Here is a 57,671-nt window from a genome sequence, read left to right as displayed (position 1 = left end):
CAGTTAGCCGGACAGTACCGCAACGAGACACCGGTGAATGATGCAAACGATACCTTTGCGCCGTCTTACACGACCTGGGATATCGCCGTAAGCCGCGATTGGCAATGGGCTAAGAGCGAGCTGGATGTATGGGCACGGGTTGATAACATTACCGACAAAGACTACGTAGGAGCGGTTGTGGTTAATCAGGGCAGTGGACGTTCCTTTGAGCCTGCAGTAGGCCGACAGGCCAGCGTCGGCATTAGCTGGCGCCGACGCTTTTAAGCTGTCTTTACAGACCTTTCCTTAACACATCGAGCAGGCGCTGTGCGGTCTGCTCCGATGAAGCAGGGTTCTGACCGGTAATCAACATACCGTCCTGTACTGCATATGCCTGCCAATCGTCCACCTTACGATAATGGCCGCCTTTGGCGGTTAACTCGTCTTCCAGCAAGAACGGGACCACGTCGGTAAGCTCAACCGCAGCTTCTTCACTGTTACTAAAGCCAGTAACTGTACGACCCTGGACGATAGGATCACCACATGGTGTTTTAGCATTTAGTAACACCGCGGGCGCGTGGCAAACAGCAGAAACAGGCTTGTCTCGGCTCCAAAAGTGCTCAATGAGCTTAATGGAGTGCTCGTCGTTGGTTAAATCCCATAAAGGTCCGTGACCACCCGGATAGAAAATTGCATCGAAACCTTCCGGGTCAACTTCGTCCAGTTTGCAGGTTGTTTCTAGTTTTTGCTGCGCCGTTTTGTCTTTGTCAAAGCGCTCAGTTGCTTCGGTCTGTGCATCCGGCGTTGTGCTGTTTGGATCAATCGGTGGCTTGCCACCCTTAGGCGATGCCAGAGTCACTTCCACACCTGAATCAGTAAGAACATAGTACGGTGCCGCAAACTCTTCTACCCAGAAACCCGTTTTATGGTCTGTGTCACCGAGTTTATCGTGTGAGGTTAATACCATTAATACTTTCACTTAGTACTCCCGTTAGATGATTCAAAACTTAGTATAGACTACGTGATAAAACGCGCGTTTGATCACTCGCCATGCTGTTCCAGCCAGCGGTATAAGGTACGCCTTGTGACTCCGAGAATTTCTGCGGCTTTAGATTTGTTCCCCTCGGCATGAGACAGTACCTTACGAATGTACTGATTTTGATACTCATCCAGAGTCGGCCACTCGGTGCCATAATCCACTTCGGATTCATGCTCACTATCCAGGATCCTTTGCGGTAAATCTTCGACGGCTATTTTATCGTCTCTGGAAAAGGTAAAGGCACGTTCAATAGCATTTTGTAGTTCACGTACGTTGCCCGGAAAACGGTAGCGATAAAGTTGCTCCAGTGCAGCCGGAGAAATACTGCGAACCGTTTTATCACTGTTTTTTTGCAACTGCTGTAGAAAGTAATTAGCTAAGCGCTCTATGTCCTCACCACGCTCGCGCAACGGTGGCACTCGTAAGCTAAAGGTTTCCAGACGATAAAATAAATCCTGTCGAAAACGCCCGTCCTCTACCTGTTTTTCTAAGTCCTGATGGGTTGCAGCCAGGATCCGGACATTCACTGTTTCTTCTTCGTCGCTGCCCACGGCGCGAATCGTACCCTCCTGCAAAACACGTAGCAGTTTGGCCTGCAACGCCATTGGCATTTCGCCAATTTCGTCCAATAACAAAGTGCCCCCGTCGGCCTGCTTAAGCAGACCCTGGCGTTTTTTCTGAGCACCGGTAAACGCGCCGGCTGCATGACCAAAGAATTCACTTTCCATTAAATCGGCCGGAATGCCTGCACAGTTCACTGCCTGAAAACTCTGCTCAGCACGGTCACTTAACTGATGCAGTGCCTTAGCCACCAACTCTTTACCGGTACCGCTTTCACCGGTAATTAACACGCTGCCGTCTGCCGGAGCAATGCGCTCTATCTGGTCATACAGTTTTCGCATTGACGGGCTTTGACCGACTAAGCCTCCGGGGCCTTTTTGTTGCTGACGATACCGTTTAAGCTCCCGCTGCAGTGACCGATGCTCTAAGATCCGTTTTACGCTAAGCAATAAATGCTCAACATCCAGCGGCTTGGTTAGAAAGTCATCGGCTCCTTGTTTTAGGGCATCAACCGCCTGATCAACCGTACCAAAAGCGGTAATCAATAATAGCGCAGGCGAGTTATCTTCATTTTTTAAACTTTCCAGTAAAGACAGGCCCGACAGTCCCGGTAAGCGAATGTCGCTGATAACCAAATCCAATGGCGTTATCGATTTTTTAAAGTCTTCAACACTTCCCCAGGCCGTAACTTTATAGCCTTCGGCCTCCAGCTCTTCAACCAATAGCTCCTGCAGAGCCGGATCATCCTCAATGACGCCTATCATGGCTTTTGCTGCGGTCATTCACTACCTCCTTTGATAACTGCTTGCCGAAGGCATTGCGCAGGTAAACTTAAGGTGACCCGACAGCCACCATTAGGGTTATTTGTTAACGACAATTCCCCATTATGATCATTCAATACGTGTTTAACGATGGTTAAACCAAGTCCGGTGCCTTTACCCTGAGGTTTATTGGTTTCAAAAGGCTGCAAGGCCTTATTTTTCATCGACTCGGGCAACCCTTCACCGTCGTCATCAATGGTGATAATAACGCCTTCATCTGCAAACTCAGCTGCCACTAAAACTTCCGATTCAGCGGCCTGCAAACCATTGCGAAGAACATTCACCAACGCCAGTTCCAGTCGCTTGATATCCACTTTCAAAATAACGTCGACAAGCTCCTTAATGACCACTTTGGCCGACCCTTTATCCTGCTCAAACTCTATGCTGGTCATGGCTGTTGCTATCAGGTCACGTAAAGAAATGGCTTCGCGCTGCTGCACCGGCGTGCGGGAAAACGCCAGCAATTGATTGACCAGCCCGGTTAACCGCTGCACCTGGCCTCTTACCGCTTTTAACTGGCGCTGACTGTCTTCATCTTTATGGTTGCGTAATAATCGGCTGGCGCGTCCGTCAATAACGGTAAGCGGAGCGCCTAATTCATGCGCAACACCACTGGCGACGCTACCAATAGCCGCCATTTTTTCCTGCTCTCGTAATGCCTGTTGCAGAGAGGCCTCGTGCTCCCGACGCTGCTCCAGTTCTTGCTCAGCCTCAGTGATACTATCAAGCATACGGTTGAAGCCCTGCGCAACCTCCTGCAATTCTGACGGGCCAGCCGGTGTAACCCGTGTACTGCGATTCCCTTCAGCTACCCGCAGCATCGCGTCTTTAAGTGCAACCACGTGCCGACCAACACCGCGATAATGACCAAACACCAACACGGCAATAGTAATTAAGCCGAATGCCGCCCAACTGAGCCAGGCGTATTGACTCAGCGTTTCAAAAGATTCATCAAAGTCACTGGCACGACGGTTTATCTGTAATAAACCAATAATGCGACCACCACGGTCAACAATAGGCAGGAACTGGGAGAAGACATCGCGCCCCTCAACCCGTCGGTAGTCGTCCTGCTTTATTCCTGTCTGGACCGTTTGCAGCGCCAGCTGACTGTTGCTTAAATCGGTTTCAGTAATGCCCGCTTCTGCTACCTGCTGACCATACACGTTATAAACCGATGCGCCGTAAACCCGACCGATATTGAACACCGAGTCCAGATTAGCCTGCACTGTTGCCAGATCGTTATTCAACAACGCGTCACTAATAGGTAAGCTAATGGCTCGGCCCAGCAACTCCAGGTCACTTTTTAGTCGCTCATTAGCCTCGTCAGAGGCGACCTGTAAGCCAACACTTATTGCCACGCCGGAAATCAATAGCATAGGCACAACGACATACATTAAGAGCCTTCGTTGCAGGCTGGATAGTGGCCAACTGTATCTTTTTGTCACAATGCCTCCTTTGACTGTGTACTAAGGATACACATTTTTCAGCGGTTTTTCTGTTCGCAAACTCTCAGCACAAAAATACATTAAAAATCAAACACTTGAAAAGTTGGCACAGTCTTCGCTTTAGTTAGAGCGTAATTAAAACTGATAAATTCATTTAGGAGATTATCATGCAAAAGACAATTATCGCATTAGCAACTGTATTCGCACTGGGTAGCACTGCAGCAATGGCTCAACAGCAGCAAGCTCAAGATCCAATGGCACGGCAACAGCAGCAAACTCAGGAAATTACTGAAGGCATGCTGGTTAAGTTTGTAACTGCTATGGAAGACGTTCAGGGCGTTACTGAAAAATATCGTGACCAGTTCCAGGAAGCTGAAAACCAGGAAGAAGCTCGCGAGATTCAACAGTCTGCGCAGGAAGAAATGATTGGAGCCGTTGAAGACGCAGGCCTGACTCCGCAAGAGTACAACATGATTATTCAGCAAGCACAAAACGACGAAGAACTTCGTGGCCGCTTAGAAGAGCTGACTGGTGATGACAACTCTTAATCGATTTATTCGATTGTCGCTTAAGAAGGCAGCCTTTTGGCTGCCTTTTTTGATCATCTCTCCTATGCTTTACGTAGGCCTAACTAGAAAAATAGTATTTAACGCAAGGAGAAAGCGAAGTGAAAGCATCCGATTTATTCGTAAAAGCACTTGAAAACGAGGGTGTGAAGTACATTTTCGGCATTCCCGGCGAAGAGAACCTGGACTTACTTGAGTCCCTCTCAAAATCCAGTATTGAGCTCATTTTAACCCGCCACGAGCAGGGTGCAGGTTTTATGGCCGCCACTTATGGCCGCCTGACCGGCAAACCCGGAGTGTGTCTTTCCACCTTAGGTCCGGGAGCAACCAACTTGGTTACTCCCGTCGCCTACGCGCAACTCGGCGCTATGCCTATGGTGGTTATTACCGGTCAGAAGCCCATAAAAGAGCGTCATCAGGGTCAGTTCCAGATCATTGATGTAGTAGACATGATGACGCCCATTACCAAATACACGCAGGCTATTGTCAGTGCTAGCAGTATTCCGGCGCACATACGTGAAGCATTCCGCAGGGCAGAGGACGAGCGCCCCGGCGCTTCTCATCTGGAGCTATCCGACGATATTAGTCGCGAAGATGTGAACACTCTGCCGATTGAACCAAGCCACTCGCGCCGTCCCATAACCGAGCACAAATCGGTTCGTCGCATATTGGAGTTACTGCGTGAAGCCAAACATCCGGTACTGCTTATAGGTGCTGCCGCCAACCGGAAAATTACAGCCAAAATGCTGCGTGAGTTTGTCGATAAAACCGGTATTCCCTTTATTACCACACAAATGGGTAAGGGTGTTATAAACGAAGATCACCCACGCTGGCTTGGTAACGCGGCGGTTTCCGATGGCGATTACCCACACCGCGCCATCGAAAAATCTGACCTGATTCTTAATGTCGGTCACGACGTAGTTGAAAAGCCGCCCTTTATGATGAAAACCGGCGACAACGATAACCGTAAAGTTGTACACATTAATTTTCAGGGTGCTCAGGTTGACTCAGTTTACTTTCCTCATGCCAGCATGATCGGTGATATTGGCAACAGTATCTGGCAGTTAAAAGAGGGGATTGAACCGCAAAGTCACTGGGATTTCGATTTTATTCTGAAGGTTCGCGATCACATGCGCGACCATACTGATGAAGGCGCTCACGACGGTAGCTTTCCAGTCTTACCTCAACGTCTTGTTGAAGATGTGCGTGAAGCGATGCCAGATGACGGCGTCATTGCACTGGATAACGGCATCTACAAAATTTGGTTTGCCCGTAACTATCCCGCAAGACAACCAAACACTGTACTGCTAGATAACGCTCTTGCTTCCATGGGAGCGGGATTGCCCTCTGCAATGGCAGCCAAACTGGTTAATCCGGAAAAGAAAGTCATGGCAATATGCGGTGACGGCGGTTTTATGATGAACTCTCAGGAGCTTGAAACCGCGGTACGCATGGGGCTGGATATTGTTGTCGTTATCTTAAACGATAGTGGCTATGGCATGATCAAGTGGAAGCAGCAGCATATGAAACTGAGCGATTACGGCTTAGATTTCGGCAATCCGGATTTTGTGAAATATGCCGAGTCTTACGGCGCTAACGGGTACCGTTTGGATAAAACCGAAAACCTGATACCGCTGTTAAAAGACTGCCTTAACAAGCCCGGCGTACACCTTATTGATGTGCCCGTGGATTATTCGCAAAATGACCGGCTGCTGAACGAGGAGATACCCGAACGCAGCCGTGCCATTAAGGATATTTAAGAACGACCCGGATCAGTATCCGCGAAGTAAGGGTAGTCGTTTAACTTATCGACAAAGGCCTGAAGTCGCGGATACTTATCCAGATTAAATCGCTCACGGAAAAGCCCCCAGCTTAAGAAACAACCCAGCCTCAGTTCGCCGTCACTAAAAGGGTGCGGACCTTCATAAGCCACCGCATGGTCTTTATCTTCCATTAGCTGCAGTATGTCATCAATACGCTGCTGCTGGCGCTTAACATACTTAACACTGTCCGCTGTCACGCCTTCTCTCTCTAGTAAAAAGATATTGACTGCTGAATCCATCGCCGTATTAACCAGACAGTATTGATCAAAATCTTTTACATCGGCAAAGAAGCGCTCATCCACCTTCTCCCGGACGTATTTAAGAATGCTGGTAGAGTCGTGCAAACGTAAGTTTTTGTGGTGAAGAAAAGGAACCTTCTTCGCCGGGCTTAATTTGGCACTGGTTTCAAAATCCGTTTCGGTAAATGAGAACTTTGTCTTGGTCTCAAGCAAAGCAATACGGCAATGTCTTACGAACGGCGAGGTATAACTTCCGAACAACTCCATGATCTTCTCCTGTTAATGGTCTCGACAAGCTTCGTCAGGGTATTCCAGTTCTATAGTGGTATGAGCTAATTCAAACGCTGCCAGCTGCTCCGATATTTGCTGCTTTAAAAGTGCGCGCTCTGCACATTCCAGTTCTTTTGATACCACAATATGCGCCGTTAATACATGACGCTCGCCATCCAATGACCAAAAATGCAAATGATGAGCATCATTAACCAGCTCCAGCGAGGTCAGTTGCTCACGTATTTTCCGGTACACTTCAGGGTCTGGAGAGGCCTGCACAAAGAGCTTCACGGTAGAACCCAGGTGACGGACAACGTTAATCAAAATGAACAAAGTGAAGCCAACAGACAGCAAAGGATCAAGAATAGGCCAGTCGACAAACATTAAAATAATCGACACGATTAAAACCGCAACCCAGCCCAGTACATCCTCGAGTAAATGCCAGTTAAGTACGCGTTCGTTTAACGATTTACCATGGGACAACTTAAACGCCGCATAACCATTTACAATCACGCCGAATATAGCCAATAAAGCCATTCCTTCCGCCATTGGCATTACCGGATCCCATAAACGGGGAATGGCTTCAAATAAAACCCAGATAGAGCCTGCGGTCAGTACAACCGCGTTAATAAAGGCGCCAACCAGAGATAAACGCTGATAGCCATAGGTAAATGTCTGTGTCGCATCTTTACGACTGAATTTATCCAGCAACCAGGCCATGCCAATGGAAATACTGTCGCCAAGATCGTGTACCGCATCAGCTAAAATGGCTGTACTATTGGTTAAAATTCCACCAATAAATTCAATAACGGTAAAGCATAAATTAAGAAAAAACGCCCAACCGATTCGCTCAGATGAGCTTTCGTGATGATGGTGGTGCATAGCTACCTTAATTGTTGATTCGTTTTTGTATCAAATGACAACAACAAACGAAAAATTGAAGTGTTGTACATAATTTAACACTTTTTAATAGAACGATTGAACTATTGCTCTTGGAAATTTAAACGCGCAAAATTTCGCCAAATTTACATTCCTCTAAATTAAGAGGATGCGAACAATCTCAGGAGTTTTAAATGAAGTATTCTTTAGTGGCTTGTATAGGTGCAGCTGCACTACTTACTGGTCTCCCGTCTCAAGCACAGGATAAGATTGAGTGGAGTGGCTTTGGTAACATTGCAGCGGGTATGACCACCGGCAGCGATGATCAGCTATTCGGCTACGACAATGATCTGGATTTTAATCCTGATACTCTTTTCGCGCTTCAGGCAAAAGCGGATATCTCTGACAAATTAACTGTTACTACCCAGCTTATGTCCCGCGGTTCGGAAGACTTCGATCTTGGCGTCGAATGGGCCTACTTACAGTATCAACTTTCCGATTCAACCAGTATTAACATGGGTAAATTACGACTACCGCTATACATGTATTCAGATTCTCTGGATATTGGTTACAGCTACCACTGGCTTCGTACTCCAGAAAGTGTATATCGCGTGCCTTTTGATAACTACACAGGTGTTAATTTGCAGCACAACGCTTTTGTTGGAAACTTTATTTTCAACACACAAGTGATTGCAGGTAACGTTAATGACGAAATTGAAGCTGCGGGAACTGAAACCGATGCAGAAATCAACAATCTGATTGGCTTCAACACAAGCGCAAGCTATAGCAATCTCACAATACGTTTAGCCTACTATCAATCCAATGACGCAAATATTGAACTTCGCGGTATTTCCGATGATATCGACGGCCTTTTAGCAACATTGGAAGCAATTGGCGCAAATCAGATGGTTTCCGAACTTGATGTCGCTGAAGATGACGGTACTTTCACTGGTTTTGGTGTTATGTACGATAATTTCGACTGGTTCGTAGGAGCGGAGTATACCGAACTGGAAGTTAAAAATAGCTACATCCCTAAACAACGCTCAAGCTATATCACTGCCGGCAAACGATTTAGTGACTGGACATTGCATGCAACCTTTGGCCGTACAAACGATAAAGTTATAGACCAGGAACGTTTTAATATTGAAAACCCTCAACTTCAGCAGGGCATCCTTATGGCTGCCACGACACAGCTGAGCGAAGTTGATTATAAATCTATTGGTGCGCGCTTCAGCATAGCGTCGGGCGCAGCTTTAAAATTTGACGTTACGCACTCCGATGACAAGCGCACAGATGAGTCTGACGTGTTGGTTTCCGCTGCTGTTCAATTTGTATTTTAAGGAATTATGATGAAAAAATTAGTCGTATTTCTCATCTTGGTAACGGCATCAATACTCAGCGTTCCAGCTTTCGCCCAAAACGGCGTGGTTGTGTCACAAACTAAAATTGACGAAGCCTCTGTGCCACGTATTTACCTTGGCCAGTCTCGTGTATTAAATGGTGTGAACCTGCCGGAAGATTCTGCTGTTCGTAAAGCCTTTGAAGAAAAGCTTTTAGGACAAAGCGGTGAGCAACTGAAGCGTCACTGGGCTAAATTAAAATTTACCGGTCGTGCTACACCACTCAATGAATTAAATGGGGACGACGCGGTTCTTGAGTATGTTTTAAACAACCCTCAAGGTATTGGCTACATCTCTGATAAAAGTAAAGTGACAGATAAATTGAATATTATTGCCACTTTCTAACTTCCTGAACCTCCGGCTATTGGCCGGAGGTTTTATTTTGCCACTTGGTTTCGACCATTCTCTTTAGATTGATACAATGTAGCGTCAGCCTTTTCCAGCCAATTCTCGGCAGTCGAAAATTCATCCGAAAACTCCGCAACACCAGCGCTAATCGTTAACTGCAATTGTTCGTTGTTATATTCTTTACCCAGAGGCAGCAGAGTATTCTCTACTTTCTCTCTCAGACGCTCGGCCACTAAAACACCTTCATTTACTGAAGTGTGAGGCAAGAGTATGACAAACTCTTCCCCCCCGTAACGGCCACAAATATCGGTTTCACGCTGACTGTCCAATATGATTTTCGCTATCAACTGAATAGCCTTATCACCCAGTTGATGCCCATAGGTATCATTAACGGCCTTAAAATGGTCTATATCCAACATGACAACCGAAGCAGTGTCGTCATAACGCTGGCAGCGAAGAAACTCTTGCTCGAACATATTTTGCCAATGCCCGCGATTAAACAACTGAGTTAAGGCGTCGGTTTGGCTGATTGTTTTCAGTTCTAATAAGTTATTGGCTTCATCACTCACATCGTAAACCAACGCACAAATGTGGTTAATTTTCTTATCGGTGGAAAACAACGGGAACAGCGTTACGTTCTGAAACATTAGCTCCGATTTTGCGGTAAAAGGTCTGGTATTTTCAAAGTTCAGAATATGAGGTTCCTGTTGCCAGTTACAGTGCGCCTGAATGCCCAGCTTTAGTACAGATTCCACTTTGTATTCAAACCAGCTTTCCGGCAGGGTTGGTAATAGCTTGAACAAGTTTTTGTCTTTAGCAGCGACACTGCTTATACCACTGTGGTTTTCCATAAAGCCATTCCATACTTTGACCTCATAGTCCCTGTCAAAAACCACTAAACCCACTTCGATATTCTGAAGGATTTGTAATACCCAATGTAAATTGCTGATATCCAGTTCATCTTTATTCATCGATAAAGTACCCGGCTCTTTCTTCAAGTGCGGCAATTGAAGCTTCAGTAAAAATAACAAAGAGATCGCAATTAAGATTGTAATCAGGGATCTCGTAATCAATGGTGATGATTAAAACCTGCTTATCCTTAACGTCCTCTTTAAAGACATTATTGATCGTTTCGCTCATTCCCAGAAAAGCTGGCTGACTAATGTTTAGCTCTAAATCGAGTTGAGAAGAGAAGCTTTTCAAAAAAGCCGCTATAAGGGTTGAGGCTACATCCAAAAAGACACTTTGGCTATCGTCCTGAAATTCATAACCGTGGTAGTCCGAAAGTTTAGATGGCAAGTCGCTAAACGTGCGGTTGTCGACACATAAAATAGCTTCTCCAGCAATGGCATTACCAACAAAGCCTTCAGACACCATATTAATGCGGTAATTTTCATTATGAAGTTCATTAATGAGTTTATCGTAAGGCTGCTTCGCAACATCAGGAACGGGTAGTTGAATGAAAGATCCCAGCATCTCGCCAAGCAGCTTAGCAGCATCGCCAAGGGCGATATTGCTCATTTCTTTTAAAATATCAGTAGGTTCTATGTGCCCACTTTTCGCTTGTTCGCGTTGAACGTTCTCGGGTAACAGTTCTTTAATGAGCCCGTAACGCTCAAGTAAACTGTGTAACTCCTCAATAACAACCGGTTTTCTTATAAAGCCTAGCGCACCTAATTTTTCAACCTCTCGCTGAGAGGTTGCTTGTATATCACCGGAAACAACGATGGTGAGACAGTCTAGCTGCTTTTCCTTAATCCTTCGCAATACCTCAAAACCATCCATTACAGGCATGGTTAAATCCAGGAAAAGCAACTCTGCCAACCCTTTCTCGACTAAGTCGAGTGCCTCTTGCCCATTTTCAGCAAAGCGCACCTCAATATTCCAGCCCTTGGGCAGAGCAAGCTCAATACTTTTGCGAGCGACGGTTGAATCATCACAAATTAAAATTTTCATGCTCTAAACATGCCACAAGAAAGCGTCGTCGTTAAGATATTTTTATAAAACATAGACAATCATTCCGACTATTAACCAAAGGACACTGATACCGCACAGTCCATTCATGACCTTGTCGCTTAACGAAGATGAGCCACCATGGTCATGATGGTGGTGGTGATGTTGATGTTCTTTTTGCTTGTGCCGCCAAAGCGCAATCATAACTGCGCTCAGCAGTAAGAAAATAAGGTTCAGAACAAAGCCATAGTCCAGCTTAAAGTGCTGCTGTTCTGCCGGAGAGGACCACTGCGAAGCATCCGGCAGTAAATCAAACGCCAGTAAACCATAATGCATAGCTAAAGACGCCGCGACCAGGCAGGTAAAGAGCATTAAAGCTATGTATAGAGCCATTTTCCAGCCATAATACCGTGCATTAATTTTGAGCACCGGCAGTACAATTAAGTCGGAAAAAATAAACGCCATAACACCAGCAAAGGCCACACCCTCACCGAAAAGTACAGCCGCTAATGGAATGTTGCCCATAGAGCCAATAAAGGTGAAAAATGCAGCCACCGGACCCACTACCGCTTGTTGCAGTAATGACCAGAAACCCGGGTCACCCTCTGTACCCACACCAATAAATAACCATTCAAAAAACGCACTAGGCACAAAGGCTGAAATAATGCCGGCAACGGTGAAGCCAATAAGGACATCCTTCCAGACCATCTGCCATTCCATTACGTACTTTTGGCCGACCTTTTGCCAGGTATCCTTACTGAAAAGATCCGATAATGTGCTCTCGTGTTGATGTTCGTCGTCCTCTTCGTCTTCTTTTCGCGCATTCTTAATGAGGTTTTGAGGGTTAGTTAGCGTAATAAAGAGCCAGACGAATAGAATCAGCAACAACCCGCCAACGTATTCACCAACGACGAACTGCCAGCCAAGGAAAATAGAAATAACAAAACCCAGTTCAATAACCAAATTGGTCGAGGCCAGCATAAAGGCCATAGAAGCACTGAACGCCGCGCCCTTGTTAAACAAAGCCCGGGTGGTTGATAGCGCAGCGAAACTGCAAGAACTGGAGATAAAGCCAAAGAAGGTGCCAAGCGACACAGATTTCAAGTCATTGCCGCCCATGGCCTTACGCATTCGACGCTTTGTGATGAGCACTTGGATTAAGCTACTGATTAAATAACCTAATACAAACGCCCACAAAGCCATCCAGAAAAAGCCCAGACTGGTGTAGGCCGACTCACCCCATAGCGATAAAAAATTTTCCATATTAGTTCCTTTTTACCTGAGGTCCACCTTAGTCTCCTACACTTTTTTATGATGGACATTTTTGATTATTACTTACAGCCTACGTTATTTTCGGAAATTTGATCTTTCCTTACACACTATAAACTTTAATACACAATAACAAAAATGTGGTTTAGTAAAAAAGTTTCATACTGAGTGTTTCTCAATCCCATGTTATATGGTCACAGAAACCTCGCCCTGGAAAATAAAGCATCATACTAAACTATTCTCGCGTGATTCTTTTCAGCACTCTACCAGTAATAAAGATTCATACTGAATGTTCCTCGTGTGATTAAGCGACGATTACGCTCTTGTGCGCGACAGTCACTTATTCAAAGTCGACTTACCAACGGCCAACGCTCGTAGTTTGTTAGCCTATAGATCGCAATATTGAAGGTGTGTGACGTCAAACAGAAAACAACTGATAACTGGTGAAACCTGTTGTCTCTCGCGTCAGGGCTGGACATAATAGACTCCTTATTTAAAAAGAAGAGTAGTAGTATGAAGGATGAAATCCACGCAGCTGCTAAAGGTGCCTTGGTCGGTGGCATTTTAGATGATGAAATCTATGACTCGGAAATCATAGAGGCGTTTGGTTCAACGAAACAGCACAGAGGTGAACGCTCTTTGGATCTACCAATCAGTAGTATTGTTGCTCTTCGACCTAGTGACTTTTTTCGTCAAGGGGCGACCTGGCGGAGTGCTGCACAAGGATTACATTGCGAAGGTTGGGATAGATGCCGTGACAGCATTGTGCGCTACTTTACATCCAATCTCGAAGATAGTTTGTTTCCAGCACCATATTCATACCAAGAATTGAGGATTGGATTTACGGGCGGAGCGGTCTATTGCAAGTTAGGGAATCACCGAACTGCTGCAGCCAAAGCATGGCTAGCATCCCACTATGGCGAAGAAGCCATCTTTAAACAAGCTAATTGTTACTACAGGCCTGTTAAGTATTCGTTAAAGCCGTTAATGGAGGAATGTATAGACGAAGGGTCTACCCTGAAGTTCTTTTACTACACTACGGATAGATTCGGTTTTAAAAATAAACTTCTAAGAAAGGCAGGCATACAGTACTTAGTACTGGTTGAACATGCATCTTCGTCATGTGACCTGTATATTCTTGATTCTGATAGCGAGAACTTAGTGCCTGTGAGTCCAGGCAGAAATGCCGTGAGTCGATTGCTTAAAATCGACTTCCGTTCAAAATGTTTACGTCTGGACTTTAAAGTGGTTCCAGTCACGCTAATGAAAATGATGCTTGATGAGAACCCAATCTGGCAGGATAGTTGACACCACATTATTGCGTATAAAATGGTATCCGGCGCTTTCCAATTAATTCTAAACAAGTGTCACTATTGATACCCAATAGTCGATTAATACTACATATGCCAAAATTAAAACTGTACATTTTAAGTAAAATATCCAAGAGACGGGAGTATTAATATTCTTCCAAACCTCTATTTTCGTTTCCTCTTCATCGGGCTCATCAGTTTCTTTGTATACTTTGTTTCTGCATACATGCCAAGCAATTGTTTTATATAAATACTGGAGTAAATCAATTGCCAAGAATAAAAATATTAGCCCCGCAGAAATAGCCAAGGTATCGTCTATTTCATAACTTATCCCTGTAGGTGTTTCAACTTCCTTTCTGAAAATCCAAATGGTTGCCATACCTGCGAAGGCAAAAGTTCTTGCGTTATCGGATACTTTCGTGGAAGCATGATTGAAAGCGCTTTTAATAACTCTCCACTTTGTTGGGCTTGTCTTAACCATGGCCATCATCATCAACTAAATTTTTAAGTTTATTTCCAGCTTTAAAACTCGGAACTTTAGTGGCAGCTATTTCAATTATTTCACCAGTCTGCGGATTCCGTCCAGTTCGAGCAGAGCGTTTTTTAGCCGAGAATGTACCAAAACCAACTAAAGTTACTTGATCACCTTCTTGCAGTGACTCGGTTACAGCTTTTGTAAATGCATCCAGCGCTCTTCTGGCTTCGGCTTTAGAAATACCTGCATCGGCAGCAATCTTCTCAATAAGTTCAGATTTATTCACGCACTCCCCCATTGCTCAAAAAGTTTATCTGCAAAATAATGACTATTAATTAGGCAAAGAAAGTATTATACAAAAATTTTAGAATGTCGAATTCGACAGAAGCAGCATAAATTACAGCTTCGCACAAAATCATGTGAAAACTGATTTTTACACCCACTAGTCACCTAAAAACCAGTATGGGAACTTTGAATCACCATTGATTTGTCCGTGGAGTCCACTAAAAGTCTGACGACATGACCGTGTCGACACTATTATTAACAGGGTAAGGCAAGTTGTTTTCCCGGGCGATATCTCGCGTATCATCACGAATCCGATGGAATTGCTCACGTATGTCAGTAACGGGAGGTTTATTATCAAGCAGAAGGAATACAGCAAATTCGAGAGCAGAAAGTAGGTGGTGGATGCGTTTGGTGAGGTGAGAGTATACGTGTCGAGATCGGCCTAAAGATGGCACTTCATCAATCCGCACCCAAGGACTGTAGTCAGCGCCGGAGCCAGCCCCACGTCCTTCCTTTATCCTTTTCTCGCTCAGCGAGTATTTTGATTTTGCCATGCCAATTACTCGGTTTGGTTGTCAGGCATTTTTACGACAAAATGCCTGATTAACCTTATATAGCCGAGATGGGCTTTAGATTATACGTTTGCTGTTCAAGCACGCCTTTTTTCTTCAGTCTATGGTAGTAATATTGCTGCCGCTTTAATCTTTCAGCATCTTTGACTGGCTTTTTAGCTAATGTTGTCTCTAATTTTTTTGATATACTATCCATTGTTCGCTCCTTTTTGTACAAACCATAGTTAAGCAAAGTTTGTACCATCAATTTGTTGCTGAATACCTTTGATGGTGGAACATGTGGTCTAAACGCCTTGTCTGAACGCAATCTAACAATAGATCACTATAACGTCTGATTACATTTTTAAGTGTAGCATCATCAGTATAATCTTCTATTTTTAAACGTAAATCATTTGTCAAAGTGTTGACACCAATCATACGTCCATGTGAATGCCACCTTTTGTGATCACTTAACGCCTCAGCAATATCTTTTGCTCTCTGTTCTTTCTGGTCAGGAGAAACTTCTTCACCATTGCTAGCATGAGTATCCCAGTCTTTAAATTTGTATTTAACTAGCCAGTGCTTTAGTAAAGATATTGATAGTTCTCTAGCCTGTTCGTAGCGGCGCAAGGTAGCTAAGTCTTGATTTTGAAGTATTGCAAATTCAGCATCTGTTAACTCACCGTTACTAGACCTTTCTATCATACGTTCAACTTGATCGAGATAACCTAAAGCTGGAACTAAGTGTCCTTCACTATTCGCAATTTGCGGGTCAATTGGACCCAAAGCAGAGGAATAATCCATATAAATTTTATCGCCTGACATACATAGTATGGTACCTGCAGACATAGCCATGTCAGGAACCACAAACCATACCTCTTTATAAAAGTATCTTACAATCTCCACCATCTTTTCGACGACTTCAGCCACACCGCCTGGTGTATGAATCATGAATACCAGATTATCAGGCCTATCGTCCCTTGCAGCTAGACTTTCCATTTGAGCACGGTAAGCTTGCAAGTATTCTGGTCGAATTCCGCCAACAAACGAAAATACATCGGTTCCAAAGGCTTTAGACATTTCTTCAGAGTAATGAGTTAAAGCTATTTCGATAGTTTCATTGAGTACAGCCATTCAAAATTCCTTTTCAACACTTGCTAGATTTCTCAATATCCCACATTTAAAAAGTTTTTAACAACTTTCGTCATTTTTACCAGTGTTATTGGTGTCCTTCGGATACTCAATACCATCAAACACATCCTTTGTTCGCTTCAGTTCACTGAAAAAAAGAGCGTACTTGGATCTCACATCCTCTATGAACCTTGAGCTTTCCTTGCAAAGGTTTACTAAAAAAAGTGATCGAATCTCCGATAGGGTACAAATATCAGATACTGACCTAGCAATATGAGCTGCCTTTACTGCATTACGTCTCTCTTCAGGCCGAATACACCGTTCCCATATCATGCTAACCCCGTCTCCATCCTTATGAACTAGGTGGCTGCTCATTCCGTAGCTGTATGCTAATAAGGCTAACCATCTTAGTTTTTGATCCCCCGACTCGGCGAAATAATCTAAAATCCGACTAAAAGACCAATTCTGCTCTAGTAGGCTTCTGCTTCGCTTATTTGACCCAGTTCTTATCTGTCCAACCTCTTCGCAAGAAAGTACTTGTTTTTCAATACTAAACCAGGCCTTTCTTTCTTCGTCATCTTCAACTTTGTTAAGCAGTTTTTTGGCCCTATCACTTCTTTTCACGGCAGCATATTTCGGGAGTATGTCCCAGAACTGACTTACCTTTTTTACTTGGTCGCTCTCTTCTCCTTGAAGCATGTAAACATATTTTATCACTCCCTCCACAACTGACCGGTTTAAAATTTCAGAATCCCATTCGCGTCCCTCACCGAGAAGAACAAGAGAGCTTTCGCTTGTAAAGTGAGTCGACAGATATAGTTGAGTGGATACAAAGCGCAGCTGTTCGTTAATCCCTTGATAATTATTATCCAAATATGGTTGGCAAAATTGAAAATGCTCATGAATAAATTCACTAGCAATAGAGGCCCACTGATTAAAGCTCTCATCCATAAGTTCCACCTCACTGCGTTCAGCTCTAAAGTAGATTACATTCCTAAATCAAAAACAAAGTGAATATTAATGACACATATAATTTAACAACTTTAATGTACACCGGAAAAATGTAGCCTAACAATAAAGTTTCATGCTTAAATATATGTAAGTTATTGATTTAATATTCTTAAAATAAGCACATAAAAATACTAAATTATCATGAGATTCAGTAAGCTGAGCTATAATAAGCTAAGTATTAAAATTTAATCCTATTAACTATACTAGAGTTTTACACATATCAAGCAGAGTGCGCTTATGCCATATCGGAATCGAACGCTAAAATAGAGTCTACTTTTTTATAATCCAAAGGCATCAAATTAGAAACATCAACATCAAATCGTACATTTTCGATTGCCGAGTCTGGCTTCACCTCAGGAACAGGAATATCGAAAGCATCAAGAATAATCATGGAGCCTCCTTCAGGAAGAACATCCCATGTTAAGGAGTTACGATAAATATCTTTACCTCCTTTAAGTAGGCATTGCTTTAAGAAACTTACGCGCAATTCATTATCATGAATATCTACTGCAATTGATTCCATAAGTTCTGATACCGTTTTACCCGAACTAAGCTCTACCAAAATAAGCGAAGCAACATATATTTGATAACCAGTTTGAGAGCGGAGTTGCTCTAGAGAAAATCGATGCTTTCGTTGAGAACGAACAGTTGTTTTAACCTCTAAAACAAAACGCTCTGCGACGTAGTCGTACTTAGACATTCGATGCTGACACCAACACTTTATAGCAGCTGTCAAATTGTGCGAAAGGGATAAAATGTATAACTCTCCCCATAGGCCTACGATGTCAGACCTTGAAGTCTCTGCGCTTTTAAAGAAGTTAGCTAGCGATTGAACCCTATCAGCTATTTCTTTGTTAGTGTACACATAGCAGTTCTCGTTAAACGTTTCTTCCAAAAACCGACATAACATTCGGACGACATCTGGATCGTTCTCATTCAGTTGAACGACGCTATATGTACCAGAAACAACTGCTCCATCGGTTGTTTCAATATTGCAATAACGTGAAAACCTCGCGGAGAGCGAGCGCAATTCGATATCGTTTCTATAGCTAACTTCTCCCTGGGTTTCAAAAAGTAGCGAGGGATAAGCATCGCTATCCACAGACAACCATAACTTATTATTGTATGAGTTCAGCGGTTGACCAAACAGTTGATCGCAATCGTCTGGAAAATTAATTATAAGCTTAGCGTAGGTTTCAAAAAGCGCACTACTCATCCTTCCCTCTCAAAATCCTTCTCAATCCAAACACGCTCCACAAGGTGATCCGGCACATGTACAGTTAGTATTGGGACATCCTTAATCGTCTTACTTTTATCGGGTGTGTTGATATCATAACGGTGAAGTAGGAACGTAATTTGTTTAGTAGAAGCTAATGCTCTAGCACCTGGATAATTTGTATTATCGTTTTTACCTTGGAATAAGTTATTAACTTTTGCCGGTGTCGATTTATTGAGTGTACGAGATGCATTTACACCCGACCACGGGCCCGATAAAGCGTAAAAACTACACTCCATATCTGGTTGTTCACTCACGAGCCTTTCAAGCCCCAGTAAAAGAGCCGAATGTTGTAAGTTGTCATCCGCCGACTTATAGCGAAGTATGGCTAACTTAGTAAGTAACTCTGCTAGTTTTATATTATCGCTAAAGGCTGGAACTATCTGTTTATCAGTCCAACCAGGCTCAGCGTATTGCTGAAAACTAAAATCAGAGATTATACTATCGGCAACTTCTCTGTTTTCGGCGACTATTTCTTGGTCCTCAAATGGATGATCCGGAACTATCCAACCCTGACGACCTCTAGAAAAATACATTTCTAAAAGAATTACCGAACTTCGTGTTGGTTTAAGATCTTTGTCTAAGAAATAAGTTCTACGCCATTCTTTGAGGGTTTTTCCCTGCTCCAGGTGCGTACGAATCGATTTACGAATAAATTCCTCATGTTTTACATAATCAGTAAATGCATGAATATTTTCATCGGTGAGATAAATACGGCAAAGACCAAGATAACTTCTCTTATACCCAAAGAAGCGAGCTCGTTGTTGAATGTTATCAGCATTTCCGACGCCCGTTGACCGTGGCATATAGCTAACCGTGAGGCCTTCAACCGTAAAGCCCCTGTCTAAACCAATACCACCAACTAAAATCCAGCTATATTCACCGTTCCAATCAACACTTGGGATACGATTTTTCTCTCGAGTATTGAGTTCCTCAACCGCTGTTTCTTCTATAGCGTCAAAAAGTACCTGAAGTACATCCTTAAAGGTAAACTCTGTCTCGTAGGTCTTAAACAAATCATTAGCTGAAGACTCAAATGAAGCAACTAACTCGGAATAGTCATCATGACTCTCATCCCGAAGAATAATCGACCAACTCTCTTTTGTCTGCTTCACCCACCTTGCAAACATTAAATGCTCATCTTTTGGAACAGCGGGGTGAATCATCATAGAACGATTATTACCGTTAAAATCATCTTCTTCTAAAAGTCCTATCGCAACTCCCACAAAATAATCACGCAATGCTGTAATTAAGCTTTCTGGAGGGCTAGTGGGAGGATCGTTCTTGTCAGGCACATCGTTAACAGGGATTAACTTTATGAATTTATTATCACCTTCGACAAAAAAATCTTGACCGCCCACATATTTAGTCCCAGGAGTTAGAACACGTCCAAAATCAGGTGATAATCTATCAATTCGACTAATTAGTAGAGGAGCTTGTGGTGTCGCTGTATAAAGTAAATAGCTATGGTGGGGGAAAAGCTTACGTAGCTCCATAATCCGTGCGTAAGTAGTGCTCTCTTCGTCTCGCTTAGCCTTTGTATTGATACCTGCCTGATCCCCTTCGTCGTCAATTATTAGTGTTGGAACATCCGAAAGCTCTGAATTTGACAGTAAGGTCGAAAGATTCTCAATATGCTGGTGTTGCTTCATTGATATTATAAGAATCGTTCGCGCACGTTTATTACCTCGTCGCCACTTTGATAACTCCATATCGACTCGAGTGAGTTCACTTTGTTGAAAACCTTTCTGCTGAGTAGAAAATAATTTCCATTCTCGTGTGGCATCAGTATTTAGATCATCTTTAAGACGTTTAAAAGATTGCTCAACGAGGTTGTTAGTAGTTCCCGCGAGTAAGATAACCAAACGATAGTCGTTGTCTCGCGCCAATGCGGTCAGACTGGTAAAAGATAGAGTTTTACCACTTTGAACATAACCAATAACCAACCCTGTATTAACTTCATCTTTACCACTTGGGTCTATGCAGTCACTTAGTATCAGTGTTGTTTCTTTTGAGAGGTTATCTTTCTCTTCTTGAGACAAAGCGTTATTAGCTTCCAGCATATCGTTGAAAGCATCCCCATGAACAGGACTCCACTTCCCAGTCATATTCGCCGCAACTTTCGAAACGCTTATAATTCCCTTTTCATCACTCATTTATAACCATCCTCGACATTTGATTTCTCAAAATTTCATTGGTATAGCGGCGAATTACAGCAGGTCTCTTGTCAGCCAGTTCAGCTGCTACTACTTCAGCGAGAGACATAGCCGCAACTATATTTAATATCGCAGTTAGGCTTTCCGCGTCCATCATCGGAAACTGAGCCATAAACGTGTGCAACATTGCTACACGTACAGATACCCGGCGGGGTTCAGGGTCAACAATAGAAGGGCGCGTTTTTATTGTAAGCCAGTCTGCATTATCATCTGCATATGATAGTTCCATCTCAACAATCCAAACCTCACTTCTAAAGCGTAATTTGAACTCTGCATGCTCTCTGTCCGCGTTCTCTAAGGGTGGAAGTTCAGTTTCGTTATTTTTTGAACCTACGCCTGAATCATCAGTAGTTTGAGAGGAAGTCGCATCGGGTATTTCAACTTCATTTACAGTCGTGTTATCTAGACTATTCGCAGTCGAATTGAGTGCTGTGGCAGCACCTTTACGACCATCTTTAACGTTAGCTTTAGTCCGATATTCTCTTGCTTGTTGGAGTAGGGGGAGTTCGTCTTTAGATAGTTCTTCACGCAACTTACGTAAAAACTCGTCTTCACTTTCCTCCCATTTAATACCATCTTTAGTGTGAGAGACAAAGAAACCCTTTAAATGGATTTCTCCGAAAATTCTTTGATATGGATAAGTGTTGGACCGCCCGAAAATATCTTCGGGTCGATAAGCGTCATCTGCACTCCCCATTATAAGGCGCTTTCGACGAAATAATGCAAGGCCAGCTAAACGCGTACTTCCTTTTTCACGAATTGCCAGAAAACCTTTCGCTGATTTTCCCTCCCCCAAATCAAAATCTATGTCTTTCTTCCACTTGAATGTTCCCCCTTCAGGGTCGCGGTAAGAAATCGCTGTAAGGATTGCGGGATCTTCATAGCACAGCTTTTCATCATCAACAAAAAGAGCTAACGAGCCTTCACGGATAAAAACCCGATAAATGCTTGAGAGGTGTTCTTTAATTTTCTTAATCGTCTTACCACGAGGAAAACGTCGAATTTTCTCAAGTGTGATTTCCGTATAGTGTTTTTCTTCGGAGACATTCGAAGACAGCACATCGAGTTCTTCAGTGCGGTCGTGAACGATTTTTTGAATATCAAAGATAACTGTTCGCTCTATACTTTCCCCTAGAGAACTAGATCGAACGACCCAATTAGGAGCAAACCAACATGCAGCACTTTTCATACCCATCCCAAACTCTGACAAACCAGAGGCATTCGGAGGTATTTCTGCCGGACGGAAAGCTCTCTGATAATCATCTGAAGATATTCCAGCTGCATTATCTTTAATGGTAATAGTGTTACTGAGAGCGTCGAAAATTATATCTACACGAAGTTGGTATTGGCTCCCATTAGTAGCTTCAAGACGATCCTTGTTATCAATGCTACTCTGAATAGAGTTATCTACAAATTCAGCAAGAGCGAACCAAGGCTTATAATTCAAATGAGGGAGTACAGAAAGAACATTAACGCCAGGCCTTATATTTACCGAATTTACCCGCGACATTAGGCCACCATGTTAACGGCACGTTCTGCTTTATTGCAATCAGGTGCAGTACGATTTATGAGCGAATCATATATATGCAAAACCACATCGACATTTACTGCATTACCAAATGCTTTATAAGCACCATTTTTTGAATCAGGTAAAAATTCCAGCTCTCCCATACTTTGTAAACGACTACATTCCCTAGGAGTCATATAACGCTTATGCCAAGCAACTATAGGAACCTGACTGGTTGTCATTGCAATAAGAGAAGGTGCTGTGTCCATCTTCTTGACACGAATGCCGCTAGCACGAAATTGGAGAAGGTGCTTCCATATATCCCGCTCACTTCCCTTACAGTTCCATTCTAATTTTTGAAAACTGGGAGGGAAATCCTTTATTTTATGAAGCCATCCGTCAATAAGTTCTTTATGTCGCACATAAAAATCTCGATTCTTTTGGATAAAATCAATTTTCCAGTCTGGAAAAGCATCAAGTTCAGTTCTAGCGTAACCAGGGAGAGCTCCTTCAACATCTTCAGGAGAAAGCCCCTTCAGTGGCACTCCGAAAGCCCCTTTAAACTCACCCAGCCCTTTATAGCCAAGTTTGTAGGGGGTTGGACCGTCAATCGGATAATCCGCTCCAAATTCCATTGCCCATATCGGAAATGTTGGTAAATCTTCATCACTAGGGAATGACGCGACAAACTCTTGCCACGTTTCCAGGTATTTGATGTGGTTATTGTTCAACGAGTGGGCATCTGCAGGATCATCATCAAGAATCGAATGAACGGAAATTTCTGGCAGTTCTTCAGGCTTTCTCCAGTCAAAACCATCCAAGCCTTTTCGGTCTCCGACAATAAAGGCTCTCTCTCGCTTTTGAGGGATACCGAACATATGAGGAGAAAGTTTTGTAAAGTCAATATCATAGTCCTCACGGAGCTTAGCGCAGATTGTTTCCCACGTTTTCCCATCATCGTGTTTAATCAAATTAGGCACATTTTCAATTATAAAGTAGCGCGGTTTTTTTAATTTCAAAATTTCTACAACATAATCGAAAAGGTTTCCCCATTGAGGGCACTCTAGTCCTTTTTGATCACCAGCTTTCGAAAACGGTTGGCAAGGGAAACCCGCACACAAAATGTCATGATCAGGAATTGACTTTAGGTCAACGTTTCGAATATCGCCATGAGGTTTTATTCCAAAGTTTTTGAAATATAAATTAGATAAGTGAGAATTCAGCTCGGAGGCAAAAACGCAATCGGCCCCCCTCTTACTGAGAGCCTGATGAAATCCGCCAAGACCAGCAAAAAGGTCGATAAACTTCATTTAGTTACACTACCCAACATTATGGCGTCTACTCGCCGATGAAACCCTATTTACCGCCTAGCATAGGACATCAAAGACGTAATGTAAAAAAATTCAACTATCGAAAATGCATCAAACCTTATTGCTCCTAGTAAACTAAAACATTTTAGCCTGTAGTTTACGCAATCAAAAATTCAAAAGTTGTCTTTTCAGGCGAAAAAGTTACTACCAATTCGCACTATAGGCACAGTCGGTGTTGTGGGTGTGTTCATTTGCCATTGAAAAATTGTTTTGGCTCTCCTGAGTAGGAGAACGTGCAGATAGGCAGGAAGTGACGTCTGAGCTTATATGTTCTGTAATCAATATATTATCTTTGGCTGAAAGCTTTTTCAGCCAACACAATAAAAGCTCCCTTGAAAGTTTAATAATTGATCACATTATACTGTTAGGCCGGAACTTTTTAGGAGAATTACTGATGGCAAGAACTAATTTCGAAAAGCAAGTAGCTTACATAATCGCAATGATTAAAATTAACGAAAGCCACACAGCACATGAGCGAATATCAAAGCATCTTGGACACGATAGTTTCAATGCAGAAGAGGTATTTGAAGCTTTGTATCCATTGCTCGGTAAAGGACGGAGTATGGGGGAATTTAAAAGCTCTATAAAAGGACAAATAGCCGGCGTAAAGAACGCTATTGAGGGAACAAAGAGTTGGACCCAAGGAGGCCTGGAGTCATTAACACCTATTTATGATTCCGATTTGGATACTTTAGAGCACCAGTTTAAATCTATCGTCGAATTGCTTTAGTATTTACAATTGCCGCTTACACTCAACAGTGATTAAGGAGAGCAAATTAGCTACCCAGTAATATGAGGCACCATAGATATTCACCTATGATAGCAACTGTTATTCCGCAAGTTCCCGTAGCGTTATAGGTGTTACGAGGATTGTTGATTAAGAAGAAATGTTTTAGAAATTAGTTTAACAGAGTTAACCTATTAATTAATTTCTTTATTCGAGAACACATCACTAAGCCATACCTGAGACTCTTCATCTAGAACCATAGCTTCAGGTTCACATTGTACTAAAAGCTCATCTAGCGAGTAATCTGGCTTGCTACATAGTTCAATTACGATTCGCCCATTTTCTAATTTAACTTCAACTTCGTCGTTAACATCCAAGCCTAATTCTCGCATTAATGCAGCGGGAATTATTATAGCCTTTGAATCGCCTAGCTTTTGGATAACACTTTTCATATGAATTCCTTTACATATTTTTGATTAAATTTTATCTGACTGATGCTTGGAGTCTGTTAGATCTTAATAGTAGGCGTTAGACGCTTTGTAAGCGCTAGTATTGGCATGCGGAGATTCTACAACGCAAAGTGAAGAAGAGCCGCCAGTAGTACCTGGAGGCTCATTAACGGAAAGAATGGTGAGTTCGTTCCGGAAGATAACGCTTCATACCTGAAACAAGAGTATGGCAAAGCTCTCAATAGCACGCAAACAGATCTTTACCAACAGTTCGACTCAAGGTAATCCCTAATCCGGTGAACCTCTATTAGAGAGCCTGACAGCAACATATCCTTAGGCGAGTAACCATCAAGTTTGCTGTTAGTATTTTCTAACCATTCTCCCCGATGTTCTGACTGCAAAAATAAAGTCGATAATGCTTTATGGATACCCAAAATAAGTGAAACTCTAGTACGCTGGTCGACGGTCAATGCTTGTCTTAAAGGCTCTTCCGGTAGTTTACTAACGAACCCCAAAGACAGTACTTTTTCCTCATCCGAAAAACACCACTCATCCAAAATTCTAGCGGCAACTTTGAACGCCTTTGTATCGTCTTCTGTCGACCGGGACTGGTGCCAGAATCTCAGTTTAACTGGATCGCTAATGGTCATTTGCTCTTTTACCCCACAAGTTAAATACGCTAACTCCTAATCCTTATCAATACTCGTTGGAACGTCGCCTATTTGGAAGTTAATAAGTTATCCAAGTTACGATATACATTTTCTGCCCAACGACCTATAGTTTCCTGAGATATTAGCCCTTTTTTTTCAGATGCCTGATGAACAATAAAGAAGTGCCGACCCTCACCAAACTCGGTATCAAAGTACGCTTTGGGCCAACTAAGCGACTTTTTAAGAAGCCTAACTTCAATATCTGCTAATTTCTCAATCAGTTCCTCTACTTCAGCAACCAGAACAACCTTGGTTGATAGAGCCTTTGCAGCATCGGATGTATCGACCTCCATCAGATAGAAAGACTTACCTTTAATAGTAACCCTAACCAACATCCAACACCTTGGCGTGGAGTCATCTCGCATTAAATGCATTTTGCATCGTCCGACAGATGGTAGCTTCCTGAAAGCAACATGCTCGACTCTACAATTATGGTTGCTTACCAAGTCATCAAGCATCTTAGAAAAACTAGTGAACTTCTTAGCGTACAAATGTATATCATCGGTTTGCTCATCGAGCCCATCCCATTCCGCGCCTGGAAGCTCTCCCAGAGGCGACTGCTCTTCGGTGCTCAATAAACCGGGGCTTTCTTCTCCACCTGGCTCTCCTCCGGATCCAACTTTTTTACTTTTAGTCGCGGTTTTTCGAGTGCTTACGGCTTTTGTAAATTCGATTTTTGTTTTAAAGCTTTCAACCTGTATCGGATCGTTCTCACCACTAGAATCCTGACCCTCATCTATCTCATGCTCGGGAGGTTGACCGCCTCCGCTGCCATCCATTTTCCCGCCAGTAATTTCAGGTACATAAAATTTTGGACTAAAGAACTCAACTTCGGCAGGGATATCAGCCGGAATATTTACCATTTCTATAATTTCATACACAAATAACGTATTTGTTGCTTCATCCAGATTCCCACGTACTTTTAGTGAGGCGCCATTTAGTGGTGGAGGCTCGAATTCAAAATGCCAAACCCGATATGCTCCTTTATCAACACCTGACATTAACTCATTTTTACTGATGCTTTCATACGAGAGCCGAGCGTCATCATCCAGTAAAAGCCATGCCAAATAACGTCGATACCCTGGATCAGAAAATACATTAACCGGACACGTGCTATTGGCAAGCACAGTGACTGTCGCTTTGCTTTTATCGAGGCCATTACTATCAATAGAAAACTCATTCTGCAGGATCCCGTGCTCTAAACAAGCTCGTGAAAAGTAAGCATTATGAAAGAAAAGCGCTCGAGCAAGCTCAAATTGCGGAAGATAAATCGTTAAACCGTTAGCAAGTTTAGTAACAAAGCAGAGGGACTTATGTTCTTTCGGTAGATCATGCTCTCTTGCCGGGCACTCCTCCAAATTACTCACCATCCAGCCTTGCAAATCAGTTATGGTGAATTCAATTTCGATGCCTTGTCGACGAAAGGGCCATGTATGGTTTATGACATTTTTTCTGACTAAAATCGGTGCCTGAGAGAGCAAGACAACGTCATTACCCTTTTCTTTACTCGGATAAATACTTAGATTGACTCCCCATTTACTGCCATTAATTCGTTTAAAAAGTGATCCAATGCCATTGATCCAGGTGTTATCTTTAAAACCGCTCAATTTAGCCATTCAGTTTATAACTCCAGTACTTCAGAAAGAAATTCTCGCGCTCCCTGAGTTAATCGCTCTTCACTGAGGCCTGCACTGCGCAGAATATCCCAACGTTTCAGTTGTTCGTCTTCCTGAGTACTCTTCGCAGCAACACGCGTCATACGACGAATTTGAAAGTCGGAAATGGTCTCAGAGTACATATGAAGAAACAAAGAGCATTTCGGGAGTTTTCGTAAGTTCTTCTCGATCTTTGACTTATTATCTAACTGACTCAGGTACCAGTTTTTTGATCTTCTTGGACCCTCTAATATCGGTTCTACTTGGTTGCGGATAGATATAAGCATTTTTACAGAAGTGAGGTCTTGTGAATCCCAGTTAACCCGCTTCACCAAAGACGGTTCTCGATGCTTTAACTTTGCGTTTAATCCCAGCAGCCAGCTGTTGTCGTACCTATATAGCCAGATATACAGTCCCGCAAACCCCTCGGCTCTGGCTCTCTTCACCCCTCTGTTCTTTATTGCTTTAAGCCATGCGAGCCGCTTTCTAAGTACGACTAATTTATCAACAAATACCGCCGAAGTCCGAACCAATGAACTACGAGGCTGCTGTCGCCTAACATCTCCGATAACGCCGTTTAACGTTAATTTATCGCCCAAAAACGCATGTAGAACGATTAAGTGTTCAAGGTAGCTAAAACTTTTACGGTGTTTCCTGAAAAGAGTTTTAAGCCAACACGTTTCAGATTCGGACACATTAAGACCTGAGTGGTTTAGCCAGTCTGCAGTCCAGAATTTAATAACTCGCTCAGCGACCAATTCATGCTCAACCTGTTGCCCTCGATTCAACCCAAAATCACAAGCCATAGCCTTGTAGAATAATCCCCACTGAAAAATACTCGGTACTGACTGTTCAGGCAGTCTTAAAGTTGACGCTATACTCGGCTCCAAAATGCGGCTGTATTTATCCATGCTCTCCTGGTGAACCAAAGGACATAAAGTGCGACTTGCTGGCGTATAAACATGTCGTTTATACGTCATCCGCCTCACAGAAGACATTTTAAGCTTTCCATGTAGCGGGCAACTATCAATGCCAGCAACTTGCCAGTCTCTGCGCCAGAAACACTCTCCAAGCTCATTCCATTGTTGCTCAATGCATTTGGGGCAATATCGTAGATAATTAGGTTGAGTAACTCTGGAAGCAGCGAAACCGGACATGACGTGTACTGAGTTCTTTTTATCTGCAATCAGTTGTTTCATTAACTGACATCGACGCTGCTCTCCAATAAAAGGGGCGTATAACGGGAACAAGGTATGCCTGTAGAGCAGGTCTTCCGGTTGAATATTTATTTCCGGAGGATATAACCCGGCAATTTTGCCCAGATGGCCATGTAAGTCCGATGTCGCAATTATTGTTTTACTCCCGAAGACTTCCTGCAATATTTCTTTGGGGGAAGTCAGCCCACTATGCACTCCATACCGGGCTATCGTGCTATAAATTAGTTCATTAGGATAAGGGAGCGGGAAGCCAAGCATTTAGCCCACCCGTTTTAACCGGGATTCCATATCGAAAATATCACGGCCTAACTCAAGTTCATGGTAAAACTCGCTTTTCTTTTGAGAATATTTAAAACGAAGATCCTCCGATGCCAGGGTGTGCCACTCTTTTGGTTTTAATGTTTTAATCTTGGGCTTAGTATTGCCTTTTGACGCAGACGAGGGCTCGTGTTCTGTTTTATACCATTCGAGAACAATACGAGTTAACTCCGGTAGCTCAAGAGCTGCATGTTGTTTGAAAACTTTCTCAACCAGTGCCGGCAACAAATCAGAATCACACCCCATCGCCTGTAGCATATTGTAGAGCCGCAGGGCTTTCTCATTGTTACCAAACGATACCTCTTTTTTCTTTTTTTCCTGCTCCTGCTCAATCAAATTACGGAGCTCAAGTAAGCGCTTATCCACGGAAGGCAAATGCAAGTCTGAATACTTCACTATCAAATCCGCATCATTGCGTCTCAAGGCTTCAAGCATTGGGTGAACCGGAATGAGCTCTTGTTCATAAACCTTACGAAGTAAATCAGTAGTAATGCGCTCAAGACCCGTCGCTATTGCCCTCATCTGAGCCAAGACAAAAAGCTTCACAACGATATCGAGTACACCCTGCGATAGGTCATACCAACAATCCCGAACTTCTTCACTAAGCGTCTCATCACGTCGCTCTAACCATTGGTACTTCCATAGCTTATTGGTAAAAGCTTCCCATTCGGTGAGTCTGGGCTCTCCCGTTTCAGGATGATACCGACGGGATCCTCTTTGCATCGGCTCCCAAAATAACGAACCAAATCCAGCGCTCCGACGTCCTGACTGCAACTCCATTTCGAAAAGTGGTCTAGCTTTTGGGGTTCCAACTAAAACAACCGGAACACCGATGACGTTTACCAGGGCAACAAAGAACTCGAGCATGGACTCTTTGTTTTCTTCACGCTTTAAACCCAGCCTTTGTATGTCATCAATAACGAGAACGCCAATGGCCCTTTGAGTCGCAACCTGTCCCATCAAAGATAAGAGAGTTTCAGGCCCGTGACGCTTTCGACCATACTTGGCCTCATAATTTGTTTGCAATGTGCGGTCGACTTCTCGAAAAAAGTTTAAGCATAAACTCTTAAGTGAACCATCACTTGGGCACTCCATACGCAGGTAGGGCAATTGAATCAGGTTATACTCAGGATGAAATATAACCTCCGGGTAAGTCGCTAATATTCGATTAACCGTAGTGCTTTTTCCTGAGCCGGAACAGCCTATCAGAGATAAACATTTTGCTGTTGAATTCGACTGCGAGAAACGAAAATCGCTCGTCGCTCCCTCCATAATGCGTTGATAGCCTTCCTGCATTTTTTTGTTGAGAGAGCCATCCGATGGATTTCGGCCAACATAACCAGCACGGATCATTATTGATAGCTTTTCTTCCAGTTGCCTATGAATAGCCAGGGGCTGGAAAAAGTCATCTAATAGGGCTGCAATACCGTGAGCTCTCTGGTGAGACTCAGCAAAGCGATCTTCCTGTTTAAAATAAACCTTGCCCGTTAGATTATTACGAAGGGTATTGAGATCCATTGTTGGAGGCAGAGCTTCGATGAAAGGGTTTCCCCGATAACGCTCGAAATCAGATGACTTATAGATTGCTGAAACATAATTATCAGGTAAAGGCATCAATCATCATCCTCAAAAAGCTCGTCGATATAATCGGGATAGTCGAGATCGGGACTGGTCTTATTCAGAGGAATAATCTCGGCTGACTTTTTATTGCGGTTGTCAGGCGTAGGCGCTTTGCTCTGTCGCTCTAATTGTTTTTCATTTGAGCGATTGTTTTTTATCGCACTTATCCTTTCACTGTTTGGACGCTCAGATTTATTTGGAGAGCTTGCTTCGGCTTGAGAGATTTTTTCTAACACAAACTCTTCGTGTTGCCGGCGACTTTCCTTAGCAGCCACCTTAGCTTTTGCCGATACTTTTTTCTGCTCTTCCCGCAGCTGCCAAACATCCCAAAACGATGATCCTCGATACTGCCTAGATAGATCGGTAAGGCTACATTTCCAGTATTTGTTGCTCCCTTTTTCATAAAAAAGATAGATATTGTCCGCACTTAACGGGTCATATGCCGCCATCATTTTTTTAGGTCGCTTCACATCCCGCCCTCGGTGCGTCCAACCTAAACGGACAATTTCTGGAGATGTATAATACAAACCAGACAGACTGACACCACGCTCGGAAACTGTCACGCTGCTTCTCGGAAGTAGAGCAATTCGAAGCGCATCTGAATCAGTCTGACGTAAGCGTCCGGTTCGATTCTGTATACCCCAGTTCCAGAGGTGAAGTGGAGTATTCGGCAAGTCCGTTGGCATATCCACATCTCGGTCATATTTATCTAGCACTGCAAACTGGTTGTGTTGTAATACTGACGACAACACGATTTGGGTAAAGTCAGTGATCGTCAGTTTAGCGTCGAGCCTATAGTCTGAGCCTCCACGTTTTTTCACCAGGTTGCCCGTAACATAACCCGGTACAAAAGGACCGAAAGACTCATGCATAGTTTTGAAGTGTCTTTCGACTATCCCTTTCGCATCACCACGATAGGGCGGTGCGTTCTCAATTCGCATAAAGAAATTACTTTCTAAATTTTCAATTTGATAGCCAAGTAGTTCTCCTCTGTCTGCCAGCAACGCATCAGGTAGCCCTATACAGGGCCATTCATCGTCGGCAATATCAAAGCCAAGTGCATGGCAGTAGTCTGATTTACTACTTATCGCTACGTGCAATGCTTGCAGTGCAGCTGCGTATGAAGGATTTTCAAAGCCTATATAAAATCCCGCCACCATTCGGCTGAATACATCAATCACCATATAAACAACAGGGCGACCGACTATGTTGCCCCGGTCGGAATCAGAGACCAGGTAAACGTCTGCTATCGTTGCATCAATTTCATAACGCGAACCGGGTCCCAAGACTTGAGTATTGGCCGTACTATGCAATGGCCGAATATCCTTGCTGTAATCTTTTTTAGATATTCTTTTTTGCAATGCTTCCGTTTGCACATACTCCCGTTTATAAAAATGTCGCAGCTGCCAAAGACTTGGCAGATTCTCTTCCGGAACATCGGGAAAATAGTTGTGGTACATAGTCTCTAAACGACGGTGCGCATAAGGAAATGAATGCCCTTTATCGCTCAGGATGTACTTATCAATCGCAATCCGAAAAAGACGTTCAGTTGGCTCATCAACGATGGCACCGGTGCCAGGCGAATACTTACGCGGACGTCCAAGCTTCTTATCTTTAGCCACCCTCCGTTTCCCCTTGCCTCCTGAGTTTTTATAATCTGGTAGCAAAGCATTGGGTATTTGTCCTCGTTGCCAATACTTTCTCGCTAACCGATAAACCGTCTGCTTCGTGGTACCAAACTCAACTACAATTTTCTCTACTACCGGTCCCCGGCTTTTAGAATTATAAAAATCCGGCAATTCAATCAGAGGTTTTAGCAAAGAGAGATTCTTATCCCGCTTTTCACGGGCTATAGTACTTTCGGGCGGAGACTCGTATTTTAAGTAATTATGTGGGTCATCGATTCGCTCAAAAACGTCCTCATCTATAGCTCCATAAATCTCATCAACAAGTATTAACTCGGGGAGTGCTTTCTCATCATCGATATTGATCCACACTAGATGCGTATTAATATTTTCCAGAACACGAAACCGGGTGTCATAAAACCTAACAACTTCATTGATTTGAAACACGATAGGCCTCCCGGACAAAACCTAAATTTGAGGCACGCAACGCACCGACTTTTAGTTTCGTAATAGGCATAAAAATATCGAATTCAAAGTAACGTTTTGCTAAGAGTCGACGAACCTCGTAGAGCGATTCCCCAGAATTAAGGCCATAACTGATATCGAGCTTTTTACATAATGAGATGATGGTTTGGTTGGGGTTTGCGGTGAAGTGATACTTGTAAAATTCAATCTGCTCGACCGCTAATTCATCATCGTCTTCGTCACGACCTGCAGGATATAGCCACTTCACGTTTTTACTAACCTCCTTTGGTATCTGCTGATCAGTTATTAGGTACCAGGGCACACCTTTTTCCAGCCAGTAGCGTCGCTCCAGTTCAAGTTTTTCAACCGTGCGCTCATCGTCCAGCTTATTTGCATATTTTGCCTGAAACACGAACTTAGGGGCTTCTTCATTTGACGAATCAACTAAGAAGTCACTCGACATAAACTGGTCAACACCATTTTGTGCCGGATGCGTAATGCCTGCATCGGCTGCAATTTTTCTGGTTAGTGTTCGATCTAATGGGAACTGTTCACGAATTTGGGTGACATCCGGAAGCCATTCAAGGAGTAGAAAAACCGAGAGTTCAAGATCTGAGAGTAAGTGGTGTGTTCGTCTGGACTTGTGGCCAAATACTCGATGGACACGACCAAGAGAGGGCAAATCCCTAACAGTGAGCCAGGGACGGTAGGCTTGATTCTGACCGCTACCACGCCCTTCCTTTATCCATTTGAAGAAGGTCGCCTCGGAAATTATTTTTCTTTTCGTTGCCATCGCGAAACCCTGACTTTGACATTAATTCATAGTAGTCAGGCAGTTAGTGGTATGCAACTTTATTCTCAAGATGTACTCACTATCACAGTTCAGTACGCTAGCTTTTCACTCTAATCCCAAATGACGTCACCGTTTGGCAGTATGTTTTCCGGGGTTTTTATGAGCTCAGTAAGGAATAAACCATAAGGATATGCTTTCTTTACTTTTACTAAAACAGTGTGTTCAAGGCCAAGCAGTTCATCTGCCTTATGCCCAGGAAGGGCTATATTTTTACTACCTTCATTAAGGACACTATGATAAAAAAGCCCATCGATATCCTTGTGCTTACTAAGTATCAGATTTGCCAGTATTCTGGAGTGTAAGTATTGGCTTTTCGCAGCATCTTCATCAGTTAAAATTTCGTCGAAAAATAGATCGGGGTAAAGATACGCTCTACTTAGGAGCTTTGATTGCGAATCGAGTTTGTTTATTAGTTTGGTAATAGGCTCAGCGTTTTTACCTTGCAAAAAATGACCGCTACCCCGAGCAACCCGGAATTTTTCGCCTATCATACCAACACGTAGCTTTTTACTTTCTTTTGTCCTGTACGCACCTATTTGGACTATATCACCCTCTTTAGCGTTGATTTCAGATAAAGCTGTATCAAGGGTTAAACTCATATACAAAAATGGCTCCCCCACGTCATTTACTCGCCCTGCTTTAACCGACCTGCCTGGTGGATAATATATTTCTGACGTCGACTTCCAAGGCTCGCCGCTCTCGGTAAGCCTTGCTCTCAGAAAGGCTCTGTCATATATAAAGTTAAAGTTTATAATATCGTAAAATTGCAGTGCATACTCTAGCCCTTGCGTGACTTCGCTCGCGCAACTACTTCTTTTAATATAAAGAGCAAGCTTGTGCATAGCATCAATATCTAAAACCTTTTTTTCACGCGACACTTACGACTCCGTTAGTATTTTTAAAGCGGTTTAAATGAAACTCATCCTCTAGACAAGTCTTAAAGCTTTCAAGGAATAATTTCCACTCAAAAAATTTGTTTAACTGATACTAGATGCCTTAACAGTTCTTCTGAAATAGAAGATGGGATTTTCGCTTGGAGAACGCTATAAAAAGCTAGAATTTCATCAACTGGAAGTCCTCATTCAAAAAAGCTGTGAGCTCGCATAACTTGAGTACGCATAAGCCTAGTAATACAAAAGCCATGTTTAAGTTTGACTTTTATTAACATCTACCATTAACATTGGTCTTCGAAAACAACAATTCAATAGAAAAATATAACATATCTCTTAATCAACGGTCTGCTTAGTTGAATTTGTACTGGAGCAGCTAAGCACAGTCGTCAGATTAATCCTTATTGCTGTTTGATATGTTCAGGAGAGAGAAACAGGGATGAGTCAGTCAACAACTGCAAACACAGCAGTAAAACGCGGAAAAATCACTCAATTGGATCCGGTGTACGCAAAAGAAAATGCAGATGGTTCAATACGAAAACCGCGCGTGAATGAGGTGTTACGTCAATATATTCACCTCATCAATCCACGAAAAGACAGAAGCCATTGGTTAAACTTGCATGTAGAAGTATATTTTTACATTTCACTATTTTTCTTTGTCTCCTTTTTAACTCAGTATCTGAACATAATCAATATCTTGATTTTCTCTGTACTGTTTTATGTTATGTCCAATTTAATAAACACTTTCTGGTATCACAGATTTTGCAGTCATAACGCTTTCACTTTTTCCAGCCAATGGATGCCAACATTGATCATGTGGTTCAATCCAATTGCTTACAGAGAAGAAGTGTATGCGTATAACCACTTACTACATCATCGGTTTTCAGACACTAGTAACGACCCGTATGGACCGCACCTAGGTTGGTTAGGTAACTTTTTTGCGTCACCTTTTTACAAAGTAGACCGAACAGTTAGTAAAGAAGAATTTGAACATATGAAAAAAGTAATCTGCCATATTGGTTTTAAGTTCGCGTCATACGAAAGCTTTCAGCGATGGGGAAGCGTAGAGTCCGTATCATCATTTATTATTCGCTCTACTTTTGCCAATACTTTTTGGGCTTTTCTTATGTGGCTGCTAGGCGGATTGGAATTGCTAACTATTTGGTATGCGGTGATTTTTGCCTACCATTCAGTAGCACGTGACTTCAATTATCGTGGTCATGGTGGTGGTACGGAAAAAGCACAACATAAAGACAGCGTAGATTTTTACCATTCATCTAAAGCACTGAATCAATTATTTTATGGACTTAGTGCTGGCGAGTGGCATAACAATCACCATGCATTTCAGCGATCCGCAAACGCAGGTTTTCTGCCTTATCAGCTCGATGTGCCATTTCTGTTCGTTAAGCTATTGAAAAGAATAGGAGTTATTTCTAAATATAATAACGCGCAGGCAGCCTTTGAACGTAAGTATCTGAGCCACTAATTTATCCTCCGGTACTTTTGCTGCTATGGACTTTTTTCGTTCGATTTTACGGTATTTCTACTCGTCAAATAAAGTTTAGTGCGCCTCCCTTACGGTGGGTCGGTGGCTGAATGACAGCTACTCGTAAACCATAACAGCAGACCTAGTTAAGCAAAATCTCAGTAAACAAAACTAAAAACAGTATTGATACGAAGTATAGCTATGAAAACTCAATAAACTAGAGACCGAAACGCTATTTGAACGAGATAATCGCAGCCCAGTTATTGATGCGAATAACATATTAGTATCAACCTACTCCCCTACACGTGTATAAATATTGCGTTTTTTCATATTGTTACCTCTCGCATTAATCATTCAATGCGTAAGCGCCATATCAGAAACATAAATCATCGCTTTTTTCGGACCTCCTTTCTATTCTAAGTAATCGAATGATATTTGGATAGAAGAAATGTTTTACAAATGTTGAATTATGTTTTATTTTCCTTTATCTTTCCGTTTTATAACAAAAAAAATACAAGGAAGTAGCGGGAGTGCAAGCCCCGCTGAATATAATGGAACACTTTATTACGGACATTCCGTGGACGAGAATTGTCGTTTATTTGGTCCTGAGTACGTTAGTGCTTGGCAATATTTCTACATATCTCCGTAAAGAATATGCGTTGAAAGATGGTTATTCGCGTAAGATTAACCATATTGGGATCATGATTATCACTGGCCCAACACTGGCGTTTCTTCCCGATGCCCAGCTTATCCCAGCCGTATTTATTGGCTCTGTTGGTTTGATTGTAATCTATAGCATCTCCGCTCTAAGCAGCACTTGGTGGGTTCACGGTATTGTTTCAGGCTGTCTGAGAAAGCGAGATGAACCTAGTAGCCGGTTCTTCTTCTTCTTCCCGTTGATTTCATTCAACATCACACTTGTATTTATGGCTCTCCTATTTCCATTGGATATCGTTCGCATCGCATTTTTCACCGTTGCGATAGCTGATGGTCTTGCAGAACCGATTGGGCTTCGGTATGGCGTAACAAATACCTACCAATTGAGAGATGTAATTTGGAAGACAACAAACACCAAATCACTGGCTGGCTCATTCACCGTTATGATTTTTTCAGCCATCACATTTTTCGTCTTCGTTGCTTTCTCTTATCCAATATCTAGCTTATTGATGGCGCTCGCAGTTTCATACGGATTCTTCATCGCTACGTTGGAAGCCGTTTCACCGCGAGGGATGGACAACATGCTGATTCTGTTGATCGCAACGCCGGTTGCGATGACGTTAACCAACCTGTATGCCACTTTAAATGGGGGAGTAATATGAGCATTAACACCTTGTTTGATAGGCTGTACGAACTAGGTTTATCATCTAGAGAGCGTGGCCAGATTTCATTTTTCAAAGTCGCCAGTCCCCACAAGATATTTCCTAGCAAGTTACAAACAGAGCTGCTCAACGTATTTTGTCAGATTACAGACGAGTTATATGATGCAGATACTTCGTTTCACTGGTTTGGCAAGAAAGACTACTTTAACACTATAAGCGATATCTGGTTGGTTTTTAAAGAAGAACGGCTGATCGGTTTTTCAGCGATTCGCTTAGTAGACGGTTGTGGGGAGCGGATTATCTATGTCGATAACATGAATATTAAACGAGTTAGTGGCAAGGTTTTTTCTCATCACAGCATAGGTTCTATTTTAGTAAATGAGATATTGCAAGCAAACTGGCGATCGTCACTGAAGCCAGTTTCCGTGGTATTCAGGACACAAAATGCTAACGTATATCGTTTAGGATATTCAATTCTACCACCGGGCACTTATCCTCGGATGACGGCCGAAAAAGCCAGAGATGAAACTCGTAGCATCCGTGTTAATTCTTTCATGGCGAACACCTTATCGCCGGGTAAAACGTTCATTGAACATACGTCAATAATCAAGCAAGCCTACAGTGGGTGTATTTATGGCTCTGATAACAAAGCCATCCAGACAAAGCGCCCTGATATCAAAGCATTCTGGGACTCCAACGTCGATCTTAATAATGGCGATGCTGTATTGATTTCAGTATGTCCGAGTAGGTTAGAGCTCATCGCAGTAATTATTCTTTATCGTTTTGACGTTTTTAAGAACTATTTGAGAAAGGTGTTTTTGCGACGCTCAATCAAAATCATATCTGGTAAGCAGCATGGTTAAGGAAAAGATGTTTTGAAAGCACTTGATACTTTGTCGCCGTCAAAGCTCCACGACGCTATTCATCGCAATATTGGTATTATTACCAGTTCCGAACAAGCTCACCTCGGCAGCGCTAGAATCTTGGTTGCTGGGTGCGGCAGCGTTGGTGGAAGTATTGTAGAACCATTAACTCGGACTGGAATGAACCAATTTGTTTTGGCTGATCCAGAAGACTACGATGTTACCAATTTAAATCGGCAAGTCTGTTTATTGCAAGATGTTGGTCGCAAGAAAGTCGACGTGGTTGCTGAACGAGCTAAAGCCATTAACCCGAGTGTAGAAACGATAACATTTAAGGACGGCCTTACTGAAGCAAATATTTACGACGCGTTTGAAGGAGTCAATATTGTATTTGATGGCATTGACGCCGGTGCCTCACCCTGGGTGAAGTATTTGATGCACAAAATTGCATGTGAGCGAAGAATTCCTGTTCTATCAGGCTTTGACTTTGGCGGTAAGGCCGTTATTTACGTTTTTGATTACCGCAGATACAAAGCACCATTTAATGGTCGATCGACTGAGCAAGCGCATAAAGATGGAAACTTAGTCTCCGCATTAAAATGGTTAGGATATACTCAGTACCCTGCGGATTTTCTGCCAGTGATAGCTGATCGGCTCGTGACAAAAGACCCTTGGCCGCAGGTTTCGTATTGTGTTATGGCAATGGGAGCATTAGGTGTTAGAACCGTTATTGACTTATTGATGGCTAGGCGCGTACCGCATAAAGTCACATTTGACGTCAACATGGCATCCAGAGGTCTATGGAGCCGAGTGCAAGAATATATCAGTTGGCCACTTAATCTGCTACATACATTCAGAGTATCCCGCAACTTCTCTTTGGTAAATGCAGAGCCAGTATCAAGTTCAGTAAGCAGTCCCACACTTCTTTATCTAGGTGAGCATCCAACACTTGCACTAGTCTTGCAAGTCATGACGCGATCCCCATCACCTCATAATTGCCAGCCTTGGCGTTTTAGAATCACAGGACCTAATACAATTCAGTTAGGCTGGGACCAATCCCTGCAACTTAATTATATTGACCCTGATGGTTATGCGATTATGTATAGTCTCGGGTGTGCCCTAGAAGCTGCATCATCTATTGCGAATATTGAATTTGAGCCTTCGGAGCAATCAGATTTTTTTGCTACTGGCTATTATGTCGGCACAATACACATTAAGCAGATTGATTCATGTTCTTATGCGCGCAACAGAGATTTAAATCTGAAGCGCTCAACCAATCGTTTTAGTTTTCTCCCTATTCAATTACCTGACTCCCTAAAAGAGAGTTGCTGTGCGGCTGCGTATGGAACGGAGTCTGATATCTCGTTTCTTGAAAAAGCACCGACGCTATTGAAACAAACGGCAAATAGGGAAAGTGTTCGACTGTTTTCCGAGGACGGTTATTTTAATGAACTCATGGATTTCATGCGCCTTACTCAACACGAAGAAAAACAAAAACCAACAGGCTTTACAAAAGATTCTCTAGCAATCACGCGTATCGAAGCCTTATTTTTATCGCTACTCAAAAAGCATAGATTACTACAATGGACTGCGAAACGTTTGGGACTGCGCAAAATTATGGCGTGGTCATCTACCAAGGCATTAAATGACCATGGTTCTTATATGCTGGTATCGACACGAGACTGGAGTGACAAAGGTCGATTTGAGGTTGGTCGAGTCATCATGAGAACTTGGCTGACACTAACTCGGGCCGACATTGCCTGCCAGCCCGTTGACTTCCCGATTAGCAGCAAAGAAGGCCGTGAAACGATTAGAAGCTTATTCGGTATTGATGATGACGTGCGACCCGTCTTGTTGATGCGCCTAGGTCGTGCAACTCGAACCCATTCGACGCTGAGCTTAAGGAAACCGCTTGCGGAGTTTGTTGAGTTAGTGATAACTAATTCAGAAAGGAAAGCTAACTCATGAAAACGCTAATCATTGGCGCAACAGGTCAGTTAGGCTCGCGGCTTGTACAAAAGCGTAATGAATTTATAACACAGAATGAGATTAAAGCCTTTGTTCGCCCATCCTCTGACTATAAGAAACTAAACTGTCAACCAAGTGAACTCGTATTTGGTGACTTAACTGACAAACAAAGTCTCATTGATGCTTGCGCAGGTATCGATACGGTCATCGCTACAGCGACTCTAGTCTTTCCAAGAGTAAAAGACTGTTTTGAGCTTGATGAACGGGCTGGTTACCAGAATTTGATAGAAGCTTGTGAACTATGTGGCGTTAAACAAATTATTTTTATTTCGATTGCAGTACCAATGACGACACATTTTACTAGGCACTCAAAAACTTACGAGCTAAAAAAATGGTGTGAAGAACTACTTATTAGCTCATCTGTGAGCCACACAATTATTCGTTGTCCTCTGTTTATGGACGATTACTTCGCGTTAATTGGCAGCGAAATCCCTTTGGCGGGTGAGAAATTGGCAACCGTTAATCGCTCTAAGGGAATAACGAAATTGCTGCGCTCTTTCGTTAGGCGTTCTATTGAAAAATACGGTTTAGCTTGGATACCAGGTAACGCCCATAAACGACAAGCCTTTATCGCTGTTGAAGACATCGCAAAATATTGTATTCGAGTTACTCAAAAACCTGAATTCTACAATCGAGTCCTAACTATTGGTGGTCCGGAAGACTTATCTTGGCATGATGTTTGTGAAGTTTATTCAGAGCTTTTAGCACGAAAAGTGCGACCAGTAACATTGCCGGCGCCAGTGCTGTTTTTATTATCAAAGCTCACTCGTCCATTCTCAACAGTGCTAGCGAATCAATTAAGTATTCTGTGGATAATCGCTTCGAAAGAGTGCGTAAGAGAAGCGTACTGGGATCAAACCTTGCCGATGGTTGAAATGCTTACGGCAAAGCACTACCTAGCGCACAAATTTCAACGAGCGAAAGTTAGCAAATGATGATTTTAGATGAATTACAAACTGTCCCCAAATTGCACACTTTGGTTATTAACGAAACTGTTACGTTTGAATGTGGCAAGTCTATACCTAGTATGGCAGTTACTTATAGCACTTGGGGTCAGTTAAATGAACAACAAAACAACATTGTCTGGGTGTGTCACCCGTTAACCTGCGGTGCTGATCCAACTCAATGGTGGCCTGAACTGGTCGGTTTAGACAAAGTTATTACACCCAAAAAGTATTTTATTGTTTGTGTGAACGCAGTTGGTTCATGCTACGGAACTAGTGGGCCATGCAGTAAGCAAACTAGTGGTAGTGTTTATGGTTTTGATTTTCCGCTAACCACTATTCTTGATGTAGTTATGGTACACCAAAGAGTAAGAAACCATTTAAACATCAAAGCAGTTAACCTAGGAATTGGCGCCTCATTTGGTGGGCAACAACTCATTCAGTGGATGGCTCTTGAGCCTCAACTATTCAAACATGCCTGCATTGCTGGGGCTAATGCTTTACAGAGTCCGTGGGCCAAAGCATTTAACGAAACTCAACGAATGGCGATTGAAGCTGATGAGTCATTTTACCTTGATGTTCCTAATGGCGGGAAGAAAGGACTAGCGGCAGCTCGGTCTCTAGCCGTGCTTTCGTACCGTAGCTTTGAAACTTATAGCAGGACACAGGCTGAACCTAGCCATCAAACCTTTAACGATTTCAGAGCGTCATCGTACCAACGATATATTGGTGAAAAATTCACAAAGAGATTTAGTGCTATCAGCTATTGGTATCTAACTAAAGCGATGGACAGTCACAATATCGCACGTCATGGCTACTCATTGGAGCAAGTATTAACCCGCATTCAAACCAACACCTTATTGTTAGCAATGTCTGGCGACGTACTGTTCCACGAACAAGAGTTGGGCTTCATGGATCAATATTTGCCATATAGTTGGTTAATGACAATCCATTCTACGCATGGTCATGATGGCTTGTTAGCAAACACTGATCGTATTTCTACCTCTTTACAGTCTTTCATTGATGAATTCTCCATATAATAAAGTTAGGGATTATAGTTTATGAACCTCGCACTATTTGATTTTGATGGAACGATTACCGACTGCGACACTTTTACTCCTTTCATAAAAGAAGTGACACCACCGGAACGAATGCGCTGGGGGCGCCTGTTACTTGCACCATCCATTCTCGGTTATAGAGCTGGATTGGTGTCCTCCTCTCGTATAAGACAGCAAGTGGTCAAGATTGGTCTTAAAGGATTTTCTAAATCAGAGATTGACGAAAAAGGTCTTTTGCATGCTAAAAAATTTATTCCATCTGTACTTCGTCCTGAAGCAATGGAGCGGTTGCATTGGCATCAAAAACAAGGCGACAGAATCATCGTAGTTTCGGCTTCATTGGATGTTTACCTGAAACCCTGGTGTGAGCAAATGGGGTTTGAGCTGTATTGTGCAGAGCTTGAGGTAACGGATGATGTTGTAACTGGTCGCTATCTAAATGGTGACTGCACCGGATTAGCCAAAGCTGAACGAGTGAAAAAGCTAGTAAACCTAAAGGACTATACCAAAGTCTACGCCTACGGTGACACGAAAGAAGATGATGAATTACTAGCGCTAGCTGATGAAAAATATTTTCAGTGGATAAAAGTTTAATTCTATTGGGGGAGCGTTTTAACAATGAGTTTTAAGTTTCAGGAAATTTCTTTCGCTGAACTGAGTGAAAATATGGCAGCTCTGTTAAACGGAGAGATTACCGCGTTACTTGTAAAAAGGGTCATGTCACCAAAGTTATGTCAGGTGGTATATGACAACTTTATTAATAGTGCCGGTTTATATCAACGAAATGATGGCGTACCTGCTTTAATGGTTGGAGCAAACACCTATCTGCAAGATGTAGATAGGGTGATAGATGAATTGCAGAGAAACGGAACCTATACCGATCTCTTATTTCGCGGAGCTAACAATATCTATAGGCAAGTATTTGATAGTATAGAGGAGGCGGGATATCGCTTCAGGCAAGCTTATATTCAGGGGCTTCCAGCTCCAGTGTATCGTGGTTCTATTTGGAACAACCCTACAAACTACGAAACGCCTTTGCTGGCACATACAGACTGGCCGCAGGTAAAATACTCCGGACTGGAGTTTCAAAATGTAAAAATCCCCATAGCTATTAATTTTTACCCAAAGCATCCACCGAAAGGCTTTTCAGCTTTACGTCTTTACAACTTTGTACCAGAAGAATCTTGGTTGGATGAACTGGGAATAATGAATAGCGGAGGTTACCCGATTGCCCAGGAGCAACTAGACGGCGTGCATTACATCGACATCCAGCCAGAAGAGGGTGATATTCTGTTATTCAATGCTGCTCATGTTCATGCGGTAAATAATCGTTCAGAAAAACTAACTCACCTCCATAAAAATGAACATCATCGTCTTAATATAAATGGGTTCTTTGGTTTTTGTGATCAATTGAATCGAGTCTTGGCCTGGGCATAGTAATGTCAGTTACCCCAAAATATTCACTTCGCTATTTTATCGGTAAAGCATTATACCGATTAGCTTGTAAAGCTACATCTTACGTTGCGCGACTAACTGAGCGTAAGTTTCTCTCAAGCCAAGGAATTATTAGTTACTTTATTCACAAGAATCAGGGAAAGCCCATGTTGGTCTTTTTACATGGGTTCAATGGTAATAAAGAACTCTGGCTGAGCACGGTGTTCCCTCTTAGAAGCACACATGGTGTTCTGATACCTGATTTGCCCGGACACGGTGCGTCTGATAATCCAGAGAACGGGGATTACCGCCTCGAGGCTTATGCCAGCGCTATAACCGAGTTGTTACTTGCGGAGGGAATAACAAATTATTGCTTGGTGGGTAGTTCGATGGGGTGTGCTGTAGCGGCTAATTTAATAAGAGGTTCGGTCTCCAATATTCATGCCTTATTCTTTATTAGCCCATTTGGTATAACAGAAAGGCAAATTCGTAAAATTCGAAATTTTCGAAAAGGTACAAACTCTCCTTTTATCGTAAAGGATATTGACGACTATAAAGCTTTCTTCCAGACAGTAGTCCATAAACCATTACGGATTCCTGGCTGGGTAAAATATTATCTCGCTATTGACCATATTCGCCGTAATGAACATATCGAAGTTATGTTTGACGCGCTCGTGACTAGTAATGAATGCTTATCAACGTTACAGAAAGAGCGAATCCCGTTAATAGTTCTCGCTGGTCGGGCAGATGTCGTAGTGGATACAGATTGCTTTACTTTTCTCGAAAATCAACTTTATGACTGTCAGTTACACTGGCTCAGCAATATTGGACATCTTCCTATGCTGGAAGCCCCAAAGAGGTTAGCAACAGCCATTCAGTATCTACTTCCATGCTCACTAACAAACCGAAAATACTACCTAGGTGACTCATGAAATTACTCACGCTTTTAAAGCCTAACTCAGCAGTTGGATTCAGTAGCTCGTTACTGATTACAATCCTCACCGTAATGTTGTGTGTAAACTACATTGATCATCAGGTAGTAACATACCTGAATGAGCATCCGTTTAAGGAAAGCATCGGTGTTTCAATTATATTGTCTATCCCTGTGCTAATGGGCCTTTTCTCCATCTTATACATTCTCGCGTATGTGCTTACGCTATATAAAAAAGTAGGAACTTCTTTATACAAAGATATGTTCATTATCACCGTGACATATATGGTAACAGTCTCAATAAAGAACTTTCTAAAAATTGCCTTTGGCAGAACATGGCCGAACCAAACACCAAGTTTCTTCCCTGACGATAATATCGCGAGTGGTTTGAAAGACCGTGGACAGCTCATCACAGAGGGCTTCCATCCGTTTACCGGGTTACGCGAGTTTGCTTCATTCCCATCTGGTAGCACATCTATCGCAGTTTGTTTTTTGATAATGCTAGCAGTCCTATTTCCGAAAACTAGAATTCCGGCTTTCGTAATAGGCTTAAGCGTTTCCGTACTACTCGTGCTGACCAACATTCACTATGTATCTGATGTTATAGCCGGACTTTTTATTGGTACCAGCGCTGCTTTACTTTCACTTAAAGTCACAGGTCGAGACACAACTTCATGAAAAAGCTAAAAATGACTGAGTATATTGGTTATCAACTAAATAGAAAATTTAGCTATCAGTCGCGGGATAAGTGTATACATTCTGTAGATAGCTTTATTCATATGGCAGCAGTCTTGTTGTTCTGCGGTAGTTATAAATCAAATCCTCAGATAAAAAACCACCCCTCGACTATTGATTTTTGTGTGTTAACGCACGGTCAGAACACTTAATGATTATAAGACCGAAGGCAGTGTATCGCGTCGCTCTGAGCCTATTGACTAAAAATCTATGGCTCATCGTCTTGCCCTAACTTTTTGTGAAATACCTGATACAAGAGTACAGGTTTAAAAGAAGAAATTTACAATGCAACAGCCTAGCTTTCAAAACAAAGTATCTTCGACTAAAAAAGCTCTATTTACTTTCAAAATACTGTCGGCGGCTCTTCTGGTGACGTTATTATATCGCTACACGTTGTCAAAAAACTTGATGGAATACGTCCAAGCTATTCACTACAACTGGCTACTGAGCGGAGTAGCTCTAACTGTGCCCGTAATTATTTTACGCGCCAAACGTTGGTCGTTAATCGTTGCGGAAAATGGTGTGGTAATGGATAACAAAACTTTGTTCGACGTGTATGTTCCGAGTTTCATGCTAGGTTTAATTACTCCCGGGCGAGTAGGAGAACTGATACGTTGCAAGTACTTATTTGACAAAGGTTTAAGTATTCGAACCTCGTTTTTAACACTTGTTTTTGATCGCCTGTTCGACATTATACCGACAATCTTTATCTCCACACTGTTTGGCTTTTACGCTATCGATAAAGGTGTTGATGCTTTCACGAAGCAATTACTACTGATAATAGCAAGTGGGGCCGTCATTCTTTGTCTCGTACTTTTGATATTTAGCCTGTGGAAAAGACGAAAGCAAACAAAGTCTGAAATACGAGGTTTTGCCTATTCCCCAATATTGATATTTAAGTGTGCCCTAATTAGTATTAGCTCAATGCTAATTTCAGCAATTCAGGTCTATTTTTTTGCCAGCAGCGTTGAACTTGAAACCACACTGTTTGAGTCATTTGGGTTTGCTAGTTTGTCTGCTTTGGTAAGTCAACTACCGATAGGTATAGGGGGCATCGGAAGCAGAGACCTGGTTTTGGTGTATTTACTGGAACAAGCGGGAAATCATGTAGAAACTGCTTTTCTGTTTGCGCAAACATTTAATATAACTTCTGTTTGTCTAATGCTCACAGGGTTAATAATGTTAATTTGGACCTATATGGAGCCACATCATTTGCGACGTAAAAGAACCATCTGAATTGCTCTTGATTGTACTGCTTGGGCTTAAGCAGTTATTAGCAAAAAATCCCAGCCGAGCGACTAATCTAGAAACAGTTTTAGTATGAAACTATATTCCTTAGTATGATTCTTTATTACTAGGTATGAAACTTTATTACTACACCACAAAAAAAGGGCCTTTCGGCCCTTCCTTATTCAACGGTGACTGACTTGGCCAGGTTCCTGGGCTGGTCCACATCGGTACCTTTTATCAAAGCTACGTAGTAAGACAGCAGCTGCAAAGGAACGGTATAAACAATAGGTGCTATCACTTCGTCGCAATGGCAGACGTTAAGTACGGTTAACGAGCCATCGCCTTTGAAGCGGGCGTTTTTGTCAGCAAAAACGTACATCAAGCCGCCGCGGGCGCGAACTTCTTCAACGTTGGACTTCAGTTTTTCCAGTAAGTCATTGTTCGGAGCCACCACAATAACCGGCATTTCTTCATCAATTAGTGCCAGTGGGCCGTGCTTTAACTCGCCAGCCGCGTAAGCTTCAGCGTGAATGTACGAAATTTCTTTCAGTTTTAACGCACCTTCCATAGCGATAGGGTATTGGTTACCACGCCCCAGGAACAAACTATGCTCTTTGTTGGCAAAGTCCTGCGCTAACTCTTCAATTTCATCGGCTAATGACACCGCTTCTTCCAGCTTGGTTGGTAAGGCTTGCAGAGCATGAATTACGGCTTCTTGCTGCTGCTCTGGCATGCCCCGGTATTTACCAATGCCTAAGGTCAGCATCAGCAGACCGGTTAACTGGGTGGTAAAGGCTTTGGTCGATGCCACACCAATTTCTGCACCGGCGCGGGTTAAAAAGGCCAGGTCGGATTCGCGCACCATAGACGATGAGCCCACATTACAAATAGTCAGGCTGCCTTTATAACCGAGCTCTTTCGACAAACGCAGTGCCGCTAAGGTGTCTGCCGTTTCACCGCTTTGTGAAATAGTCACAAGTAAACTGTTCGGGTGAACATAGGACTTGCGGTAACGAAACTCTGAGGCAATTTCGACATTGCACGACACATTCGCCATAGACTCCAGCCAATAGCGCGCCACCATGCCCGCATGGTAACTGGTACCACAGGCAACTATCTGAACGTGTTCAATATCTTTTAGAATGTCAGCTGCATCTTCGCCAAAAGCGTTATCCAGCACGGTGGTTTCAGACAAGCGACCTTCCAGCGTGTTACGCACGGCAATAGGCTGCTCGTAAATTTCTTTCAGCATAAAGTGGCGATATTGGCCTTTACCACCCGCGTCGTAGCTTACGTCAGATTCAACAACCTCACGTTCTACAGCGTTACCTTCAGTGTCGTAAATATCGATTTCAGTGCGGTTAATGTCTGCAACATCACCTTCTTCCAGGTAAATAAATTGACGGGTTACGGGCAATAAAGCGAGCTGATCTGAAGCTACAAAGTTCTCACCAATACCCACACCAATAACCAGAGGGCTGCCTGAACGGGCCACCACTAAACGCTCAGGATATTTGGTATCCATAACCACGGTGCCGTAAGCACCTTCCAGCTGCCGTACTGCCGACTTAACAGCAGCCAGTAAGTCACCATGAGTTTTTCTCTCATGATGAATTAAGTGAGCGATTACTTCAGTGTCAGTCTTCGAATTAAAAACATAACCTTCCGCTTGCAGCTCTTCGCGCAGGCGTTCATGGTTTTCAATAATGCCATTATGCACTACGGCAATTTCATCTTCAGAGCGGTGAGGGTGAGCGTTCGCTTCGGTCACGCCGCCGTGCGTCGCCCAGCGCGTATGGGCAATACCAATAGTGCCATCTAAGGGATTCTGGTCTATCGCGTCTTTTAACTCCTGTACCTTACCGGTACGGCGTACGCTTTTAAGGTGATTATCAGCGTCAATAACAGCCACACCAGCCGAGTCATAACCCCGGTATTCCAGTCGCTTCAAGCCTTCCAGCAAAATACCTGTTACCCGACGTTCCGACGTGGCACCTACAATACCGCACATAAATTAACTTCCTTTTTTCGACTGAGGACGTTGCCATCCGCTGATATTACGCTGCTTGCCGCGGGCTACAGCCAGTTCTTCATCCGCTACCGCGCGGGTAATGACCGAGCCGGCACCAACGGTTGCATTCTTACCAATGGCGACAGGCGCAACTAAAGAGCTGTTTGAGCCTATAAATGCGCCATCACCAATTTCGGTGAGTGCTTTATTCACACCATCGTAATTGCAGGTAATGGTACCTGCACCAATGTTTGCGTATTCACCCACCTGGGTGTCGCCAAGATAGGTTAAATGGCTGGCTTTAGAGCCTTTACCCAGGCGGCTTTTTTTCATTTCAACAAAGTTTCCGACCTGCGCTTCATCCGCAAGTTCCGCGCCGGGTCGCAAACGCGCAAAAGGACCGACTTTACAGCCTTTCGCCACTTTTGCGTCTTCAATATGGGAGTTCGCGCGAATAACGGTGTCATCACCAATAACGGAGTTTCTTATGACGCAGTTTGGTTCAATGACAACCCGGTCACCCAGAACCACATTGCCTTCAAACACCGCATTAATATCAATAGTGACATCGCTGCCGGCGCTTAGTTTACCGCGGCAATCAAAACGAGCAGGGTCAATTAAGGTGACACCCTGGGTCATGAGCTCTTCAGCCTGACGCTGCTGCAGTGCACGCTCTAAAGAGGCTAACTGCTGACGGTTATTGGCTCCTTCCACTTCCTGCGCGTTGTCAGGCTGTGCAGTGGCAATATTAACACCTTCCCGCGCGGCCATTGCCACAATATCGGTCAGGTAATACTCTTTTTGCGCGTTGTCATTGCTCAGTTGCTCAAGCCAACTTTTTAGCTTATCGCTGTCGGCAATCATAATGCCGGTATTCACTTCTTTAATAGCTAATTGCTGAGCATTCGCGTCCTTTTGCTCAACAATGCCGGTTACGCTGCGACGTTCATTACGAACAATACGGCCATAACCTGTTGGTTCTGTTAACGTCATAGTCAGCAGGCCAAGCGCGGTATTAGCGCTGGCGGTTACCAGCTTAATTAATGTCGACTCGGTTAACAGGGGCACGTCACCATATAAAATAATGACTTTTTCACTGCTTTTCAGGTGGGGTATAACCTGCTGAACCGCATGACCTGTACCCAATTGCTCGCGTTGTTCAACCCAGGTTAAGTCATCACCTGCTATAGCCTGTTTAAGCTGGTCACCGCCATGGCCGTAAATCAAATTAATGGCGTCTGGCTTAAGCGATCGTGCCGTATCGATAACATGCTCTACCATCGGTTTATTTGCCACTTTGTGCAGCACCTTGGGCAGCTCCGATCGCATGCGGGTTCCTTTTCCTGCGGCCAGAATAACAACGCGTAACTTCATATTAATGTATCCTTAATTCAGTATCGCTGGCGTAAGCCTTATGACATTAGCTTATTGTAACGACAAAAAAGGCCTTGTTGCACTAACAACAAGGCCTTTTACGTATTTTAACGCAGAAGTTTTAGCGCTTAAGCTTACGAATAATATCGATTTGAGCCAACGCTCGCGATAGCTCAGCAATAGCTTCGGCATAGGTCACATCTGCACTTGAATCGGCAATGGCTTCTTCAGCGCGTTTTTTCGCTGCTTCAGCTTCCTGCAAGTCAAGCTCGTCACCACGAACAGCAACGTCCGCAAGAACAATAACGTGACCTGGCTGTACTTCTACCACACCACCGGCAACATACAAAAGCTCTTCGTCACCCGCTTCACTGACATAACGAACCATACCTGGTTTGATTTTAGTCAGTAGGGGCGCGTGACCTGGGTAAATACCCAGCTCACCTTCGCTACCAGTGACCTGAACCGTTTGTACAACGCCTGAGAACAATTTGTCTTCAGCGCTAACAACGTCCAGATTTAATGTTTGTGCTGCCATTCAAACCTCCCGGTCGGTTACAGGTTTTTGGCTTTTTCTACCGCTTCTTCGATGGTACCAACCATGTAGAAGGCCTGCTCTGGCATGTCGTCGTATTCACCTTCCAAAATGCCTTTAAAGCCGGCAATCGTATCTTTCAAAGATACATATTTACCTGGAGCACCAGTGAATACTTCGGCTACGAAGAAAGGCTGCGACAAGAAACGCTGAATTTTACGAGCACGAGATACTGACTGTTTGTCTTCTTCAGACAGCTCGTCCATACCCAGAATCGCTATAATGTCTTTTAGTTCTTTATAGCGTTGCAGTACTTCCTGAACACCCATTGCTGTGTCGTAATGCTCATCACCGATAACCTGTGGATCCAACTGACGTGAAGTTGAGTCCAAAGGATCAACCGCAGGGTAGATACCCAATGACGCGATGTCACGGTTAAGTACAACAGTCGCATCCAAGTGAGCAAAGGTTGTTGCCGGAGATGGGTCAGTCAAGTCATCCGCTGGTACGTAAACGGCCTGTACAGACGTGATTGAACCTGTCTTAGTAGAGGTGATACGTTCCTGCAGAACACCCATTTCTTCGGCCAGCGTAGGCTGATAACCTACCGCTGAAGGCATACGGCCTAACAATGCTGATACTTCCGTTCCGGCAAGAGTGTAACGGTAGATGTTATCAACGAAGAAAAGCACATCGCGACCTTCGTCACGGAATTTCTCGGCGACAGTCAAGCCCGTTAAAGCAACACGCAGACGGTTGCCCGGTGGCTCGTTCATCTGACCATAAACCAGTGATACTTTATCCAGAACGTTTGAATCGTTCATCTCGTGATAGAAGTCGTTACCTTCACGAGTACGCTCACCAACACCGGCGAATACTGAGTAACCGCTGTGCTCGATAGCGATGTTACGGATAAGCTCCATCATGTTAACGGTTTTACCAACACCAGCACCACCGAACAGACCCACTTTACCACCTTTAGCAAACGGGCAAATCAAGTCGATGACTTTGATACCGGTTTCTAACAGTTCGTTCGTGTTTGACTGTTCTTCGTAGCTTGGTGCCGCACGGTGAATCGACATTTTCTCTTCTTCACCGATAGGGCCCGCTTCATCAATTGGGTTACCCAATACATCCATAATACGGCCCAGGGTTTTCTTACCCACTGGAACCATGATTGATTCACCGCTATTTTTAACGGTGACACCACGACGCAGACCGTCAGTTGTACCCATTGCGATGGCACGCACGATTCCGCCGCCCAGCTGCTGCTGAACTTCCAGAACCAAACCTTCTAAACCACCTTCGGTCACTTTCAGTGCGTCGTATACTTTTGGTACAGCGTCTTGTGGAAATTCTAAATCCACAACGGCGCCGATAATTTGTACGACCTTACCTTGACTCATGACGTTTCCTCTAACTCTTCAATTCTGTTAACCGTTGCCGCGTTATACCGCTTCGGCGCCGGACACGATTTCCGAAATTTCTTGCGTAATTGCTGCCTGACGCGCCTTGTTATATCGCAATTGTAATTGGTCAATAATGTCTTCGGCATTGTCGGTTGCAGCTTTCATAGCAATCATCCGAGCGGCTTGCTCGCTAGCAAAGTTATCCACTACGCCCTGGTACACTTGCATTTCTACAAAGCGACGAATTAGCGTATCGAGGATACTTTCCGGATTCGGCTCATACAGATAATCCCAGCTACCTGTCTGCACATCTTCTTCCGATCCTGCTTGCGGCAATGGCAACAATTGATGAATGGTCGGCTCCTGGGTCATCGTATTCACAAATTTGTTGAATACAACGTACAAGCGATCGATTTTGCCTTCTTCAAAAGCATCCAGCATAACCTGGATTGAACCGGTGATTTCTTTCAGTTCTGGCTTATCACCCATACCTGAAACCTGCGCTTTCAACTTACCAAAACGCTTAAAATAACTGGTTGCTTTGCTGCCTATCGCGGCAAAATCCGCTTCAACATCCTGCTCTTTCCATTCGTTAGCGTGCTTAACGACTTTCTTGAATTCATTACCGTTCAAGCCGCCACACAAACCACGATCGGTAGACACAATGATGTAACCCACACGCTTAACCTGACGTTCTTCCATAAATGGATGACGATATTCGAGGTTACCGCGCGCCACATGACCAATCACCTTGCGAATGGTGTCCGCATAGGGGCGACTTGCCTCCATACGTTCCTGCGCCTTTTTCATTTTCGACGCAGCGACCATTTCCATAGCACTGGTGATCTTCTGAGTATTACCGATACTCGAGATCTGAGTTTTTATCTCTTTACCGCTGGCCATGACGATTCTCCTGTTAACTCAACGACAAATGGCCGCTACTGCGGCCAGGTGCGATTACCATGATTGCGTTTGCTTGAATTTCTCAAGCGCGGCTTTCAATTGCGCATCGATGTCGTCGTTATAGTTGCCAGTTTTATCAATCTCAGCCATTAGCTCGGCGTATTCGCTCGCCATGAAAGATTGCAGTGATTCTTCAAAATCCATGATTTTGTCGATTTCTACGTCTTTCAAGAAGCCTTTTTCAACGGCATAAATTGATACAGCCATTTGAGCCACGCTCATAGGCTTGTACTGTTTCTGTTTCATCAGCTCGGTTACACGTTGACCGTGTTCCAACTGTGAACGAGTCGATTCATCAAGATCAGATGCGAACTGCGCGAACGCCGCCAATTCACGATACTGAGCCAGGGCTAGACGGATACCGCCACCCAGTTTCTTGATGATTTTCGTTTGTGCTGAACCACCAACACGAGAAACCGAGACACCGGCGTTAACCGCAGGACGAATACCTGAGTTAAACAAGTCAGTTTCTAAGAAAATCTGACCATCGGTGATAGAGATAACGTTAGTCGGTACGAATGCCGATACGTCACCTGCCTGAGTTTCAATAATAGGTAAGGCAGTTAATGAGCCGGTCTGGCCTTTCACTTTACCGTCAGTGAATTTTTCTACGTAGTCAGCGTTTACACGCGCAGCACGCTCAAGTAGACGAGAGTGAAGGTAGAAAACATCACCAGGGAATGCTTCACGACCCGGAGGACGACGCAACAACAGTGAAATTTGACGGTATGCAACAGCCTGTTTAGACAGGTCATCGTAGACAATAAGAGAGTCTTCACCGCGATCACGGAAGTACTCACCCATGGTACAACCAGAGTAAGCTGCCAGATATTGCAGGGCCGCTGATTCAGAAGCAGAAGCTGCAACCACAATGGTGTTTTCCATTGCACCGTGCTCTTCTAACTTACGTACAACCGCTGAAATGGTTGAGTTCTTCTGACCAATGGCTACGTAAACACACTTAATACCAGAATCTTTCTGGTTGATAATGGCGTCTACGGCTAAAGCCGTTTTACCTGTCTGACGGTCACCGATGATAAGCTCACGCTGACCACGACCAACTGGAATCATCGAGTCAATTGACTTGTAACCCGTTTGTACTGGCTGATCAACTGACTGACGTTCAATAACGCCCGGTGCGATTTTCTCGACTGGCTCATAGCCGTCAGCTTCGATAGGACCTTTACCGTCGATAGGCTGTCCTAGTGTGTTAACCACACGACCCAACAGTTTTTCGCCAACCGGAACTTCCAGAATACGACCTGTTGATTTTACTTTGGTGCCTTCCTGCAAGTCTGCATAAGGACCCATAACAACCGCACCAACAGAATCACGTTCAAGGTTTAGTGCGATAGCGTAACGATTACCAGGTAGCTCAACCATTTCACCTTGCAGACAGTCTGCAAGTCCGTGGATGCGAATGATACCGTCTTGTACAGACATGATGGTACCTTCGTTGCGAGCTTCGCTGGTGACTTCGAACTTCTCAATTCGCTGTTTGATCAGTTCTGCGATTTCATTTGAATTCAATTGCATGCTCAAGTCCCCAATTAGGATTGCAGTGCGTAAGCAAGTCTGTCGAGCTTGCCGCGCAAGGTGCCGTCAATAACGGTATCACCAGCTTCTATAACAAGTCCGCCAATAATGGACTTGTCGACACTGCAGTTCAGCTTAATTTTGCGTTGCAGGCGCTTCTCAAGTGCTTTACTCAAAGCCGTTTGTTGTGCTTTCAGCAGTTTAACTGCCGATTTAACATCTACAGTGACTTCTTTGTCATGTTCAGCACGAAGCGACTGATAGAGCTCACTAACTGCTGGCAGCACTGGCAGACGTTCATTTTCAGCCAATACTTTAACGAAGTTCTTAGCGTCGTCGTCGAGCTCGTCGCCACAAACACCTAAGAAAACTTCTGTTGTTTTCCCAACAGTCGAGGAGCTACTCAAAAATGAGGCAATAGTCTCGTCTTGCGCTACCGCAGCAGCGAAGCTAAGCATTTCTGCCCACTTATCGAGCGCTCCCTGTTCTAAAGCAAAATCAAAAGCTGCTTTTGCGTAAGGGCGAGCGACCGTAGTCAGTTCTGACATAAGCTCAAACCCCTTTATTAAAGTTCAGCGACCAGTTTTTCAACAATGTCACTATGAGCGTCTTTATCAATTTCACGCTCAATGATTTTCTGAGCCCCAGACACCGCTAATACGGCAACTTGCTTGCGCAGCTCTTCGCGAACGCGGTTGCGTTCAGCAGCAACTTCTTCATGTCCGGCCGCAACGATTTTTTCACGTTCTTCGTGGCCACGTTGAGTTTCTTCCTCAACAATTTTAGCACCACGTTTTTTCGACTGTTCAATGATTTCAGCGGCTTGCTGTTTCGCTTCTTTGAGCTGCTCGGCAATTTCTTGCTGGGCTTTCTCTAAATCTTTTTGAGCACGTTCACCGGCATTAAGGCCGTCAGCAATTTTCTTCTGACGTTCCTCGATAGCTTTGATGATCGGTGGCCATACAAATTTCATGCAGAACCACACGAACACGATAAACGCGATCGTTTGTCCAATTAGAGTAGCGTTGATGTTCACAACGGACCTCCTTCAGTTGGTGACCGTCGAATAACGATTAGCCTGCTACCTGGGTTAAAAATGGGTTCGCAAACGTGAACAGCAATGCAACAGCAACACCGATCATCGCGATAGCATCGATAAGACCTGCAACGATGAACATTTTAACTTGCAGCTGTGGTGCCAGTTCTGGTTGACGAGCAGCAGCTTCCAGGAATTTACCACCCAGAATACCAAAGCCCAGGGCAGTACCCAGTGCAGCCAGACCGATCATGATTGATACAGCGATAGCAGTAAAAGCAACTACAGTTTCCATTGATTTCTCCAGTTTTTCAGTAGATTAAAGTTAAAAGTAAAGCTAAAAACTTTTGTTTCGAACACTAGTGTTCAGATGACGCCATGCTTAAGTAAACAATGGTCAGCATCATGAAAATAAACGCTTGCAATGTAATAACCAGAATATGGAAAACTGCCCACGCAAAGTGCGCCGGTAGCTGCCAGAATCCTATCATTGCAATTAGAATAAATATCAATTCACCTGCATACAGGTTACCGAACAAACGCAGTGCCAGTGACGCTGGTTTTGCCAATAACGTGATACTTTCCAGTACAAAGTTCACTGGTATTAATGCCCAGTGATTAAACGGAGTGAAAGTCATTTCTTTAGCGAAACCTTTCACGCCTTTGTATTTGATTGAGTAGATAATAATTAGCGCAAATACGCTTAAACTCAATGCAAAGGTTGTATTCAGGTCCGTTGTTGGTACGACTTTCATGTACACGTCATGCGGGTCGTCAACAAAGCCTAACCAATAACCACCATACATAGCAGCTGTTGGTAACCAGTCAACCGGAATTAAGTCCATCAGGTTCATCAGGAATATCCAGACGAAGATGGTTAATGCCAGAGGTGCTATCAGTTTATCTTTACCGTGAAAGGATTCTTTGACGCTATTGTCAACAAACTCGACAATCATTTCGACAAAGCATTGCCATTTACCAGGTACCCCAGCAGAGGATTTTTTAGCTACTCTGCGGAAACTCCACAGAAACAGCACACCCAGTAACACGGACCAGAAGATAGTATCGACGTTCACCGCCCAGAACCCTTCACCAACCGTCCAATTTTGGAGGTGATGCTGGATATACTGAGTCGGAGTTTGTTCTCCACTTATCATGTTGTTTCCCAGTTAGGTTGATTTTAAAAATAAAACCGGTGCTATCCACTGCATGGTGACGGCGATGACAAAACCGACCAATAACCACACAGGATATAAATTTGTTACCAGCAATGCGATTGTTAACAACACTGCTGTAAGCAGTAGCTTAACGCCTTCGCCTAAAAAGAAACTTTGTACAACTTTCTGATTAGCGCGCGCTCCTGCGTGTCTAAAAGCGATAAGTGCAAATAGAGCGCTTGGTATTACGACGGTTAATCCGCCACACAGAATACCCAAAGCCGACTGTGTATTTGAAACCGCTATCGTGACAAGTGCGGCTATCAAAACCGCTATAAATTGTGTACCTACAACTTTTCCTGCCAGCTTTTTACCTACCGCATTAAGTGCCTGTGTCACGACTAAAACCTTTTAACTGGCGGCTATTTTTTTGAGGCTTTCAACCAGCCACAACGAAACTCGCGCTAGTATAAAGATCTGCCATGCAATTGCAAACAAATTTGCCTGTAGCCGACGGTTTCTATGCCATTTAACAAAAGTTCTACAACAATCAATGCATTGGAAATGATTATTTTATGTGAGTCAGAATACCATCCAGTTCGTCTAGGTTGGTATAACTAATAACCAGTTTACCTTTTCCTTTACGACCATGATTAATGGAAACTTTGGCTCCCAGGGTCTCAGACAACTTGGTTTCTAAATGCTCAATATTAGCGTCTGGCTTTGGTTTTTCGGTTTCTTTAGGAGGGTCAATTGTCCGTCTGACGAGTTTTTCTGCGTCACGTACGGTCATATCTTTTGCGACAATCTGTTGTGCTACGTCGGCTTGTTGTTCTCCTTCCAGCGCAAGTAACAACTTGGCATGGCCAAGTTCAATATCACCACGCTCCAGCAACACTTTAACGCCGTCCTGCAAGTTATTCAGGCGCAGTAAATTGGTCACCGTAGTCCGTGATTTTCCCACCGCCTGAGCAACATCCTGGTGAGTCATCTGAAACTCAACCAACAATCGTTGTAATGCGGTGGCTTCTTCCATCGCGTTTAAATCTTCACGCTGAATGTTTTCAATTAACGCGATAGCTACTGCGGCTTCATCGGGTACATCTTTAATTAAGCAAGGGACCTGTTCAAGCTTTGCCAGTTGCGCCGCACGCCAGCGACGCTCACCCGCAATAATCTCATATTCGTCTTTGCCAACAGGGCGCACAACAATGGGCTGGATTATCCCCTGAGCTTTTACCGAAGCGGCTAAGTCTTCTAAGGCTTCGGGTGACATGTCTTTACGAGGTTGATAACGGCCAGGCTTTAAAAACTCAACCGGCAGCTTCTGTAACTCACCTTTAACTTCTTCCGTCACTTGCTCTGATTG

General features: G+C 43.5%; 55 protein-coding genes (2 of these 55 cut by a window edge). 18 read left to right on the top strand and 37 right to left on the bottom strand.

Going from position 1 to position 57,671, the window contains the following annotated elements; all coding sequences use genetic code 11:
* Positions 1-264, top strand: the 3' end of a protein-coding gene (locus Q5L94_RS10910) for a TonB-dependent receptor family protein (RefSeq protein WP_317498433.1). 1,770 nt of this gene lie to the left of the window's left edge; only the last 264 of its 2,034 coding nucleotides appear in the window; the start codon falls outside the window, past its left edge; the stop codon is at positions 262-264.
* 7 nt (positions 265-271) lie between these two features.
* On the opposite strand, the gene Q5L94_RS10905 is transcribed toward Q5L94_RS10910, so the two are convergent.
* The 3 genes from Q5L94_RS10905 to Q5L94_RS10895 all read right to left on the bottom strand — a co-directional run bounded on the left by Q5L94_RS10905 (position 272) and on the right by Q5L94_RS10895 (position 3,845).
* Positions 272-958: a type 1 glutamine amidotransferase domain-containing protein gene (locus Q5L94_RS10905; RefSeq protein ID WP_317498432.1), complete on the bottom strand. Its 687-nt coding sequence runs from the start codon at positions 956-958 to the stop codon at positions 272-274.
* Positions 959-1,020: 62 nt separating this feature from the next.
* Complete coding sequence (locus Q5L94_RS10900) at positions 1,021-2,361, bottom strand: sigma-54 dependent transcriptional regulator (protein WP_317498431.1); 1,341 nt, start codon at positions 2,359-2,361, stop codon at positions 1,021-1,023.
* On the bottom strand, positions 2,358-3,845 hold the full coding sequence (locus tag Q5L94_RS10895) for a HAMP domain-containing sensor histidine kinase (protein ID WP_317498430.1): 1,488 nt from the start codon (positions 3,843-3,845) through the stop codon (positions 2,358-2,360). The genes Q5L94_RS10900 and Q5L94_RS10895 overlap by 4 nt, the downstream gene beginning before the upstream one ends.
* 167 nt (positions 3,846-4,012) lie before the next feature.
* On the opposite strand from Q5L94_RS10895, the gene Q5L94_RS10890 reads away from it, so the two are divergent.
* Both Q5L94_RS10890 and Q5L94_RS10885 read left to right on the top strand, forming a co-directional pair.
* Entirely contained in the window at positions 4,013-4,393 is a 381-nt protein-coding gene (locus Q5L94_RS10890) for a DUF4168 domain-containing protein (protein WP_317498429.1), read from the top strand.
* 119 nt (positions 4,394-4,512) lie between these two features.
* Positions 4,513-6,171: an acetolactate synthase large subunit gene (locus tag Q5L94_RS10885; RefSeq protein WP_317498428.1), complete on the top strand. Its 1,659-nt coding sequence runs from the start codon at positions 4,513-4,515 to the stop codon at positions 6,169-6,171.
* On the opposite strand, the gene Q5L94_RS10880 is transcribed toward Q5L94_RS10885, so the two are convergent.
* Together Q5L94_RS10880 and Q5L94_RS10875 are read right to left on the bottom strand one after the other, a co-directional pair.
* The gene (locus Q5L94_RS10880; RefSeq protein WP_317498427.1) at positions 6,168-6,740 is read right to left on the bottom strand and encodes a glutathione S-transferase family protein; all 573 of its coding nucleotides are present in this window, start codon (positions 6,738-6,740) and stop codon (positions 6,168-6,170) included. The genes Q5L94_RS10885 and Q5L94_RS10880 overlap by 4 nt on opposite strands.
* A gap of 12 nt (positions 6,741-6,752) precedes the next feature.
* A complete protein-coding gene (locus Q5L94_RS10875) occupies positions 6,753-7,625 on the bottom strand; it encodes a cation diffusion facilitator family transporter (protein ID WP_317498426.1) in 873 nt (290 codons plus the stop codon).
* A 191-nt stretch (positions 7,626-7,816) separates the two neighbouring features.
* Here Q5L94_RS10875 and Q5L94_RS10870 point away from each other — a divergent pair, with 191 nt between their 5' ends.
* Positions 7,817-8,962 carry a hypothetical protein gene (locus tag Q5L94_RS10870; RefSeq protein WP_317498425.1) on the top strand — a complete coding sequence of 382 codons (1,146 nt, stop codon included), beginning with the start codon at positions 7,817-7,819 and terminating at the stop codon, positions 8,960-8,962.
* 6 nt (positions 8,963-8,968) lie between these two features.
* Complete coding sequence (locus tag Q5L94_RS10865) at positions 8,969-9,367, top strand: phosphate ABC transporter substrate-binding protein (RefSeq protein ID WP_317498424.1); 399 nt, start codon at positions 8,969-8,971, stop codon at positions 9,365-9,367.
* Between the two features lie 32 nt (positions 9,368-9,399).
* On the opposite strand, the gene Q5L94_RS10860 is transcribed toward Q5L94_RS10865, so the two are convergent.
* From Q5L94_RS10860 to Q5L94_RS10850, 3 genes are read right to left on the bottom strand one after another with little or no spacing between them, the layout of a single operon-like run.
* Complete coding sequence (locus tag Q5L94_RS10860; protein ID WP_317498423.1) at positions 9,400-10,341, bottom strand: GGDEF domain-containing protein; 942 nt, start codon at positions 10,339-10,341, stop codon at positions 9,400-9,402.
* Positions 10,334-11,326 carry a response regulator gene (locus Q5L94_RS10855; RefSeq protein ID WP_317498422.1) on the bottom strand — a complete coding sequence of 331 codons (993 nt, stop codon included), beginning with the start codon at positions 11,324-11,326 and terminating at the stop codon, positions 10,334-10,336. The genes Q5L94_RS10860 and Q5L94_RS10855 overlap by 8 nt, the downstream gene beginning before the upstream one ends.
* 42 nt (positions 11,327-11,368) lie before the next feature.
* A complete protein-coding gene (locus Q5L94_RS10850) occupies positions 11,369-12,586 on the bottom strand; it encodes a permease (protein WP_317498421.1) in 1,218 nt (405 codons plus the stop codon).
* A gap of 519 nt (positions 12,587-13,105) precedes the next feature.
* Between Q5L94_RS10850 and Q5L94_RS10845 the strand changes: the two genes are divergently transcribed.
* Positions 13,106-13,900, top strand: coding sequence for a hypothetical protein (locus Q5L94_RS10845; protein ID WP_317498420.1), 795 nt, complete (start codon positions 13,106-13,108; stop codon positions 13,898-13,900).
* Between the two features lie 48 nt (positions 13,901-13,948).
* Here the strand turns inward: Q5L94_RS10845 and Q5L94_RS10840 are convergent, their stop codons facing one another.
* The 9 genes from Q5L94_RS10840 to Q5L94_RS10800 all read right to left on the bottom strand — a co-directional run bounded on the left by Q5L94_RS10840 (position 13,949) and on the right by Q5L94_RS10800 (position 23,664).
* On the bottom strand, positions 13,949-14,383 hold the full coding sequence (locus Q5L94_RS10840) for a hypothetical protein (RefSeq protein ID WP_317498419.1): 435 nt from the start codon (positions 14,381-14,383) through the stop codon (positions 13,949-13,951).
* Positions 14,376-14,663 carry an HU family DNA-binding protein gene (locus Q5L94_RS10835; RefSeq protein ID WP_317498418.1) on the bottom strand — a complete coding sequence of 96 codons (288 nt, stop codon included), beginning with the start codon at positions 14,661-14,663 and terminating at the stop codon, positions 14,376-14,378. The genes Q5L94_RS10840 and Q5L94_RS10835 overlap by 8 nt, the downstream gene beginning before the upstream one ends.
* Positions 14,664-15,271: 608 nt before the next feature.
* On the bottom strand, positions 15,272-15,430 hold the full coding sequence (locus Q5L94_RS10830; protein WP_317498417.1) for a hypothetical protein: 159 nt from the start codon (positions 15,428-15,430) through the stop codon (positions 15,272-15,274).
* Positions 15,431-15,477: 47 nt separating this feature from the next.
* Positions 15,478-16,347 (bottom strand): SDH family Clp fold serine proteinase, encoded by an 870-nt coding sequence (locus Q5L94_RS10825; RefSeq protein ID WP_317498416.1) that lies wholly within the window; start codon positions 16,345-16,347, stop codon positions 15,478-15,480.
* 57 nt (positions 16,348-16,404) lie between these two features.
* Positions 16,405-17,295 carry a DUF5677 domain-containing protein gene (locus Q5L94_RS10820; protein ID WP_317498415.1) on the bottom strand — a complete coding sequence of 297 codons (891 nt, stop codon included), beginning with the start codon at positions 17,293-17,295 and terminating at the stop codon, positions 16,405-16,407.
* Between the two features lie 295 nt (positions 17,296-17,590).
* On the bottom strand, positions 17,591-18,571 hold the full coding sequence (locus Q5L94_RS10815; protein WP_317498414.1) for a PD-(D/E)XK motif protein: 981 nt from the start codon (positions 18,569-18,571) through the stop codon (positions 17,591-17,593).
* Positions 18,568-20,787, bottom strand: coding sequence for a Z1 domain-containing protein (locus tag Q5L94_RS10810; RefSeq protein ID WP_317498413.1), 2,220 nt, complete (start codon positions 20,785-20,787; stop codon positions 18,568-18,570). The genes Q5L94_RS10815 and Q5L94_RS10810 overlap by 4 nt, the downstream gene beginning before the upstream one ends.
* Positions 20,780-22,357 carry an ATP-binding protein gene (locus Q5L94_RS10805; RefSeq protein ID WP_317498412.1) on the bottom strand — a complete coding sequence of 526 codons (1,578 nt, stop codon included), beginning with the start codon at positions 22,355-22,357 and terminating at the stop codon, positions 20,780-20,782. Before Q5L94_RS10805 ends, Q5L94_RS10810 begins: the two co-directional genes overlap by 8 nt.
* A complete protein-coding gene (locus Q5L94_RS10800; RefSeq protein ID WP_317498411.1) occupies positions 22,357-23,664 on the bottom strand; it encodes a DNA (cytosine-5-)-methyltransferase in 1,308 nt (435 codons plus the stop codon). The genes Q5L94_RS10805 and Q5L94_RS10800 overlap by 1 nt, the downstream gene beginning before the upstream one ends.
* A 454-nt stretch (positions 23,665-24,118) precedes the next feature.
* Here Q5L94_RS10800 and Q5L94_RS10795 point away from each other — a divergent pair, with 454 nt between their 5' ends.
* A complete protein-coding gene (locus tag Q5L94_RS10795) occupies positions 24,119-24,454 on the top strand; it encodes a hypothetical protein (RefSeq protein ID WP_317498410.1) in 336 nt (111 codons plus the stop codon).
* Between the two features lie 191 nt (positions 24,455-24,645).
* Here Q5L94_RS10795 and Q5L94_RS10790 read toward each other — a convergent pair whose 3' ends face one another.
* The 8 genes from Q5L94_RS10790 to Q5L94_RS10755 all read right to left on the bottom strand — a co-directional run bounded on the left by Q5L94_RS10790 (position 24,646) and on the right by Q5L94_RS10755 (position 34,241).
* Positions 24,646-24,903 carry an AbrB/MazE/SpoVT family DNA-binding domain-containing protein gene (locus Q5L94_RS10790; RefSeq protein ID WP_317498409.1) on the bottom strand — a complete coding sequence of 86 codons (258 nt, stop codon included), beginning with the start codon at positions 24,901-24,903 and terminating at the stop codon, positions 24,646-24,648.
* A 257-nt stretch (positions 24,904-25,160) separates the two neighbouring features.
* Positions 25,161-25,550, bottom strand: a complete 390-nt coding sequence (locus tag Q5L94_RS10785; RefSeq protein ID WP_317498408.1) for a hypothetical protein — start codon at positions 25,548-25,550, stop codon at positions 25,161-25,163.
* Positions 25,551-25,618: 68 nt separating this feature from the next.
* The gene (locus Q5L94_RS10780) at positions 25,619-27,226 is read right to left on the bottom strand and encodes a Tn7-like element transposition protein TnsE (RefSeq protein ID WP_317498407.1); all 1,608 of its coding nucleotides are present in this window, start codon (positions 27,224-27,226) and stop codon (positions 25,619-25,621) included.
* A 5-nt stretch (positions 27,227-27,231) separates the two neighbouring features.
* Positions 27,232-28,740, bottom strand: coding sequence for a TnsD family Tn7-like transposition protein (locus Q5L94_RS10775; RefSeq protein ID WP_317498406.1), 1,509 nt, complete (start codon positions 28,738-28,740; stop codon positions 27,232-27,234).
* Positions 28,741-30,414 carry an AAA family ATPase gene (locus tag Q5L94_RS10770; RefSeq protein ID WP_317498405.1) on the bottom strand — a complete coding sequence of 558 codons (1,674 nt, stop codon included), beginning with the start codon at positions 30,412-30,414 and terminating at the stop codon, positions 28,741-28,743.
* Positions 30,414-32,492 carry a Mu transposase C-terminal domain-containing protein gene (locus Q5L94_RS10765; RefSeq protein ID WP_317498404.1) on the bottom strand — a complete coding sequence of 693 codons (2,079 nt, stop codon included), beginning with the start codon at positions 32,490-32,492 and terminating at the stop codon, positions 30,414-30,416. Before Q5L94_RS10765 ends, Q5L94_RS10770 begins: the two co-directional genes overlap by 1 nt.
* Entirely contained in the window at positions 32,476-33,303 is an 828-nt protein-coding gene (locus Q5L94_RS10760) for a TnsA endonuclease C-terminal domain-containing protein (protein ID WP_317498403.1), read from the bottom strand. Before Q5L94_RS10760 ends, Q5L94_RS10765 begins: the two co-directional genes overlap by 17 nt.
* A gap of 110 nt (positions 33,304-33,413) precedes the next feature.
* On the bottom strand, positions 33,414-34,241 hold the full coding sequence (locus Q5L94_RS10755) for an RES domain-containing protein (protein WP_317498402.1): 828 nt from the start codon (positions 34,239-34,241) through the stop codon (positions 33,414-33,416).
* A 451-nt stretch (positions 34,242-34,692) separates the two neighbouring features.
* Here Q5L94_RS10755 and Q5L94_RS10750 point away from each other — a divergent pair, with 451 nt between their 5' ends.
* The 11 genes from Q5L94_RS10750 (at position 34,693) to Q5L94_RS10700 (ending at position 46,287) form a co-directional block, all read left to right on the top strand.
* The gene (locus tag Q5L94_RS10750) at positions 34,693-35,739 is read left to right on the top strand and encodes a hypothetical protein (protein WP_317498401.1); all 1,047 of its coding nucleotides are present in this window, start codon (positions 34,693-34,695) and stop codon (positions 35,737-35,739) included.
* 530 nt (positions 35,740-36,269) lie between these two features.
* Positions 36,270-37,058 (top strand): hypothetical protein, encoded by a 789-nt coding sequence (locus Q5L94_RS10745; protein ID WP_317498400.1) that lies wholly within the window; start codon positions 36,270-36,272, stop codon positions 37,056-37,058.
* A complete protein-coding gene (locus Q5L94_RS10740) occupies positions 37,055-37,921 on the top strand; it encodes a hypothetical protein (protein ID WP_317498399.1) in 867 nt (288 codons plus the stop codon). Before Q5L94_RS10745 ends, Q5L94_RS10740 begins: the two co-directional genes overlap by 4 nt.
* Positions 37,922-37,933: 12 nt before the next feature.
* Positions 37,934-39,889: a ThiF family adenylyltransferase gene (locus tag Q5L94_RS10735; RefSeq protein WP_317498398.1), complete on the top strand. Its 1,956-nt coding sequence runs from the start codon at positions 37,934-37,936 to the stop codon at positions 39,887-39,889.
* Positions 39,886-40,884, top strand: coding sequence for an SDR family oxidoreductase (locus Q5L94_RS10730; protein WP_317498397.1), 999 nt, complete (start codon positions 39,886-39,888; stop codon positions 40,882-40,884). Before Q5L94_RS10735 ends, Q5L94_RS10730 begins: the two co-directional genes overlap by 4 nt.
* A complete protein-coding gene (metX, locus tag Q5L94_RS10725) occupies positions 40,881-41,933 on the top strand; it encodes an alpha/beta fold hydrolase (protein WP_317498396.1) in 1,053 nt (350 codons plus the stop codon). The genes Q5L94_RS10730 and metX overlap by 4 nt, the downstream gene beginning before the upstream one ends.
* Before the next feature lie 21 nt (positions 41,934-41,954).
* Positions 41,955-42,545, top strand: a complete 591-nt coding sequence (locus Q5L94_RS10720; RefSeq protein WP_317498395.1) for an HAD family hydrolase — start codon at positions 41,955-41,957, stop codon at positions 42,543-42,545.
* Positions 42,546-42,569: 24 nt separating this feature from the next.
* The gene (locus Q5L94_RS10715; protein WP_317498394.1) at positions 42,570-43,388 is read left to right on the top strand and encodes a hypothetical protein; all 819 of its coding nucleotides are present in this window, start codon (positions 42,570-42,572) and stop codon (positions 43,386-43,388) included.
* A gap of 164 nt (positions 43,389-43,552) precedes the next feature.
* Positions 43,553-44,317: an alpha/beta hydrolase gene (locus Q5L94_RS10710; RefSeq protein WP_317498393.1), complete on the top strand. Its 765-nt coding sequence runs from the start codon at positions 43,553-43,555 to the stop codon at positions 44,315-44,317.
* Complete coding sequence (locus Q5L94_RS10705) at positions 44,314-44,994, top strand: phosphatase PAP2 family protein (RefSeq protein WP_317498392.1); 681 nt, start codon at positions 44,314-44,316, stop codon at positions 44,992-44,994. Before Q5L94_RS10710 ends, Q5L94_RS10705 begins: the two co-directional genes overlap by 4 nt.
* 342 nt (positions 44,995-45,336) lie before the next feature.
* Positions 45,337-46,287, top strand: coding sequence for a lysylphosphatidylglycerol synthase transmembrane domain-containing protein (locus Q5L94_RS10700; RefSeq protein ID WP_317498391.1), 951 nt, complete (start codon positions 45,337-45,339; stop codon positions 46,285-46,287).
* Positions 46,288-46,459: 172 nt separating this feature from the next.
* Here Q5L94_RS10700 and glmS read toward each other — a convergent pair whose 3' ends face one another.
* The 12 genes from glmS to Q5L94_RS10640 form a co-directional block, all read right to left on the bottom strand.
* Positions 46,460-48,292 carry a glutamine--fructose-6-phosphate transaminase (isomerizing) gene (gene glmS / locus Q5L94_RS10695; RefSeq protein WP_317498390.1) on the bottom strand — a complete coding sequence of 611 codons (1,833 nt, stop codon included), beginning with the start codon at positions 48,290-48,292 and terminating at the stop codon, positions 46,460-46,462.
* A gap of 3 nt (positions 48,293-48,295) precedes the next feature.
* Positions 48,296-49,666, bottom strand: coding sequence for a bifunctional UDP-N-acetylglucosamine diphosphorylase/glucosamine-1-phosphate N-acetyltransferase GlmU (gene glmU / locus Q5L94_RS10690; protein ID WP_317498389.1), 1,371 nt, complete (start codon positions 49,664-49,666; stop codon positions 48,296-48,298).
* A gap of 121 nt (positions 49,667-49,787) precedes the next feature.
* On the bottom strand, positions 49,788-50,204 hold the full coding sequence (locus Q5L94_RS10685; RefSeq protein WP_317498388.1) for a F0F1 ATP synthase subunit epsilon: 417 nt from the start codon (positions 50,202-50,204) through the stop codon (positions 49,788-49,790).
* A 17-nt stretch (positions 50,205-50,221) separates the two neighbouring features.
* A complete protein-coding gene (gene atpD, locus Q5L94_RS10680) occupies positions 50,222-51,607 on the bottom strand; it encodes a F0F1 ATP synthase subunit beta (protein WP_317498387.1) in 1,386 nt (461 codons plus the stop codon).
* Between the two features lie 42 nt (positions 51,608-51,649).
* Entirely contained in the window at positions 51,650-52,513 is an 864-nt protein-coding gene (gene atpG, locus Q5L94_RS10675) for a F0F1 ATP synthase subunit gamma (protein WP_317498386.1), read from the bottom strand.
* Positions 52,514-52,567: 54 nt separating this feature from the next.
* Complete coding sequence (atpA, locus tag Q5L94_RS10670; protein ID WP_317498385.1) at positions 52,568-54,109, bottom strand: F0F1 ATP synthase subunit alpha; 1,542 nt, start codon at positions 54,107-54,109, stop codon at positions 52,568-52,570.
* 14 nt (positions 54,110-54,123) lie between these two features.
* Positions 54,124-54,657: a F0F1 ATP synthase subunit delta gene (gene atpH / locus Q5L94_RS10665; RefSeq protein ID WP_317498384.1), complete on the bottom strand. Its 534-nt coding sequence runs from the start codon at positions 54,655-54,657 to the stop codon at positions 54,124-54,126.
* 17 nt (positions 54,658-54,674) lie between these two features.
* The gene (atpF, locus tag Q5L94_RS10660; RefSeq protein WP_011235846.1) at positions 54,675-55,145 is read right to left on the bottom strand and encodes a F0F1 ATP synthase subunit B; all 471 of its coding nucleotides are present in this window, start codon (positions 55,143-55,145) and stop codon (positions 54,675-54,677) included.
* Between the two features lie 37 nt (positions 55,146-55,182).
* Positions 55,183-55,440, bottom strand: a complete 258-nt coding sequence (gene atpE / locus Q5L94_RS10655) for a F0F1 ATP synthase subunit C (protein WP_011235847.1) — start codon at positions 55,438-55,440, stop codon at positions 55,183-55,185.
* Positions 55,441-55,504: 64 nt separating this feature from the next.
* Positions 55,505-56,302, bottom strand: a complete 798-nt coding sequence (gene atpB, locus Q5L94_RS10650) for a F0F1 ATP synthase subunit A (protein ID WP_153849330.1) — start codon at positions 56,300-56,302, stop codon at positions 55,505-55,507.
* Positions 56,303-56,314: 12 nt separating this feature from the next.
* Positions 56,315-56,701 carry an ATP synthase subunit I gene (locus Q5L94_RS10645; protein ID WP_011235849.1) on the bottom strand — a complete coding sequence of 129 codons (387 nt, stop codon included), beginning with the start codon at positions 56,699-56,701 and terminating at the stop codon, positions 56,315-56,317.
* Between the two features lie 169 nt (positions 56,702-56,870).
* Positions 56,871-57,671 carry the 3' portion of a ParB/RepB/Spo0J family partition protein gene (locus Q5L94_RS10640; RefSeq protein WP_317498383.1) on the bottom strand. The gene runs 75 nt beyond the window's last position, so only the last 801 of its 876 coding nucleotides appear in the window; the start codon falls outside the window, past its right edge; it ends in the stop codon at positions 56,871-56,873.

The sequence above is a fragment of the Idiomarina sp. Sol25 genome (genome assembly GCF_033052775.1).
GTDB lineage: Bacteria > Pseudomonadota > Gammaproteobacteria > Enterobacterales > Alteromonadaceae > Idiomarina.
This window is presented reverse-complemented; position numbering and strand designations above follow the sequence as displayed.

What these genes read in the sequence shown, in the direction of transcription:
- Q5L94_RS10775 (WP_317498406.1), bottom strand. Translation starts at nt 28,740, where the DNA reads ATGCTTGGCTTCCCGCTCCCTTATCCTAATGAACTAATTTATAGCACG.
- Q5L94_RS10880 (WP_317498427.1), bottom strand. Translation starts at nt 6,740, where the DNA reads ATGGAGTTGTTCGGAAGTTATACCTCGCCGTTCGTAAGACATTGCCGT.
- Q5L94_RS10840 (WP_317498419.1), bottom strand. Translation starts at nt 14,383, where the DNA reads ATGGTTAAGACAAGCCCAACAAAGTGGAGAGTTATTAAAAGCGCTTTC.
- glmU (WP_317498389.1), bottom strand. Translation starts at nt 49,666, where the DNA reads ATGAAGTTACGCGTTGTTATTCTGGCCGCAGGAAAAGGAACCCGCATG.
- atpD (WP_317498387.1), bottom strand. Translation starts at nt 51,607, where the DNA reads ATGAGTCAAGGTAAGGTCGTACAAATTATCGGCGCCGTTGTGGATTTA.
- Q5L94_RS10850 (WP_317498421.1), bottom strand. Translation starts at nt 12,586, where the DNA reads ATGGAAAATTTTTTATCGCTATGGGGTGAGTCGGCCTACACCAGTCTG.
- Q5L94_RS10740 (WP_317498399.1), top strand. Translation starts at nt 37,055, where the DNA reads ATGAGCATTAACACCTTGTTTGATAGGCTGTACGAACTAGGTTTATCA.
- Q5L94_RS10790 (WP_317498409.1), bottom strand. Translation starts at nt 24,903, where the DNA reads ATGAAAAGTGTTATCCAAAAGCTAGGCGATTCAAAGGCTATAATAATT.
- Q5L94_RS10890 (WP_317498429.1), top strand. Translation starts at nt 4,013, where the DNA reads ATGCAAAAGACAATTATCGCATTAGCAACTGTATTCGCACTGGGTAGC.
- Q5L94_RS10820 (WP_317498415.1), bottom strand. Translation starts at nt 17,295, where the DNA reads ATGGATGAGAGCTTTAATCAGTGGGCCTCTATTGCTAGTGAATTTATT.
- atpA (WP_317498385.1), bottom strand. Translation starts at nt 54,109, where the DNA reads ATGCAATTGAATTCAAATGAAATCGCAGAACTGATCAAACAGCGAATT.
- Q5L94_RS10685 (WP_317498388.1), bottom strand. Translation starts at nt 50,204, where the DNA reads ATGGCAGCACAAACATTAAATCTGGACGTTGTTAGCGCTGAAGACAAA.
- metX (WP_317498396.1), top strand. Translation starts at nt 40,881, where the DNA reads ATGATGATTTTAGATGAATTACAAACTGTCCCCAAATTGCACACTTTG.
- atpH (WP_317498384.1), bottom strand. Translation starts at nt 54,657, where the DNA reads ATGTCAGAACTGACTACGGTCGCTCGCCCTTACGCAAAAGCAGCTTTT.
- Q5L94_RS10715 (WP_317498394.1), top strand. Translation starts at nt 42,570, where the DNA reads ATGAGTTTTAAGTTTCAGGAAATTTCTTTCGCTGAACTGAGTGAAAAT.
- Q5L94_RS10825 (WP_317498416.1), bottom strand. Translation starts at nt 16,347, where the DNA reads ATGGCTGTACTCAATGAAACTATCGAAATAGCTTTAACTCATTACTCT.
- Q5L94_RS10870 (WP_317498425.1), top strand. Translation starts at nt 7,817, where the DNA reads ATGAAGTATTCTTTAGTGGCTTGTATAGGTGCAGCTGCACTACTTACT.
- atpE (WP_011235847.1), bottom strand. Translation starts at nt 55,440, where the DNA reads ATGGAAACTGTAGTTGCTTTTACTGCTATCGCTGTATCAATCATGATC.
- Q5L94_RS10730 (WP_317498397.1), top strand. Translation starts at nt 39,886, where the DNA reads ATGAAAACGCTAATCATTGGCGCAACAGGTCAGTTAGGCTCGCGGCTT.
- atpB (WP_153849330.1), bottom strand. Translation starts at nt 56,302, where the DNA reads ATGATAAGTGGAGAACAAACTCCGACTCAGTATATCCAGCATCACCTC.
- Q5L94_RS10810 (WP_317498413.1), bottom strand. Translation starts at nt 20,787, where the DNA reads ATGAGTGATGAAAAGGGAATTATAAGCGTTTCGAAAGTTGCGGCGAAT.
- Q5L94_RS10760 (WP_317498403.1), bottom strand. Translation starts at nt 33,303, where the DNA reads ATGGCAACGAAAAGAAAAATAATTTCCGAGGCGACCTTCTTCAAATGG.
- Q5L94_RS10795 (WP_317498410.1), top strand. Translation starts at nt 24,119, where the DNA reads ATGGCAAGAACTAATTTCGAAAAGCAAGTAGCTTACATAATCGCAATG.
- glmS (WP_317498390.1), bottom strand. Translation starts at nt 48,292, where the DNA reads ATGTGCGGTATTGTAGGTGCCACGTCGGAACGTCGGGTAACAGGTATT.
- Q5L94_RS10900 (WP_317498431.1), bottom strand. Translation starts at nt 2,361, where the DNA reads ATGACCGCAGCAAAAGCCATGATAGGCGTCATTGAGGATGATCCGGCT.
- Q5L94_RS10705 (WP_317498392.1), top strand. Translation starts at nt 44,314, where the DNA reads ATGAAATTACTCACGCTTTTAAAGCCTAACTCAGCAGTTGGATTCAGT.
- Q5L94_RS10750 (WP_317498401.1), top strand. Translation starts at nt 34,693, where the DNA reads ATGAGTCAGTCAACAACTGCAAACACAGCAGTAAAACGCGGAAAAATC.
- Q5L94_RS10780 (WP_317498407.1), bottom strand. Translation starts at nt 27,226, where the DNA reads ATGGCTAAATTGAGCGGTTTTAAAGATAACACCTGGATCAATGGCATT.
- Q5L94_RS10700 (WP_317498391.1), top strand. Translation starts at nt 45,337, where the DNA reads ATGCAACAGCCTAGCTTTCAAAACAAAGTATCTTCGACTAAAAAAGCT.
- Q5L94_RS10710 (WP_317498393.1), top strand. Translation starts at nt 43,553, where the DNA reads ATGTTGGTCTTTTTACATGGGTTCAATGGTAATAAAGAACTCTGGCTG.
- Q5L94_RS10845 (WP_317498420.1), top strand. Translation starts at nt 13,106, where the DNA reads ATGAAGGATGAAATCCACGCAGCTGCTAAAGGTGCCTTGGTCGGTGGC.
- Q5L94_RS10830 (WP_317498417.1), bottom strand. Translation starts at nt 15,430, where the DNA reads ATGGATAGTATATCAAAAAAATTAGAGACAACATTAGCTAAAAAGCCA.
- Q5L94_RS10770 (WP_317498405.1), bottom strand. Translation starts at nt 30,414, where the DNA reads ATGCCTTTACCTGATAATTATGTTTCAGCAATCTATAAGTCATCTGAT.
- Q5L94_RS10800 (WP_317498411.1), bottom strand. Translation starts at nt 23,664, where the DNA reads ATGAAGTTTATCGACCTTTTTGCTGGTCTTGGCGGATTTCATCAGGCT.
- Q5L94_RS10865 (WP_317498424.1), top strand. Translation starts at nt 8,969, where the DNA reads ATGATGAAAAAATTAGTCGTATTTCTCATCTTGGTAACGGCATCAATA.
- Q5L94_RS10855 (WP_317498422.1), bottom strand. Translation starts at nt 11,326, where the DNA reads ATGAAAATTTTAATTTGTGATGATTCAACCGTCGCTCGCAAAAGTATT.
- Q5L94_RS10720 (WP_317498395.1), top strand. Translation starts at nt 41,955, where the DNA reads ATGAACCTCGCACTATTTGATTTTGATGGAACGATTACCGACTGCGAC.
- atpG (WP_317498386.1), bottom strand. Translation starts at nt 52,513, where the DNA reads ATGGCCAGCGGTAAAGAGATAAAAACTCAGATCTCGAGTATCGGTAAT.
- Q5L94_RS10785 (WP_317498408.1), bottom strand. Translation starts at nt 25,550, where the DNA reads ATGACCATTAGCGATCCAGTTAAACTGAGATTCTGGCACCAGTCCCGG.
- Q5L94_RS10805 (WP_317498412.1), bottom strand. Translation starts at nt 22,357, where the DNA reads ATGTCGCGGGTAAATTCGGTAAATATAAGGCCTGGCGTTAATGTTCTT.
- Q5L94_RS10815 (WP_317498414.1), bottom strand. Translation starts at nt 18,571, where the DNA reads ATGAGTAGTGCGCTTTTTGAAACCTACGCTAAGCTTATAATTAATTTT.
- Q5L94_RS10875 (WP_317498426.1), bottom strand. Translation starts at nt 7,625, where the DNA reads ATGCACCACCATCATCACGAAAGCTCATCTGAGCGAATCGGTTGGGCG.
- Q5L94_RS10860 (WP_317498423.1), bottom strand. Translation starts at nt 10,341, where the DNA reads ATGAATAAAGATGAACTGGATATCAGCAATTTACATTGGGTATTACAA.